The 52,978-nt window shown below is 40.0% G+C and carries 43 protein-coding genes and 1 pseudogene; 29 read left to right on the forward strand and 15 right to left on the reverse strand.

What is annotated here, in order from left to right:
* Positions 1 to 17: 17 nt before the first annotated feature.
* Together W234_RS0100005 and W234_RS0100010 are read right to left on the reverse strand one after the other, a co-directional pair.
* A pseudogene (locus W234_RS0100005) lies at positions 18 to 401 on the reverse strand (transposase family protein); the annotation flags it as partial.
* Positions 402 to 409: 8 nt separating this feature from the next.
* Positions 410 to 850, reverse strand: a complete 441-nt coding sequence (locus W234_RS0100010) for a transposase family protein (RefSeq protein WP_025643546.1) — start codon at positions 848 to 850, stop codon at positions 410 to 412.
* A 104-nt stretch (positions 851 to 954) separates the two neighbouring features.
* Between W234_RS0100010 and W234_RS0100015 the strand changes: the two genes are divergently transcribed.
* Positions 955 to 1,467, forward strand: a complete 513-nt coding sequence (locus W234_RS0100015; protein ID WP_156923928.1) for a hypothetical protein — start codon at positions 955 to 957, stop codon at positions 1,465 to 1,467.
* Between the two features lie 28 nt (positions 1,468 to 1,495).
* Here W234_RS0100015 and W234_RS0100020 read toward each other — a convergent pair whose 3' ends face one another.
* From W234_RS0100020 to W234_RS0100030, 3 genes are read right to left on the reverse strand one after another with little or no spacing between them, the layout of a single operon-like run.
* The gene (locus tag W234_RS0100020) at positions 1,496 to 4,756 is read right to left on the reverse strand and encodes a site-specific integrase (RefSeq protein WP_025643550.1); all 3,261 of its coding nucleotides are present in this window, start codon (positions 4,754 to 4,756) and stop codon (positions 1,496 to 1,498) included.
* Entirely contained in the window at positions 4,749 to 7,073 is a 2,325-nt protein-coding gene (locus W234_RS0100025) for a hypothetical protein (protein WP_025643552.1), read from the reverse strand. The genes W234_RS0100020 and W234_RS0100025 overlap by 8 nt, the downstream gene beginning before the upstream one ends.
* The gene (locus W234_RS0100030; protein ID WP_025643555.1) at positions 7,073 to 7,636 is read right to left on the reverse strand and encodes a hypothetical protein; all 564 of its coding nucleotides are present in this window, start codon (positions 7,634 to 7,636) and stop codon (positions 7,073 to 7,075) included. The genes W234_RS0100025 and W234_RS0100030 overlap by 1 nt, the downstream gene beginning before the upstream one ends.
* Before the next feature lie 895 nt (positions 7,637 to 8,531).
* Between W234_RS0100030 and W234_RS0100035 the strand changes: the two genes are divergently transcribed.
* The gene (locus W234_RS0100035; protein ID WP_025643557.1) at positions 8,532 to 9,017 is read left to right on the forward strand and encodes a hypothetical protein; all 486 of its coding nucleotides are present in this window, start codon (positions 8,532 to 8,534) and stop codon (positions 9,015 to 9,017) included.
* A gap of 69 nt (positions 9,018 to 9,086) precedes the next feature.
* Entirely contained in the window at positions 9,087 to 9,653 is a 567-nt protein-coding gene (locus W234_RS0100040) for a hypothetical protein (protein WP_025643559.1), read from the forward strand.
* A gap of 478 nt (positions 9,654 to 10,131) precedes the next feature.
* Here the strand turns inward: W234_RS0100040 and W234_RS0100045 are convergent, their stop codons facing one another.
* On the reverse strand, positions 10,132 to 10,668 hold the full coding sequence (locus tag W234_RS0100045) for a hypothetical protein (protein ID WP_025643561.1): 537 nt from the start codon (positions 10,666 to 10,668) through the stop codon (positions 10,132 to 10,134).
* A 166-nt stretch (positions 10,669 to 10,834) separates the two neighbouring features.
* Between W234_RS0100045 and W234_RS0100050 the strand changes: the two genes are divergently transcribed.
* From W234_RS0100050 to W234_RS14120, 8 genes are all read left to right on the forward strand, one after another.
* A complete protein-coding gene (locus W234_RS0100050; RefSeq protein WP_025643563.1) occupies positions 10,835 to 13,615 on the forward strand; it encodes a DNA methyltransferase in 2,781 nt (926 codons plus the stop codon).
* A gap of 5 nt (positions 13,616 to 13,620) precedes the next feature.
* On the forward strand, positions 13,621 to 14,292 hold the full coding sequence (locus tag W234_RS0100055; protein WP_156923929.1) for a hypothetical protein: 672 nt from the start codon (positions 13,621 to 13,623) through the stop codon (positions 14,290 to 14,292).
* A gap of 83 nt (positions 14,293 to 14,375) precedes the next feature.
* Positions 14,376 to 16,577, forward strand: a complete 2,202-nt coding sequence (locus tag W234_RS0100060; RefSeq protein WP_025643567.1) for a DEAD/DEAH box helicase — start codon at positions 14,376 to 14,378, stop codon at positions 16,575 to 16,577.
* Positions 16,531 to 17,922, forward strand: coding sequence for a GIY-YIG nuclease family protein (locus W234_RS0100065; protein WP_025643568.1), 1,392 nt, complete (start codon positions 16,531 to 16,533; stop codon positions 17,920 to 17,922). Before W234_RS0100060 ends, W234_RS0100065 begins: the two co-directional genes overlap by 47 nt.
* Positions 17,923 to 17,976: 54 nt before the next feature.
* Positions 17,977 to 18,387 (forward strand): DUF3293 domain-containing protein, encoded by a 411-nt coding sequence (locus tag W234_RS13525; protein ID WP_025643570.1) that lies wholly within the window; start codon positions 17,977 to 17,979, stop codon positions 18,385 to 18,387.
* 189 nt (positions 18,388 to 18,576) lie between these two features.
* A complete protein-coding gene (locus tag W234_RS0100075; RefSeq protein ID WP_025643571.1) occupies positions 18,577 to 21,333 on the forward strand; it encodes an AAA family ATPase in 2,757 nt (918 codons plus the stop codon).
* A gap of 107 nt (positions 21,334 to 21,440) precedes the next feature.
* A complete protein-coding gene (locus W234_RS0100080; RefSeq protein ID WP_198013344.1) occupies positions 21,441 to 22,622 on the forward strand; it encodes an McrC family protein in 1,182 nt (393 codons plus the stop codon).
* Positions 22,623 to 22,646: 24 nt separating this feature from the next.
* Positions 22,647 to 23,504, forward strand: coding sequence for a hypothetical protein (locus W234_RS14120; RefSeq protein ID WP_025643574.1), 858 nt, complete (start codon positions 22,647 to 22,649; stop codon positions 23,502 to 23,504).
* Positions 23,505 to 23,550: 46 nt separating this feature from the next.
* Here W234_RS14120 and W234_RS0100090 read toward each other — a convergent pair whose 3' ends face one another.
* From W234_RS0100090 to umuC, 3 genes are all read right to left on the reverse strand, one after another.
* Positions 23,551 to 23,754 (reverse strand): hypothetical protein, encoded by a 204-nt coding sequence (locus W234_RS0100090; protein ID WP_025643576.1) that lies wholly within the window; start codon positions 23,752 to 23,754, stop codon positions 23,551 to 23,553.
* 85 nt (positions 23,755 to 23,839) lie between these two features.
* Positions 23,840 to 24,265: a LexA family protein gene (locus W234_RS0100095; protein WP_025643577.1), complete on the reverse strand. Its 426-nt coding sequence runs from the start codon at positions 24,263 to 24,265 to the stop codon at positions 23,840 to 23,842.
* The gene (gene umuC / locus W234_RS0100100) at positions 24,266 to 25,564 is read right to left on the reverse strand and encodes a translesion error-prone DNA polymerase V subunit UmuC (protein WP_025643578.1); all 1,299 of its coding nucleotides are present in this window, start codon (positions 25,562 to 25,564) and stop codon (positions 24,266 to 24,268) included.
* Positions 25,565 to 25,998: 434 nt separating this feature from the next.
* Here umuC and W234_RS14125 point away from each other — a divergent pair, with 434 nt between their 5' ends.
* The 3 genes from W234_RS14125 (at position 25,999) to W234_RS0100115 (ending at position 29,508) form a co-directional block, all read left to right on the forward strand.
* A complete protein-coding gene (locus W234_RS14125; protein WP_025643579.1) occupies positions 25,999 to 26,820 on the forward strand; it encodes a S24 family peptidase in 822 nt (273 codons plus the stop codon).
* Positions 26,821 to 27,264: 444 nt separating this feature from the next.
* On the forward strand, positions 27,265 to 27,534 hold the full coding sequence (locus W234_RS14395; protein ID WP_156923930.1) for a helix-turn-helix domain-containing protein: 270 nt from the start codon (positions 27,265 to 27,267) through the stop codon (positions 27,532 to 27,534).
* A gap of 111 nt (positions 27,535 to 27,645) precedes the next feature.
* Positions 27,646 to 29,508, forward strand: a complete 1,863-nt coding sequence (locus W234_RS0100115; protein WP_025643581.1) for a DUF927 domain-containing protein — start codon at positions 27,646 to 27,648, stop codon at positions 29,506 to 29,508.
* An 837-nt stretch (positions 29,509 to 30,345) separates the two neighbouring features.
* Here W234_RS0100115 and W234_RS0100120 read toward each other — a convergent pair.
* The 6 genes from W234_RS0100120 to W234_RS0100145 form a co-directional block, all read right to left on the reverse strand.
* A complete protein-coding gene (locus tag W234_RS0100120) occupies positions 30,346 to 31,260 on the reverse strand; it encodes a hypothetical protein (RefSeq protein WP_025643583.1) in 915 nt (304 codons plus the stop codon).
* Position 31,261: 1 nt separating this feature from the next.
* Positions 31,262 to 32,572 (reverse strand): hypothetical protein, encoded by a 1,311-nt coding sequence (locus tag W234_RS0100125; RefSeq protein ID WP_025643585.1) that lies wholly within the window; start codon positions 32,570 to 32,572, stop codon positions 31,262 to 31,264.
* A complete protein-coding gene (locus W234_RS0100130; protein ID WP_025643587.1) occupies positions 32,569 to 33,183 on the reverse strand; it encodes a condensin complex protein MksE in 615 nt (204 codons plus the stop codon). The genes W234_RS0100125 and W234_RS0100130 overlap by 4 nt, the downstream gene beginning before the upstream one ends.
* A complete protein-coding gene (locus W234_RS0100135) occupies positions 33,180 to 37,121 on the reverse strand; it encodes an ATP-binding protein (RefSeq protein WP_025643588.1) in 3,942 nt (1,313 codons plus the stop codon). The genes W234_RS0100130 and W234_RS0100135 overlap by 4 nt, the downstream gene beginning before the upstream one ends.
* A gap of 514 nt (positions 37,122 to 37,635) precedes the next feature.
* Entirely contained in the window at positions 37,636 to 37,830 is a 195-nt protein-coding gene (locus tag W234_RS0100140) for a hypothetical protein (RefSeq protein WP_025643590.1), read from the reverse strand.
* Between the two features lie 57 nt (positions 37,831 to 37,887).
* Entirely contained in the window at positions 37,888 to 38,805 is a 918-nt protein-coding gene (locus W234_RS0100145) for a LysR family transcriptional regulator (protein WP_025643593.1), read from the reverse strand.
* A 263-nt stretch (positions 38,806 to 39,068) separates the two neighbouring features.
* On the opposite strand from W234_RS0100145, the gene W234_RS0100150 reads away from it, so the two are divergent.
* From W234_RS0100150 to W234_RS14400, 15 genes are all read left to right on the forward strand, one after another.
* Positions 39,069 to 40,241, forward strand: coding sequence for a muconate/chloromuconate family cycloisomerase (locus W234_RS0100150; protein WP_025643594.1), 1,173 nt, complete (start codon positions 39,069 to 39,071; stop codon positions 40,239 to 40,241).
* A gap of 42 nt (positions 40,242 to 40,283) precedes the next feature.
* Positions 40,284 to 40,574, forward strand: coding sequence for a muconolactone Delta-isomerase (catC, locus tag W234_RS0100155; protein ID WP_025643596.1), 291 nt, complete (start codon positions 40,284 to 40,286; stop codon positions 40,572 to 40,574).
* A 99-nt stretch (positions 40,575 to 40,673) separates the two neighbouring features.
* Positions 40,674 to 41,597 (forward strand): catechol 1,2-dioxygenase, encoded by a 924-nt coding sequence (gene catA, locus W234_RS0100160; RefSeq protein WP_025643597.1) that lies wholly within the window; start codon positions 40,674 to 40,676, stop codon positions 41,595 to 41,597.
* A 132-nt stretch (positions 41,598 to 41,729) separates the two neighbouring features.
* On the forward strand, positions 41,730 to 43,115 hold the full coding sequence (gene benA, locus W234_RS0100165) for a benzoate 1,2-dioxygenase large subunit (RefSeq protein WP_025643599.1): 1,386 nt from the start codon (positions 41,730 to 41,732) through the stop codon (positions 43,113 to 43,115).
* Between the two features lie 61 nt (positions 43,116 to 43,176).
* The gene (benB, locus tag W234_RS0100170) at positions 43,177 to 43,674 is read left to right on the forward strand and encodes a benzoate 1,2-dioxygenase small subunit (RefSeq protein ID WP_025643600.1); all 498 of its coding nucleotides are present in this window, start codon (positions 43,177 to 43,179) and stop codon (positions 43,672 to 43,674) included.
* Positions 43,675 to 43,739: 65 nt separating this feature from the next.
* Positions 43,740 to 44,756: a benzoate 1,2-dioxygenase electron transfer component BenC gene (gene benC / locus W234_RS0100175; RefSeq protein ID WP_025643602.1), complete on the forward strand. Its 1,017-nt coding sequence runs from the start codon at positions 43,740 to 43,742 to the stop codon at positions 44,754 to 44,756.
* A gap of 59 nt (positions 44,757 to 44,815) precedes the next feature.
* Positions 44,816 to 45,595: a 1,6-dihydroxycyclohexa-2,4-diene-1-carboxylate dehydrogenase gene (locus tag W234_RS0100180; protein ID WP_025643604.1), complete on the forward strand. Its 780-nt coding sequence runs from the start codon at positions 44,816 to 44,818 to the stop codon at positions 45,593 to 45,595.
* A gap of 75 nt (positions 45,596 to 45,670) precedes the next feature.
* Positions 45,671 to 46,900, forward strand: coding sequence for a benzoate/H(+) symporter BenE (gene benE, locus W234_RS0100185; RefSeq protein ID WP_025643606.1), 1,230 nt, complete (start codon positions 45,671 to 45,673; stop codon positions 46,898 to 46,900).
* 114 nt (positions 46,901 to 47,014) lie between these two features.
* A complete protein-coding gene (locus tag W234_RS0100190; RefSeq protein WP_025643607.1) occupies positions 47,015 to 47,722 on the forward strand; it encodes a 3-oxoacid CoA-transferase subunit A in 708 nt (235 codons plus the stop codon).
* 26 nt (positions 47,723 to 47,748) lie between these two features.
* The gene (locus tag W234_RS0100195) at positions 47,749 to 48,414 is read left to right on the forward strand and encodes a 3-oxoacid CoA-transferase subunit B (protein ID WP_025643608.1); all 666 of its coding nucleotides are present in this window, start codon (positions 47,749 to 47,751) and stop codon (positions 48,412 to 48,414) included.
* A gap of 20 nt (positions 48,415 to 48,434) precedes the next feature.
* The gene (gene pcaF, locus W234_RS0100200) at positions 48,435 to 49,658 is read left to right on the forward strand and encodes a 3-oxoadipyl-CoA thiolase (RefSeq protein ID WP_025643609.1); all 1,224 of its coding nucleotides are present in this window, start codon (positions 48,435 to 48,437) and stop codon (positions 49,656 to 49,658) included.
* An 83-nt stretch (positions 49,659 to 49,741) separates the two neighbouring features.
* Positions 49,742 to 50,524 carry a 3-oxoadipate enol-lactonase gene (gene pcaD / locus W234_RS0100205; RefSeq protein ID WP_025643614.1) on the forward strand — a complete coding sequence of 261 codons (783 nt, stop codon included), beginning with the start codon at positions 49,742 to 49,744 and terminating at the stop codon, positions 50,522 to 50,524.
* 102 nt (positions 50,525 to 50,626) lie between these two features.
* A complete protein-coding gene (locus tag W234_RS0100210) occupies positions 50,627 to 51,922 on the forward strand; it encodes a M20 family metallopeptidase (RefSeq protein ID WP_025643616.1) in 1,296 nt (431 codons plus the stop codon).
* A gap of 207 nt (positions 51,923 to 52,129) precedes the next feature.
* A complete protein-coding gene (locus W234_RS14695) occupies positions 52,130 to 52,480 on the forward strand; it encodes an IS630 transposase-related protein (RefSeq protein WP_025643618.1) in 351 nt (116 codons plus the stop codon).
* Positions 52,407 to 52,973, forward strand: a complete 567-nt coding sequence (locus tag W234_RS14400) for an IS630 family transposase (RefSeq protein WP_227501901.1) — start codon at positions 52,407 to 52,409, stop codon at positions 52,971 to 52,973. The genes W234_RS14695 and W234_RS14400 overlap by 74 nt, the downstream gene beginning before the upstream one ends.
* The last annotated feature ends 5 nt before the right edge of the window (positions 52,974 to 52,978 follow it).

Genomic DNA, 52,978 nt, shown 5'->3' on the forward strand with positions numbered 1-52,978 from the left:
TAGACCTCTTGCAAAAGTCATAATTTAAGCTCGGAATTAATGATACCAGCAAACAGCTTCATTCTAAGATCATAGCGCTGACGACGGTTGCGATATTTATGAGCCACGATTTTAAACAACTTGATTAAGCCTATTTTGTGCTCAACCACAATACGGAACTTTGCCAGATAGTGATTGGCCTGTTTGCATATCTCTAATAACTGACCACCACGAGGTTTCTTAAATGGCGTGAAAGTTTGCTCATGTAACTTTGCTAACCCTTGATAACCACTATCGGCTAGTAGCTTGGCGTCACAAGGTAACCAGTCAGGACAAGTATCTTTATACAGCTTAAAATCGTGGATTGACCCTTTACAGGTTTGCACATCAAGTATCAAACCAGTTTGCCAATGAACGATAACCTGCGCTTTTAAGGTGTGTTGTTTTTTCTTACCGCTGTAGTAGTCTCTTTGGTTTTTTTTGGACGCTCAATAGGGGTTTCGGTAGCATCAACAATGACGACTGACCAATTGATGTCGTCATCGACACGACTAGGCAGCTTTTTAGGTAATTCAAACTTGCCAGAGTCAATCAGTGTGTCTTCTACTTTACGAATGATACGGCTAGCAGAAGACTCATGAATACCAAAGTCCATACTGATATGATAAAGCGTGCGGTATTCACGCCAATAAGTCAGGGCTAGTAGTATCTGCTCCTTAAGACTGAGCACACTTGGTCTACCTGATTTGGTCTTAGATGCTTCATGCTCTTGCATGGCATCAAGCATGTCATAAAAGGTGGCTTTATGAATGCCAGTGTAGCGTTTAAAACCAGCGTCACTTTGTTTGAGTAGCTTATCTATGTTTGGCATGGTTCTTAGACAACGATGAATGTTCTTCTTATTTTAATTCCCTCTGCTACTTTTGCAAGAGGTCTATTGTATCAGAAGATATTATAAAAATTTTGCAAAAGTGTTTGGATAGATTCTTACAAATTGAAGAGCTAAACAAAGATAGCTACAGAGTTGGCAGATTCGAACAACTTAAAAATAATACACTAGAAATATTAATGTTTACTCGATTTAGCCAATTTAATGGTGCTAAACGGTTTGCAAATGAAAACTGGTCTGAGATTAATTTGATATTACCAATTATCGATAAGCTTGTGCGTGAAGCAGGTTGGGTAGGCGTTGTTATGCAAAATTTCGTACAACTATGTGAGAGCGCTAAAAAAGACTATCCTACTGAACTTTTCGCAGATCAAGTCTTAACCGTCATATCTACACCTAAGCTTTTAGGCTGGCAAGGTAGCACGCTATATTCAAGGCTTGCTGAACTAGTTCAATTTTTTGCGGCAAGAGATAATCCACTAAACTTGCAAACTGGGCAAAAGCTCTTAAGAATTATTGACTGGCTTATTGATCAAGGCGATAGACGTAGTGCATCACTACAACAAAGCGAATTGTTTAGAAGCATCAAGGTTAATTGAACAAGCTAGCTATAAACAGCTCTAAACTCTATACTTTATCTTCTATTAATACCATCAAAAAATACCCTAAAAACTTAAGAACGCCCGATGACGCATAATAGTGATTAGTGGTAGCCAAGTTTTTGTCAGAGTGTTTACGTTTTTTCTGTACTACCCTTACCTCATAGCCATGAAAACTCTCACGTGCACCGACACGTATTGAGCTGTTCAGACCTAAGTCTTTTTTAACATCACTTACAACTTGCTCACTATATGTCCTAACTTGCCAATGATTGGCATCAATAAGCTGACAACCTACTAGCATAAAACTCTGTAGCATCTCAATCTGGGTCTCCTTAATACCAAAATGGATCGATGAGTTATTTAAGTTATGCTTATGCGCAAATATCTCAATAAATACTCTCAACTTCTCAGGATCCTTTATAGACATCTGATATGCCCTATCTAATGCTCTAATGATTACTTCCTGATTCTTACTACCTTTAGGCCTACCTAGTAATAGCCTGTCATCGTCGAACAGCTGACTAGCGCGCAGGTATAAACATTTAGATTTATTTAGACTTATACCATGTCTAATAGCAACTTCAGGTAACAGCTCATCTCGAGAATTTTCTTTTAACTCCTGCAGCTCCTCTAGAAAACCTATGACGTCCGCATATTTAGGGTGAATAAAAATTGAATTTGTATTCGACTCTTTCAATTCATTCAAACTACTATTTAACAGTGGCTGGCTAGCATTGCTATCAGGTTCATCTGCATTCTTAAATAATGGTGTTTTATTAACAGCCGTTTTTTTAAGGAAATATGGTCTTATCTTATTTAATTGCACAGTCTTTGTCGTTGCATCATAAGCAGTTTTGTCTTGTCTATAGATAGCAGAGTAATCTAGATCTGTTATTAACTCTAAAACTGTTATAGGTAGCTCCAAGCAAGCATTACTCAGCCGCTCCCCTGCCAGCAGATGAGCAGTATGAATATAATGCTCGAAGGTTGTGTCGCACGTTAAATGTCCTGCAAAGCTGGCCAGTCCAAACCAGGATCCTTGTTCCTTGTGATAGCCAAGGACCCCTTTTATTACTTTTTCGCACTGCTCATTATCATAATCAGTCATCACCTGTGCCAATGGCGACTTACTTAGTACTAACGCCAGCTGACTAATCGCAGTATGCCTAAAGCTGTGAAATGTGAAATCGTGCTCTCCTAGCAATCTGTCCCAAATTAACTTCATGAGATTACTGAAAATCACACTGGGTAACGGCTGATCACCTGAACCTTGAGAAAACAAGTAACGACGCTTCAACCTTTTCTGCTGACGATATAACTGAGTAAATTGTTTTAACTCGTCTTTCTTAAGTAGGCAGTTAATGGGTATAAGGCGGCTTGCGCTGCTACTTTTCAATCTCCGATAGCGATTTGGTCTTAACCATATTTGCGGCTGCTCTATTCGTTGTCCATGTTCATCAATATAGATGTCAGCTATATCACGAACTTTAACACCGATAAGTTCTTTAATTCGCAACCCTGTTCGATACGCAAGACTTAACACTAATAAGCAAAGGTCTTTCTGCTCATCGTCTAAGCCCGAATTGACCAAATACTCTTTCATCGCATGATATATCCGAGGCGATATCATGTTCGCATTTACCACTTGGCGTTTATTACCCCATGGGAAATACACAAACGGCGTATTATAGGATGCTCGCTGATAATTATGGAAAGCTCGTAGTCTGCCGTAAGTAAATTTTTGAGTATCTTTGAGCTTATCCAGATATGAAACTTTGTTTTTGTTTATATGCTCATTCTTTAAGCCATTGAAACTACATTGACTTATCACATCGTCTGCACAGCCAACTAAATCATCGTCTGTATCTAGATTGTCTTCACCAAAGCCTGAGTTTTTGTTCAAAATAGACCGCTTTCTTCCATCCTTAATCTTACTTTGAATGATCTCCTCATATACAGCTTCAAAGTCCTCGTCAGACCATTCATCAAGATTCTCATCCATTGTTAGCATCAGCCAATCGCGACCAATACATCCCAGATATTTACTGATGGTATCTAACCTGTTACTGCTATCATTCAATAAGCTCTTTACCCATCCTAAAAGACGCATGGCGTTGGGTTGGGTTAACTCCTGCTGTAACAGCTCTACTTGTATAATAGCGGATGCTTTACTGCCTTTAAGGGCATCTTGAACCTCTTTAATCAGATTCTTGCTAAAGCTTGGATACTCCCTACTATTGGTACTTTTTTTGTCTGATCCTGAATAGCTTACTATAAATAACTCGGACCAAGTAAGCGGCTGTGGGTTTGATTTAAACACCTCTTGATTATAACTAATAAGCTTATTTGTGGTTAAGCTCGTCGTTTTAATCTTTCCTTGTCTAACCATAGCCAGTGCAGTGTCTATATCGCCCCCCTTCATCTGCCGCCAATGATAGTCAGCGTATTTTATTAACTGTGATAAATATGGTTTACTTTTATCTTTATTTTGTAGTTTTAGCTTCTTACAAATCTCATTAATAATGATTTCAAACGACTTCACATCTTCTTTTTTTAACTTTTTATCTTTTAGCGCGTATAAAAAGCAAAGTGTCATATCATCAGGTATGTACTCTACATAGCGCTGTAAGCTTGTAGCAGATACATCCTCTGAGGTATGACTTTGCGTATAAGAACAACCGTAATTGTCATCATCAATACTGAGCAAGATTAGCGCCAAACTCTCGCTGCTGACACCTGAATCTGGTAATTCATCAGTTGCTGGTAGCTGCAATTGATATATGTCACGTTCGCCTAGGAGCCATTGATACAGTGCTTTTAACACATCTATGTCATTCAATCCCCCATACATCACGCTACAGTAGAGCACTGACTCAATCAAATCATTGTTTGAGAACCTTCTTTTCCGTTGCCATATCTCAATTATTTGCTGGCTAGCAAGGCTTACTTGAGCACCACTTACCATCCAATCATAGGATATTGTTAAATGATCACGCTCTGCTATGACTGGCACAACTGGTTCATCCATACTCAGTTCATGAGATTTGTTATAACTCCGTATGTATTCTAAAAATCCTTGTCTGGCTAAGTGATAGCTATGCGCAGTATCAAAATGCACCTCAAGTATGCTACCAATGGTTTGATAGTATTCAGTTAGGTCTGTTCCTGTGAGTATGTGATTGTCATCAACATACGAAGCTATCAAAAATTTTGCCTCATTTTTGATACTCTCATGACTCTTGCTTTTATTTTCTTCTCTTAACTGATGAGCAACGGCATTATCCATATATATTCACCTCAACTTGTCGTAGGTTAAGCTCAACTGCAACTTTCTCTAAGTCAGCGGATAACGCTTTTAGCTCATTAATGGATAATGACGACATGGGATGCATAGCCTCCTGATCTGGATGTTCATGACCATATAGGGCGCAGATCAAATGCTCAGGGGACCTATTCGTTAGTAGTGAACGTAATTGGTGTCTTAGCCAATTATCTTGATGACTAAAAAAATGCTTTATCTGATAGCGAACCTTACTAGGCGTGATACCGTTAAAGCCTTTGGGATTTTGGCTAAATAGCTGAATGAGTGGCTGACTAGAGTTCAAAATTTTATTTATAGGAAATTGGTCATTGGGATATATAGAATTATGCATGACCGCAAATTGCTTGATATATTTAATATAATTTTGAATCGCTGTGATTAAGAAATCACTAAGAGGAATAAGCCTTCCCTGCCCTTGTCCCTGACGCTCTTCTTTATCCGACACCCATAACAGCCTTTGCCTAAAATCAAATTGATTTAAAAGCCCAGGCGCATGCTTTACGGGTCTAATCCCAGTCTGAATAAAGATGATGTGCCATAACCAGACACCATAAGCATTAAACTGCTCAATATAACGGTCCTGCCTTATGCTTACGTTCCGCTTTAATCGACCGTTATAACTCTCAGTTGCTTCAGCAAGCTCATCAAAAAATCTTTGGCAGATATCAATATTTAAAGTCATGTCACTACCAATATATTTTTTATAACGATTGCTTTTCGTGCTAGACATACTAAGCTGTCGTAGCTCACCTTGGCTGTCCGCAGTACAGTATTCGGTCAATAGTTGTATGGCGCTGTAGTAAGTCTTCTCTAAGCTTATTGTCTCAATACTGGTGTAGTACAAGGGCGAGCTGTGTTTCACATCAACTCCAGTAATCATGTCGGCATGTAATGGCTCTTGCAGCTCATTCTTTATAACTGTATATAAACAAGCGTCAATATGCTGATTTGATAACACCGGTAGCTCTAGTTGCACTTTCAAGCTTGCCAGCACTTCAGACACTTCATCGCCATCCACCGAAAACTTATTTTCAATAACTGCTTGTAGCCTCGCTGGCAGAGGTAATTTAAATTCATTATCATGGCTTTGACGATGTGGCAATAAGTGGCTTCTACGATTTGAAGTTACGTTAATAGTATTACTCATAGCATAACTATCAGCAGCCGAACCGCTTTCATGACTCAACCACTTGCGCTGACTTTTATCCAATGCCAGCTCATAAATCACGTCTTGGACCTTCCGACCACTTAGCATTGATAGTAATATAACGGCATAAACCCGACGCTGTTTATAGCTGACAACGCCAAAAAGCTGCCACACCCGAGCAAATAACATCTGATAGCTCAGTAGACTTAGTTGACGTAAATTAGTAGGAAAATGAAACTGGTTACGGCGGGCATGTCGATATTTATTTTTTAGCTTCCATTGCTGTAATTCTGAGGATTTAGCGGTTGTACTGGAAGGCTTAAAATCATTATCTAAGAGCGCAGGCGGGTCATCATCAGCAATATTCTCAGCGTCCGATACGTTATCATTTTTATGGGGTCTACCAAATATTGTGACTCGTATTGGCTCATCAGCACTATTAAGGTATCGCTTATTAGTGTGTTCTTTACTAAGCTCATTGTTTTGTGAGCTGGTATAGGTTTTACTTACAAACGCTTTGTTCTCTGCAACTACTTCATAGGCAAGTCTTATTTGACCAATTTTACCAGCCAACTTTTGATTAACCACTTTGCCTGACTCTTCATCACTTCTTATCTTAGCTTCATATACGCGTAATGCTGCTAGTGCCTTCGTCAGTGAAACATGTTGAGCATGGATATCAATCAGTTTTTTAACAATCTCAGCTTGTGGGTTATTAGGCTTCAACCCCATCCTTAGACGCACACTTAGCTGACCGACTTTTACAGAGTGTTCATCCTTACGTATAGCAATCATAATGATTATTTGCAGATATGCACTCATAAACTGCCATGCTTCATCATCCCTACGTGCTTGACCATACCTCTGGTAAAACAAGACCAGCATATAAGTGACTGCCCAATTCTCAATTTTTTTCTCTTTGACGACTTTCCTGGCGATAGCTTCACATTCAGACGATGTAAATACTGGCATATCTAGGCTGGCTTGCTCACCAATATGTAGGCAGAAGCCTGGATTAGTATAAAGAGTATTAATAATCAGACTTTGTATTTTTATAAAGTACGGTGAATCAAGTGGCACTAGACGATCTAAAACCGTTTGTAATTCGCTGTTATCAAACTGCTTTATATTCATTAGGGTGCACCACTCAACCAGCTCATACTTTGAGGAATACCTAGAACTCGATCTTCTAGTGCAAACTTACATTGGCGATATTCATAACTACTCTGGCTAATACCTGCAAAATGGCAATACTCCTTTACAGTCAGTTGCCTAACCCCCATGAGCTGGCATATCACACTTTGAGGTGCAGTGCATTTAAGTGCTTTAAACAAATCAGGATGGTGAATACCTTTCAAGAACATCAAGTTTATAACCTCCATCCATGCGAGCTGCTGAACATCTTTAATACTTTCAGGGATTATTAAGCATGGGTGATCGCTATCATTCTCGAACCTTAAAACCTGATCGACTCTTTGGAAATCATTAAAGAAATAAAAAGCATCGTCCCCTCCATCAACCAAGCGCAGGGGTGGACGGTAGAAATTATCCAAAAACTTCATATTGATATAAGTCGTTTTAGGTCTCAATCTCTGCCAAACACATAAAGCGGCTTTAGCATACGGATGTACATACAAATCATCCTTACTAGGATTAGTAAGTTTTTGCCCAACCTTAATTTTATTATTTTTCATCATATATAAAATAATAGTGAATATAATTCATGTTATCCAATAAACATATAGGTGTCAAACGCTTTAGTGTTGTGGGGCTTAATATCGCAAAAAAATCAATTCTATTAGATAGTTAAAATGATTCTAAACACAAAAAAACCTCTTAAAGCCATAATCAATATAGCTGTAAGAGGTTCTTACATTTTATATTTTTGTCAGGTACAAAGTACAAACTCGGGGTTTGAATATCACTACAAACCTATAGGTACTATAGAATTATCCACTTCTACTCATTTGTTAATTTACTTAGGTGATGCTGTTAATATCGGGGTTTCCATATTAATGTAGGTAGCCTCGGGTTCAAATATCTGCTAAACAAATAAAGACTTCTCAGCATAGCGATGTATAAGCAAATTACTTTTGCCTAGGACTATAAGTTTTTTTATTGGCTTAAGATTAATATTTTTCATGTTTTATGATTAAATAGTGATTATAATTCATGTTATCCAGTAATCATGTAGGTGTTAAACGCTTTAGCGTTGTGGTGCTTAAAATTGGATAATAGCTACTAGTTTTAAATATTTCAGATTATTTTAAACACAAAAAAACCTCTTAAAGCCACAATTGATATGGCTTTAAGAGGTCATTATTTTTTAGAATTTTACTAGATGATGAGATCAAAGATGGGGTCTTGGGGTTTGAGTTTTTACTTTATTATTTTTATTCTTAACCTCTTAAGCTTTGAAACCGACTAATAGCCTTAACTACTAAAAACGGGGATATGCCTTAGGAATTCAAATTCGATTGGCAACCGTTCATCGGTTAGAAAAATAATCAGTATTTCAGACGCTATAATCAACTCATCAGCAAGGCTATCATTTACTTTGTCTGAAATTAAAAACCATAAAAGGATATAGTCATGAAGCTCAAAAAAACACTGATGGTTACTCCATTGTTATTACTTTCTATTAGTGCTATTGCCGGCATGGGTGATATTAATGGTAACACCAAATGCACCATCGTTGATTCTATTAGTAAGAAGAAGGTTATTGCAAAGTCTTGTACTTACGATGGTGCAGTAGGAGGGAGCATGAGTTATGCCATTAGCCAACTAAATTTTAAACTGCCTAATGGTAGTACTTATCGTACTGTCAATAATGCTACGTTTGATTTTGATAAAAATGGAAACGTCCAAAATTTAAAAGAAAGTATCTCAGTCAATGGTAAAGCAGCTGAAGTAATAAATTTACATCATAAGACATTTAAAAAAATATCTGATAAAGAAATAGAAAGTCGCTATGAAAAGAAAAGCCCTAACCTTTCTGATGTTTTGCAATGTTTCAAGTACATCAAAAAAGACACTGCTTTCTGCGTACCTTATGAATTTATTAGCAGTATATCCTAACAATTATTTAGCTATAATGCGTTCTTTACCATGTACCTGAACAATCTACATTTATTTATTGGAGAAACTATGACACCTATATCTATAAATTCTTTGGCTCTATTAGCGACTGCAACTTTACTATCTACTATTACCCTAGCTGCTCCTAACTCTTCTAAAAGTGTCAGCAGCTATAAAAGTAATGATATGGTCCATGTATTTGGTTGGATGGAAGATGCTTGTTCTGGTGAAAAACTGCCTTATAAAAAGATTGCTGCTAAAGACACAGCATTTATAGAGAGTATTAGCGGTCAAAAGGCCTCTGGAGACTTTGTAAAGCCGAAGGCGCAATGGTTAGCAGAATATCGAAATATGATAAAAGATGTAAAAATGAAGAAAGGTGAACCATACACTGAATATCGGGTTATTTTTAACAAAGGCGTTACCTATCGCGGTCAGCCTCTAGAGGAGTATAAATTCAGTTTTATACCTGAGTCATCAGGTGGTGAAAATGTTTTAAAGTTTGCACCGACTGCGACTATACCTACCATTATGCCGAACTTTCAAACTCGAACCATGGAATACTGGGGTGAGATGGAAAAAAGAGGGGCTACTTACAACCCTAAAAATAAAACCGTCACCTGTGAGTTTTGGTAAATAGATTTTTTGAGTAGTGACTTCTGCTGTCAAATCCGTAGACATTAGCTTGAGAGATTATAATTTTAAAAAATTTTGATCTGATGTTTATTTTTATTAAAGTATAGTTTTAAAACTAACATCGATAGCGAAGAATGGTTCAATGCTAGAGTGTAGTCGATACACTCTAAAAATGTCATAGCGCTACTGGGATGAATTTTGCGCAGCCTCTAGGAACGCAGCACGCAAGTAAAATTTATACCAGTAGCGCGTTTAAATCCATAACAGTTTTACATTCAGCTAACTATAGATCAAATATTAATTTAAACTATACCTTAGCAGATGGCACGTACCCCAAAACCATGGTGTTCAAAATATTAATAACATCTCCATATACCATTAATTTATTTACTCTGATAAGTCTAAAAACCCCTACATACTATTACTTGTATAGCATAGAAGGCTGAGGTATGAAATCCACTTTTCTCAGGTGATGTTGTTAATATTGGGGTTTGCTTTGATACAGATCGACTGTACCTTTCTCACCCTCAGAATGATTCATTTCCATTTCAGGATATAGTCGTCTAGTCAGCTCATAAATCTCATCCTCTGCCTTCATCCCTCGCTTATCAGGGTTTGGATAAGCCGCAGCAGTAAGTATCAATCGGGGTAGCTCTAAGTGATGAGAAAACATCCTTGCAAGCTCTTTTCTTAAAAAATCAAGCCAAAACGACACCGTCTGTGCAGGCGTGTGTGGATCTGGCGTACTATAAGTAAATAAATCTGCGTTAAGACAGTAGTCCATGCGAAAAGCAACCGCCATACGATCATGCAACCACTGCAAAGTTCTATGATCAAAACTATTCAGCTCATCTCGCAAGTCACTAAGTTCTGTACGGACATCAACCACCCTTTCGGCATGGCGATGCTTATCGATAGCAAAGTCAATGATGATTCGTAATGCTTCTCCGTAGCAATCATGCTGGATCATTCCTATACGAATAGAATCTCCTTGAAACTCAGTACCCACTATCATCGTTAATCCCTGTTGATAAACTTGTAGCGTATTAAATTAATAAGCAATAAAACACCATATCCACCCTATTTTTCAGAACACTTAAGCCTTCAAATACGATAAGATAGCGCTATAATTGCACATTAGCCTGCTAATTTACACCCGTAATTCATCGAAAGAGACCTCCATGGCATTTAACCAAACCCAGTTTTTTGAAGATTTAGAAAAATTAACCACCAAAGTCATTGATAAGAATAAACAAGACGACTTTATCTTTGATTTTCTAAAGCTACTCGATGTCTCGAAAACCACGATAACGGCACTTAAAAAGAACGATAGCCGTTTTAACGTTGCCGCCAATCCTGAAGCTGGCGAGGTTGCCAATAAGCATCGTATCTACTTTAAGCCTGTAGGTGCTGGTCAAGACCTTGCTAAAGCACTAACTGAGGTGATGAACAGCCCAATCATCAATCAGCACAAAATCCGCATGATGATGGTAACGGACTTCAATACTGTACTGATTAACGATACTAAGTATGATGAGACGCTTGACTGCGACTTTACCGATCTTTATAAAAACTACCACTTTTTATTGCCACTTGCCGGCCTAGAGCGTGCGCGTGAGTACTCAGAGCACCCAGCCGATGTGCAGGCATCAGAGAAAATGGGTCGTTTGTTTGACCACATCCGCAAGCTCAACGAGTTTAATACTGCTGATGACTTACATGCGCTCAATATATTTTTGACGAGACTACTGTTCTGCTTTTATGCCGAAGATACGGGTATCTTTAAGCCAGCTCAGTTCCATGATGTGATCGATGGCACTACCAATATAGATGGTAGCGATGTCGATAGCGTCTTATATGAGCTGTTTGACATTCTCAACTTACCTGAGTCTAGCGCTGAGCGCGATGCCAAACCCACCCATCTAAGCGCCTTCCCGTACGTCAACGGTAGCTTGTTTGAATATCCCTTTGCCATCCCGGAGTTCGATGCGCGTACCCGCCGTATCTTGCTAGAGTGCGCACGTTTGAGCTGGGCCGAGATTAACCCAGATATTTTTGGCTCCATGTTTCAAGCAGTGATTGACCCTGAGCAGCGTGGCAGCTTAGGACAGCATTACACCAGTGTTAGCAATATCATGAAGGTCATACAGCCCTTATTCTTAGATGAGCTACGTACAGAGCTAGACACAGTTATAGCGCTAAGTTATGACAATCGCCATAAGAATAATAAAGCCGAGCGCTTAGATACCCTACTTAAGCGTATCAGCCAAATCAAAGTATTTGACCCAGCTTGCGGATCAGGCAATTTTTTGATCATTGCTTATAAAGAGCTGCGTAAACTAGAGATTGATGTATTAAAAGCACAACGCGACTTACTTAAAAACTCTAAAGACAACTTGTTAGGTTTAAGCTTTGATAGTGTAGTCAGCTTAGATAATCTATATGGTATTGAGTATGACGACTTTGCCAGTCAAATAGCGCATTTATCACTTTGGCTCGCTGAACATCAGATGAATGTGTTGTTTGAGCAAGAATTCGGTGCATCAACCCCTATGCTACCTCTCAAAGACAGCGGGCATATCATTCATGGCAATAGCTTGCGTCTCGACTGGAATGAAGTATGTCCAAATAATGGCAGTGATGAGATTTATATTATTGGCAACCCACCGTTTGGGGGCACAACCAATAGAACTGATGAACAAGCTGAAGACATGAAAATTGTTTTTGGCAAAAAAACACTAAAGTATCTGGATTACGTTTCCTCATGGTTTTGGAAAGGTTCGCAATACATCGCTAACTCTAATGCTGAGCTTGCCTTGGTATCAACCAACTCGATTGCCCAAGGCGAACAAGTTGGCATGTTATTCCCTGATATTTTCGAATTAGGATTAAATATTAATTTCGCATACCAATCTTTTCCATGGCGCAATAATGCTAAGCATAATGCTGGCGTTCACGTAGTAATTATTGGACTATCTGCATTAAACCATCGAGATAAAGCTATATACAAACTTGTTAATAAAGTTTGGCATAGCGAATTAGTAGATAACATAAGCCCTTATTTAATCTCAGGTAGTAATACTGCTGTTATTGGATTAAGAGACCCAGTTCAAAAAAGACCGAAAATGTTATTTGGAAACAAACCTACTGACGGGGGGTTCTTGTTATTAGAAAATCATGAGAAGGAGGCACTTGAACGAAACGAACCATTCTCTAGTCAATATATTAAAAAGGTTGTAGGAGCTAAAGAATTTCTCCATAGTGAGCAAAGATGGTGCTTATGGTTTGAGGATGCCGATTTAGAAAAGTTAGCTAAATACCCTTTGATAAAATCAAGACTAGATAAGGTAAAAGTATTTAGAGAAGAAAGCAAAGCAGAATCGACAAGAGATTTTGCCAAATCCCCACATCTATTCAGACAAATAGCACAACCCAAGTCAGGAAACTATATCTTAGTTCCTGGGGTTACATCTGAACGTCGCCAATATGTGCCAATAGGTTTTTATAGTCATGAAGTTATAGCTACGAACCTTGTCAATATCGTTCCCAATGGAACAATATACGATTTTGCAATTTTAACTTCACTTATCCACAACGACTGGATGCGCTTAGTCACTGGGCGACTAGAGAGCCGTTACCGTTATACAAGCACTATCGTTTACAACACCTTCCCCTTTCCTGACGCCACGGATGAGCAGAACCAGCACATTGAAAGTCTTGCAGAAGAAATCCTACTTGCCCGTGCTAGTAATGCTGGCATGACTTTAGCAGAGTTATATGACCCTGATAAGATGCCTGATGATTTAAAGCAAGCGCATAGCACGTTAGACGACGCGGTGGACAAGCTGTATCGCCCGCAAGGCTTTGCCAATACCGAAGAGCGTTTGGCGCATTTACTGGCACGTTATGAGCAGCTTATCGAAGCGGAAAAGCAAAGTAAGACGAAAAAGAAAGCTAAGTAGCTTATTTGGCATTAACATCCATACCAAAACAATATCAAACCCCTTATAAAGAGCATTCTATTATGTTATCCAAAATCTTATCAAGCGCAGCAATTGCTGCCCTACTCGTGTTTTCTGCAGGTCAAGCATCAGCTGCATCGCAAAGTGATCTCATATCGCTAAAAGGCAAAAATGGTCAAGATCTTCCTGAAGGCGATATGTTTATATTGTTTGCATGGATGGAAGATGGCTGTATCGGTGATGGTCCCATTTATAGCTCTATCAATGAACATCATAATAAATTCATTGATAGCTCGATGAAAATGAAGACCCTTGCACAACCGAATGCAAATGATGAGATTTATGAGTTTTCTATAACTCCGCGCTCTCAATGGGCCCCTGGTTATAGCCCACTCATAAAGGATATCAGCATGCATACTAATTATGAATATACTGAATACCATATTAAATTTGCAGATGGTGTCAAATACCGAGAACAACCTATAACAGAGTATCAGTATAAGTTTAGACCTGAGTCAGAAGGTGGTGCACACGTCCTGAAGTTTGCCAAGAATGCAGACATGCAAAGCGTGTGGAAACACTTCAAAACACGTCAGACATCACACTGGATGGACGGTGTCTTTGATCAAAAGGCTGAGTTTGATCGTAATGATAATACGATAACTTGTGTCTACTAACTTCACACTATTGCTATGACAAATGAGCTTTATTTTTACGATGCTACAGCCTTATAAGCATCTCTACCTATAATGAATCTACTATGACTGCCACTGTTAATATCCTAAATCAAAATTACGCCCGCACGGGTCAAAGTAAACAGAACAACGAGTTTGGCATGCGTGAAATGCAGGCGCGTGCATTTGAAAAGCGTAAGAGCCAGTATTTGCTCATCAAATCGCCGCCAGCCTCTGGTAAGTCACGTGCCATGATGTTTTTGGCATTGGATAAACTTATCAACCAAGGTATCAAAAAGGTCATTATTGCCGTCCCAGAGATGAGTATCGGTAAATCCTTTAAATCAACAGCGCTCAGTGACTATGGTTTTTTTGCTGATTGGGAAGTGGCCGATCGTTATAACTTATGCTTAAGTCTCGCCCAAAGTGATACGCGCAAGACTGCGATATTCTCAGAGTTTATTACCCAAGATGTAGATGACAGCGCCCTACCCCAAGTATTAGTCTGCACCCATCATAGCTTTCGATATGGTTTTGACAAAGTGATTGAAGATGGCGGCAGTATTGAGCTATTTAACGATGTGCTAATCGGTATTGATGAGTTCCATCACGTGTCAGCGGATGACTCTAATCGCTTGGGTGCCATACTAGATGGCATTATGACGCAGACTAGCGCACACATTGTAGCGATGACCGGCTCCTACTTCCGTGGCGACTCCGTACCTATCTTGTCAGATAGCGATGAAGAAAAGTTCGATAAGGTAACTTACACCTACTACGAACAGCTGAATGGTTATGAATACTTAAAATCATTAGGGCTCGGCTATCACTTTTATAAAAAATCATTTTTTGATGCCTTAGATGAATGCTTGGATACCAGCAAAAAAACCATCATCCACATTCCTAACGTCAACAGTCTCACTGCTGAGACAGACAAGTATGAGACCGTTGGCCGTATCATAGATGTCATTGGTGAAGTTGAGTCTCGTGATGATATTACTGGTGTTATGACAATACGCGCACATGACGGTAAGCAATTGCTACTCGCAGATCTAGTGACTGATGACGCTATGCGGGCGAATACTCAGGCTTATTTAGCCGATATTACCTCTCGCGATCAGATGGATATCATTATTGCTCTTGGCATGGCAAAAGAAGGCTTTGACTGGGAGTATTGCGAACACGTATTGACCATTGGCTATCGAGGCTCTCTGACCGAGGTGGTGCAGATTATTGGCCGCTCAACACGCGATAGCAAGGGCAAACACCATGCTCAATTTACCAATCTAATCGCTGAGCCAGAAGCTGATAAATCTGAAGTCACAAGCTCTGTTAATGACTTATTAAAAGCCATTACTTTATCACTACTAATGGAGCAAGTGCTCAAACCTAACATCAACTTTAAACGTCGTAGTGAGCTGGATATATTAGGCAAGGCCGACTTGCCGGCAGGTACCATTGTCATTGACGATACAGTAAACCCTCCCTCCGATCGAGTCATGAAGATACTCAACCAAGACCGTGATGAGATATTGGCGCAGTTAGCCCAAAATACAGAGAACATAAAAAAGTATATCGCTGCTGAGACCAATAACGTAGAAACAGAAGCCGTATCAGATACCGTTATTCCAAGTATTATTCGTAGTAAATACCCAGCGCTGGATACCAATGAAGTACGGCAAGTGCAAGAAGGTGTCATGCAGTATATGGCTATCAACCGCCAAGGTGGCGTGGTTGAGGGTAAGGATATTCCTGAAGATGCCATCATCGAAAATGAACGATTTTTCGTTAAGCAAGGCACTGAATATGTCGATATCGCCACTCTAAACGCTGAACGGAAAGGTCAGCTCAATGAAAGTGACATTATCAAAGAGCGCCACCTGCCAGCTGACGCAAAAATTTACAACCCTAACGCCAAATCAAGCAGTAGCAACGACTCGAACCCTAGCAACGGCTTTGTGAAGGTTGGCAGTAAATTTGTCAACGTAAATAACCTTCCTATCGATCTTGTGCGCTCCGTCAACCCCTTTCATGATGCGTATGAAGTTCTCTCTAGGACAGTGGACAAAGAAGTATTGCAAACCATTAATGACGTTGTGCATGCCAGCCGTTCTACTGTTACTGAGGAAGAAGCGGTCCTGATGTGGCCAAAGATCGTTGCATTTATGAAAAATAAAAATCGTCAACCTAGTAAAAACTCAGAGGACGCTATCGAGCGACGTATGGCTGAGGTTATCACTTATGTCAGAAACCAAAAAGCCAAGCGAGAAGCCAATAGTCATGATTAAACTCGATGAGATCTATCAAAGTCGTGATTACAAAACGCTAGACGATATTTTTATCAATGACAGTACTGGTCTACTTGATGATATTAAGCCTACTACCAAAAGCACAGATACTAATAGTGTTTTAGCGCAGCAGTTTGACACTATCAACCTTTTTATCGATCAACAGGGACACGTGCCTAGTAGCAGTGCCAGCGACATTAATGAAAAGATACAAGCTCGCCTGTTAGCGACCATACAAACCAACCACGCAAACTCGCAAGAACTGCTAGCTTTAGATAGACATGGTTTATTAACTGCTCAAAGGGCGGCCTCTACCCTATCTGACGACAAACCGACCCTCTCAGACAAAAGTATAAGTAATAAGAACAGTGAGTCTGAAAAGACAAATAGCGCTGGCACTGAAAAAGCTGAGCCGGTAGTTGAGGCTGTTAGCGAGCCTCCTGTGATTAATAGTCTAGATGATATTTTTAACAGTGATGACCTAGGGATTTTTGACAATATTCACTCTGAAATCCTAATCAGTGATCATAAGGCTAATACACGTGCCAGCTATGATCAATATAATGACGAAGATATAGCCAGCCGGTTTGAGTGTAAGGACTTTTATAAGTTTGAGGCAACCTTTGAGCGTATATCTAAAGCCATTCAAACGGGTGCTTTTACTAAAACCAACTTTTCATCAGTGAAAGATATCAACATTGGCAGCGTATTTGTTTTAAACGGCATGCTTTGCTATGTGGCTAATATTTATAAAGCAGAGGCCAGAAAGAATACCCGTAGCCAAGAGAGATTACGCTTAATATTTTCTAATGGTACAGAGTCCAATATGCTCACACATTCATTGGCTACTGCTCAATATAAATACGAAAACAGCTATCAGCTATTAATTACTGATCCTGACTGGATGGATGATGAGCTCGCCAAAAACTTTGGGGACGAGCGACAACTTACCGGTGTCATTTATGTTGCTAAGCTGACTGAGACCCCAAGTGATTTAGCGCATTATAAACATCTGCACAAAATTGGCTTCTCAACCCTTACAGGAGAAGCGCGCACTAAGCACTCAATTAAGGATACCGCTTTCTTGCAACAGCCCGTAGATATCATAGCTGAATGGCAAGTCTATGATGCCAATGCTCGTAGTGTGGAAAGTGTCTTGCATGCCTTCTTCTATGATCAAAGAGTGAAAGTATCCTTAAAAGCAGTAGATGATAATCTTTACAAGGTAACCGAATGGTTCAACGTTCCTCTAGATGAAATCGAAAAAGCCATTAACTTAGTTATCGCTGGTGACATTAAAAACTATCGCATGGATGGTGCGGCTGGCAAGGTGGTTATGAAGTGACTATCGCTTTGTATTTTCATTAACGACTTAAACTATTATTTTAGCGAGCAAGCTATGTTAGATCCTTCCCTTATAGAAGCTTATCATCAAACCGATTATCACTTTCGCGACACCTTTTTTAATATTGGTGAGCTTTCCTCAAAAGCTGCCTCTCTTTTGCAGCAATTCGCTCCTGCCGGCGGGTTATTTATTACGGCTTGGAACCCGTTAGGAGAAGAGCTTACGGTTGAAGACAACCAAAAAGCTAATCAAACCTTGAAAGAAAAACTACTTAAACTAGGTCTAAATGTGACTGACGGCTACGGTATAGGTAAGGATGGTAAGTGGCGAGAAGACAGCTTCTTTACTTATCCGATAGATGAAGAAACCAGCCTCAAACTGTGTTGTCACTTCAGCCAAAATGCCGTGGTCTATGTCAGCTCTAATGGAGTACCTGAGTTACTACTACATCCTAAGTTTTCTTAATATTTAAGAGATCAGCTATTAAACACCTAAAGCAGTTTAGCCTTCAAACCGCATTTGGGTGAAGCACATGAAGATTGTATCGACTACGTGATAATGAGTCAGTTCTATATAGCTCAATCTAGTCTAATACATCCTTAATAAACAATATCAACTTTCACTATAAACTATTAAATACTAACGGAATTATCAATGGAAATAATAACAGTCACAGAGGGCGACTACGAATCCCCAACCTTTGTTACCAAAGATGAATGGAAGCAAGTACTGTCTAACAAAGACATATTGAAGCGCAGCTACATAGACGCCTTAATAGCTTTTTATTTAGAACCTGAACATAAATCCACCTGCAAAGCTCTTGGCGATAAATACGAGCTGCATCACAATACTTTCAACGGCGCTATCACCCAGTTCGGCAAGCAAGTCCAAAAAGAGCTTAATAGATTCCAAATCGTCAGTAATGACGGTAGTCAAATCTATTGGCGAATAGTCATGACTGGCAGATATGACTCTAGCAATTTTTTTGAGTGGACAATGCGAGATGAGCTGGTAGAGGCGATGAAAGATTTAAACTTTGTGGACAACAACTATAAAGATATGGAGATGACATTAAGTCAAAATAAACAATATGAATTTACTTGGATACCAGCCTTCAAAGCAATTTCGGATTGGCTAGTTGACTTTGAAGACAAGCAAGAGGATTTAGTCGATATCCTCATAGAGATTGGGGTAAATAATGGCCTTCAGGATCAGTTATTAAAAAATGAGAAAAGTAAAGTTAAGGTCATGGACCCCTTCTCATTCTTTTCATTAATAATGAAATACGGCGAAGCTCGAAGCCTTCGAACTCTTACTAGGTTACTTACTAAGCTAGAATTACAAAGTCTTATACCAACTGATTTAAATGGTTTGCCTAGATCAAACCCACAGAAAGTATGGATGTTTCCATACGGTTATATAAGAAAGCCTGAGTATATCCCTATGCTTTGGAAGATATTTCACCAAGCACGTGATCGTAATGTTGATGGGGATTTATTCGACTCTGCCATGCAGATTCCTGGTACCGCTTTCACTAAACTTACCCAAAATTTATTTTACATAGACCCATCAAATTACTTGCCTGTTGATAGTCAAACTCGTCCTTGGCTCATCTCTAAGAGCATTGATGCCCCTAAAGACGGTTGGCATAATTATCAAGAAACCATGCATAACGTAGCCTCGAAAACCGATCAAACTTTCTATGAAATTTCGTATGAAGCATGGCTATTAAATAAAAATAAAGCTAAAACCTCTCATACTGTTTCATCCAAAAGTACTGAATATGAGATCGATGACGATTATATACCACAACCTTTAAACCGTATCTTATACGGTCCTCCTGGTACAGGTAAAACTTATAAAACGACAGAACTTGCTGTAGAGTGTGTTGATCCCGAATGGTATCAAGCATTGGTACTTAAAGACCTAGCAGATGATGAAAAGCGTATCCTGCTGAAGCAAAAGTATGATGAGCTAACTAGCAAAGGGCGCATTGCATTCACAACCTTTCATCAAAGCTTTGCCTATGAAGACTTTGTTGAGGGCATTAGACCTACCGTGAATAAAGGACCTGACAATCAATCAATAATCAGCTATGACGTTATACCAGGTATCTTTAAGAGTATATGCAGTTTGGCCGATACCAATGCGAAAGAAAGAACTGGATCAACGCAGTCAGTTAATATTGATGGTAAGAAAATTTGGAAGTTGTCCCTTGGTAATACACTAGAAGATGAGGGTGAAGATATTTTCAATGAGTGTATTGAGAATAACTATATCCTTCTTGGCTGGGGCGAAGATATTAACTTTACAGGGTGTGAAAATAGAAAGCAGGTCGTTTCAAAGTTTGAGTCGACCCGTAACATCTCTCTTGCGGATGACCCTTACAATTATCTAGCAACTGCCGTTAATAGCTTTAAGAACGTCATTAAAACTGGTGACCTAGTAATTATCTCCGATGGTAATCATAAATTTCGTGCAATAGCAGAGGTAACTGGAAATTATGAATTCCTAGACTTGTCTGATCGTATTGGCTATCAACAGTCAAGAAAGGTTAAATGGCTACGAGTATATGAAACAAGCCTTCCTAAAGAAAAACTGTTTGAAAAATCCCTGTCTCAAATGACTTTGTATAACCTTAAAGACAGTACGATTAACCGAGACAAACTTAAAGAGCTACTTACTGTTCATTCAACTGAAAGCGCAGTTAATAAACCTCATTTAATCATAATCGATGAGATAAACAGAGGTAATATTTCGCGTATATTTGGTGAGCTCATCACACTATTAGAACCTGATAAACGTAAAGACGGGAGCGATGCACGCGAAGTTACGTTGCCCTATTCTAAGGAGAAGTTTTCAGTACCCTCAAACCTATACGTACTTGGTACGATGAACACTGCGGATAAATCGTTGGCGCAAATTGACTTCGCACTCCGCCGCAGGTTTGAATTCATTGAGTTGCTACCAGAACCTTCGCACTTGAAGGAAGTTAACGTTCATAATGTTCCAGTTTCTGAAATACTTGAAGTGATAAATCAACGTATCGAAGTATTATTAGATCGAGAGCACACCATAGGTCATGCTTACTTCTGGTCACTTATGGACCTACAATCAGATGAGGAAAGAGCAGAAGAGCTTGCCAATATATTTGAGAACCGTATTATTCCTTTATTACAGGAGTATTTCTTCTCAGATTGGGAGCGTATTGGCTGGGTGCTTAATGACCCTGCAAAAGATAGCAATGATAGATTCATTCAAGTTGATAACTTAACACCCGATGTTAAATCGCTGTTTCATGATAGTGTGACTGACCAAATTATGGATAGACGTTATCGTATCAATAATGAGGCTTTTAATCGTGCCAAAGCCTATGCAGGGATTATCCCTGCTGATCTACAGGCTGAGTAATGCTAAAACATATTCAGGTCAGAGAATACGCGAGGCTCACTACTGACACCTCGGTTAGTCCTACCCCAGATGTAGCGGTCATAAAACCCGATACTTTTAAGTGGCTAGTGAGCTTAAGCGAGCAGCCAAATTCTGGTAGATTTATTAGCTTTGAAAAATCTGACCGCCTGAGGCTGCACTCTTATGTAGGGTATCTGCAGAGCCCTGCTGGTGAGGGTATAGAAGTATTACCTAAGATAAGTAATTCAGAGTATGACCCACAGAATGGTAGAGCTGTATTATGTAAGATGCTGTGCTCAGCGCTGAACCTCCCCTACAAAGAAGTTCATGCAGCTCAGCTCACACGCATGAACTTGCCCATACATGAATGGATTTATCATCAATTCTTAACCCAACTAAACGGATTGGTTGCTTCAGGCTTGCGCTTTGACTATCTAAGAGTCGAAGAGGAAAGTAAGTTCATACGTGGTCAGTTAAATGTAACTGCTCAGCAGCGTCAACCTGCTGAGCGTGCGCACCTGTTCCATATAAGACACGATATCTACCATCCCAATCGTTTAGAAAATCGTCTTATAAAGACTGCACTAGATTACATTCAAGATAACTGTCGTAGTCCTGAAAACTGGCGTCTAGCAAATGAGCTATCGCATATTTTAAGCCCAGTTAAAAGCCTTGCTAACCCTATGAAGCTAATGGCTAAATGGTCGAACAGCAAAACCCTACATAACTATCAGGCTATCAAGCCTTGGTGCGAGCTCATTTTGGAAAAAATGAACCCTCACTTCCAAAAAGGCTCATACAGAGGTATCTCTTTACTGTTTCCAATGGAACGCTTATTCGAAGAACACGTTGCTGCTTGTCTGAAAAAAATGGTTAAGTTTCCATGGCAGCTTAAAACTCAAGCCTCTAGCAGGTATATGATTGAAGCTGGAGATAAACTATCTGATACAGATAAAAACCGCTTCTATTTAAAACCTGACTTACTGATTACTCATCAGGGTGAGAATCGTTACGTAATGGACACAAAATGGAAGTTAATTGATAGCTCTAATGGCGAAAAAAACTTTGATCTGAGCCAAAATGATATTTATCAAATGTTTGCCTACGGGCATAAGTACCTATCTGGCAGTGGTGATTTGATGCTGATTTATCCTAAGCACGAGAAGTTTATCCTACCCATGCCTTACTTTAGGCTAGATAAAAGCCTACGACTTTGGGTCGTTCCCTTCTGTATAGAGTCTGATAGATTGGTTGATGGAGAATGGATAGATTATTTTTTAATATTGTAAATAGATATGTTAGGACATGACGCAATGACTCAGCATAACGATACCTTAATACAAGTTGAGATACCGCAAGCCATATGTAATAACTGTGACCAAGGTAGAGAAGCTTCAAAGCATATACCGAATGCCTCTCCTGTTTGCTGGATTTGTGAGGCGAGCATAATATATTTAAGAAAAGCCAACAAACAATGGGGGAAACGTTTTGATTACTCGAAAGAAGAGAAAAACCCTAAGTTTTTTGACTTACACTTAAAGTGCAATATCTGTAAAACAGAATTCATTACAAACCCAACCATGCATTTGGATAGTAAATATGGTGGGTGTAAAGAGTGTGATAGGCGTGCAAGAGCTGCTAATTTTATAACAAAAGCTCAAGCGGTTCATGAAGGAAACTATATTTATGACCAGGACTTAAACTTTAAAAGCCAAGCCAAGCACGTAACAATAAAGTGCATTAAACACGGCTCCTTTACACAGAAAGGTAAAAGACACTTAAATGGCCATGGCTGTCCTGAATGTGGTAAGGAAAAATCAGGAGGATGGACCAGAACTGACTTTATTAATCAGTGTGAACGTAAGAATAATGGAACCGCTATTTTTTATTTAATTGTCTGCGAAGGCAATAACGAATTGTTTTTTAAGATAGGCATTACCTCAAACAGTGTGAAATCTAGATTTAGTGGTGGTCAAATGCCTTATCGTTATGACTCACTACTTGAATTAAAAGGCACTGCAGGTGCTGTTTATGATCTAGAAAAAAAGATGTTGAGGCTAAACAAAGCCAACCGCTACAATCCACAGATTTGGTTTGGAGGCGTTACAGAATGCTTTTCCGACTTAACCTTACTATCAAAAGAAACGTTAGGTATTAATTGGACATTATAAAGGCACTAATGGTTTAATCTTTTAAATCCACTATTCATATAAACAACTATATCTCTAAATGCGGCGCTTGTGACTGTCTGATCCGCTGATCTGACCTCTCCCGAATATCCTTACCCCAATTCGTTGCTCTTGCAGACACCAGCTGACGGTAGTTCTCATCCTCGCTCATTTGTATGGCGTTTAGTGCTGATCTGTCTACCCATCCTTGTACCAAATCACTAGATTCACTTTGCTCTGTTTTATCAGTCATTGCTTTGCTCCCTTGATTGACGTTAATAATGCTCGTTACTACTGTGTTATCTGCTATAAATCTGACCGTACTTATCACTCTACCCTCACCGCTTAAACCGTCTAATGCTGCTCGCTACCACACCGAACAATTCAAGCGACCCTTTAACCACAATATCAGCATAATTCTCATTATGCGCTCTCAGTATGATGTGCTCACCCAGTATCAATTGCTTAGCCGTAAAGCCATCATCTATCAGCGCAATCACAATGTCTTTATGACAGGCTGTCAGTGAGCGATCAACGATTAAGATGTCATTGGGGTAGATGCCGATATTGACCATACTGTCCCCTTCCACTTCAACCAAATATGTCGATGCAGGATGGCGTATGAGCAGTGTGTTTAAATCAATACAGTTTTGCACATAGTCAGTGGCTGGGCTTGGAAAGCCCGCTTTGACCTTATCACTGTACAACGACAGTAATACTGTTTCACCTTCATTGGTGAGCTTACCAATTATTTTGACCGTCATCTAATGCACCTTAGGCAACTGATTGATATTGGTGGTATAGCATGGCGATAGCATATTACGGCTCATCTGCCACGACTGCTTACCTTTAATACCTTCACTAGCGATAAACACCGCCGCTTGCTGATTGCTGTTCTGTCCGTACTTTTTATTGAGCGCATCCATGATGGCAGTGACTTCTGTGCTTTTCTTTTTATCCTCACTAGCTGCTTTGTCTTCTGCAAACAAATCAAGCTGTACCTCATCATGCTGGCAAATACCAAGCAGCATCACACCCGCTTTCGCGTAGCGTACCTTTTCTTTATAGATAACCTTTAGTACTTGCCTAGCAGCGGTGACCATCACTCTGGTGTCTGCTGTAGGCGTGATGAAGTGATAGTCGCCAGAGATAGAGACATAAGGCTCGTTCTTACTAAAGGGGCTGTTCTTAGCAAAGACCGTGATATAAGCACAGACGCTGTCTTGCTGTCGTAGTTTACTGGCAGCTTTTGCCACATGAGTACAGATAGACTCACTAAGTGCTTGCTGATCTATGATACGCTCAGAGAAAGAGCGTGAGGAGATGATTTGCTTTTTGGGCGCTATGCTGTCAATACCCAGACAGGACTGACCGTTTAGCTCTAAGCAGGTGCGCTCGAGTACCACGCCGAAGTGTTGCCTTATCTTTCCAGGCTCACAGATGGCTAACTGGTAGACGGTATGGATACCCATCTCATTGAGCCTAACCTTATAACGACGACCCACACCCCATAACTCACCGACATCGGTTATCTGCATGATGCGGCGTATCCATCTGATATTATCTAACACGCAGACGCCTTTGGTGGCGGGATACGTCTTAGCCGCATGATTGGCAAGCTTTGCCATGGTCTTAGTAGTGCCAATACCGACACCCACTGGAATACCCGTGTGCATCTCGACAATGGCTTTAAGCTTATGCCCGTAAGCACTGAGATCTTGCATGGCAGCAGGATAGTCAGCTAAGTATAAAAAGGCTTCATCGATTGAATACACCTCGACCGTTGGACAGAGGGTCTCAAGTGTCATCATGACACGCTGGGAGATATCAGCATAGAGGGTGTAGTTGGAACTAAAGACAGTGATGTTATTGTGCTCACAGAAGTCTTTGACTTGAAAGTACGGTACACCCATCTTAATACCCAATAGCTTTGCCTCAGGTGAGCGAGCAACGACGCAACCATCATTGTTAGACAACACGACCACAGGCTTGTCCTTTAGATCAGGACGAAAGAGCTTCTCACAGTTGGCATAAAAGCTGTTGCAGTCGATGAGCGCATACATGGCAGTCTCGGCTTATTGTCGGCATAAAAAAGGTAAATCCAAGCACTTAAATATTTGTGAATGAATATGCCTTTGATTGTAGAGACAGCGGCTTGAACAATTCAAGGGCAGATGTGAGTAATGCGACGATGGGTGTCGTGAGGTTTTTAGGTAGAATGTTTAAACTAAACAAAACGTCTTCACATTCTATTAGGGTTTGAACCCTAGATTTACCATTTTGCTAGCAGTTGTTATGTTTCTACAATCTCTGTCGCTATCTCAAACTAGTAGAAAGATAGAACACAGTCAACTTAATAGCAAAAAATCAAGCCATTTAATCATCTACTGTGAACAGCATAAATAAACGCAGTGAAGTATGCATCAAATACTTGTTTCCTAGTATAGAGAAACACTGTTATAATGTTTCTCTATACTAGGAAACAAGGGGTTATTAAATGCATTCTAATTCAGAATCAACTATGTCCGAGCGACTTAAAGAACGTATGAAGCAGAAACGCTTAAGACAAATCGATATATCTAAAGCCATTGGTGCATCGCGAGGAACGGTATCCAAATGGCTATCAGGTGACGCTGAGCCCAATCACGAATATACGTTGCGTTTGGCAGAAGTTTTTGATGTTCATCCAGACTGGATCAGAGAGGGTGATAATTACTACGCTACTTATGATGATCTAGATGACATGGAAAATGCGCTTAAAAAAGAAAATAGAGATATGTACCTTAATGAGTTAAAGCTTAAAAACAATGTTCCTTATAGCATTAGATACTTAGAGGAACTATATGATAAATTCAATGAAGAGCGTTTTAATGAGATGCAACAGGAAATGGAACAAAACTATGAAAAAGAAACGGGGATATTTGAAGACATGCCTAAAGAATCAGATTTCTTAGACTATCTTACCGAAAATCAAAGAAAATCAGTAAACTTTTTATCTAATATCGCGGAAGTAGCAGGTGCGGATATAAATAAGACAATTTATGTTACTTTAGAGGATGACAGCATGTCTCCTATAATTCGTCGCAAGGCTGAATGTGCCATAGATACTAGCAAACAAACTATAAAAGACGGAAGAGCATATTATTTCAAACATGAATTGGTTCACCGTATTAGAATACTTCATAAAAATCCAGACGGAGGATTACTAATTCGTAGTCAAAACAAAGAGTTTGGTGAGGAAATCATCAATGCTAGAGATATAAGTAAAATAAAAATTCTTGGCTGGGTGTATTCATGGACTAATATAGACACATGGTAGATACCACTCTTCTTACATAACGCTCAACTGAATAACATGGTTCAGCTAACTATTATTCACAATAATAAATCTTAAGTGAACTTAATAACGACCACCTAATAGGTGGTTTTTTTACGTATAGTCAAAATATCCTAAAAACGCTACGCTATTGCTGATATCAATTTTTTTTAGCCTCTGTCTGCGTAGGTACAGCAAGCAAGAAAAACTGATATCAGCAGCGCGTGATGTATCGAAATTACTTTTCACTGACTATATATACAATTAAACCAACTTTTTCCAGTATCTCCCGATTCCTCTTCATTAATTTTTATTTCCTTCGAATATACATTGCGCAGCGTATTTATATGTTGTATATTACGTTTATGCAAGTTTATTTTAATTTATATAGATTTATCATAGTTTATTGATATTTATCTATTAACAGCTTTCTAGCAGGAGATAAAAATGACTCAGAAAAAACCATGGTCGCAGTACACTGATGAAGAAAAGAGGTCGATGAAAAATGCAGTTGTAAATGCGCCTGCCAGTACTCCATTCTCTCCAAATTATGCAGCCTGCTACATTGGAAAGTCGCCAAGTTCATTACAGTATATGCGCTGCCATAATTCGAACGGAATTGTATACAGTAAGGTTGGCGGGCATGTCATTTATAGAAAAAGGCATCTTGATGAGTACCTTGATAGATGTGAAAAGTCTTTTACAGCTCATTACTAGCTTAAAGGAGTTTGAAAAGGTATCAACACCCACCCTTCAATTTTCTTTTAAAGAGAATAGAAGTTTTACAGTTATGAACTATATAGTTCATATATCAAAGGAAAGATTATTATGACTAAGAGCAATCAAGATAGTGTAATAGCTTTTGATAAAGATGAAGAAGCCGCTGAGCTCGTTAACTCGGCAAAAGAAAACCTGTCCACTCTGCAAAGTGGACAGGTAAATCAAACGTTACTGACAGATGATCTTCGTAAATCATCTTCTGCTATTGTAGCAGAAGATAATCTTAGTACGCTAGCTATGAAATATGATAAAGGGTACATCAAGCAATGTATCGATGGCTTGTACTATATTGTTGACAATAAAAATGGATCGAAGCCTAAGAGAGAAAAGATTTGCTCCCCTATCAAAGTCGTAGCTCGTAGTCGAAATGTTGACCATTCACAATGGGGTATAGTTTTAGAGTGGTTAGACAAATCAAATACGTTGCACACTTGGTCAGTACCGATAGAATTAATACAGAGTGATAGTCGTAAGTATCGTAGGGAGGTGGCTCGAAGAGGTTTAGTTGTATCAACGAAAAAGAATTTACAAGATGCTTTAGACTTTTACCTAAACAATCATCCAATTGAAAGCTTGTTTGTTTTTACTAATAAGGTTGGATGGCATGACAACGTTTTTGTTACGCCTGATAGAGTCTATGGAAAAACAAATGAAAAAATCATTTATCAACCAGAGAGCTCATTAAATCACGGATATAGTCAAAAAGGTACTCTAGAAGAGTGGCAAGAAAATTTGTGCTCTCCACTAGGTGTTCAAAGTAGATTAAATTTTGCTATCAGCTGTGCATTTACTGGTCCACTACTCAAAATCTTAGATATCGAAGGCGGTGGCTTTCATATGCTAGGTAAATCTAGTATTGGAAAATCACTTAGTTTATACGTAGCAGCTAGCGTTTGGGGCAAAAGAGACTATGTTAAAAACTGGAATACAACTAAAAATGCCGCTGAATACTTAGCAGCTATGTGCAACGATGGTATTTTAATTATGGATGAAATTAGTCAGGCTGAGAAAAACTCATTAGAGGACATATTTTATATGCTTTCAAATGGAATGGGTAAAAGCAGGAGTACCGCTGATGGAGGTAATAGAGTCGTGCAAACTTGGCGAATCTTACTTTTATCAAGCGGTGAAGAAACACTACAGTCTATGCTCAGGCACTCTAATAAACGACATAACCCTGGTATGGAAGTCCGGTTATGTCATATTGATGCTGACGCAGGAAAAAATTTAGGTATTTTCGATAGTTTGGTTTTAGCCACTACCCCTGAAAAACAAGCAGATATATTGACAAAACTAACGAATCAGTATTATGGGACTGCTGGTACTAGTTGGCTAAATTATATTACTCTAAATAAAGATTCAGTAATCACCGAAGCAAACCACATAATTGAAAAATTTATGCATGATTACAGTCATGTTAAATCTCAGGCTTACAGAGTTGGCAAACGGTTTGCAGTTGTTGCTGCTGCTGGCGAGCTAGCTACAAAAGCCGGCATTACAGGTTGGCAGGATGGACAAGCCTCGACTGCAGCAAAAATATGCTTTGACAACTGGATTGATAATTATGGGCATGATGGCAAACAAGAAGACCGAAAAATAATTGGTCAGATTGCTGGTTATCTGGAAAAATATGCAGGTAGTCGTTTCCAGATTGTTGGTAACTGTAGGCAAAAAATCAATAAACAATCTGGCTATTATAAATCGGATGATGACCTCTATCTTTTTGGCACCGAAACATTCGAAGAAATATGCCTTCCTTATAGCAAACAACAAGTCCTTAATGTTCTAAAAGACCACGACTTAGTCAAGTACAATGAACCAAAACGAGTTACTTTGAAGCTTAACAATAAACATATTAAAATTGGTCGCGCTCATGCTGTTAGAGGTCAAATCATGCGCTATGATATTTGATATATCTTAAGGCAGTGTTTAATATACTGTTAAGTTAATCACTAGTAAATACTAATACAGTATAAGCACTTAATTTTTTGATTCTCTAAGATTATATCTTGGAGAATCATTTTTGCTATCCGAAATAATTGTTTTAATTTTAGATCTTTGTATCACGGTAACCATGCCTTCTTCCCTATTCTTGTTTCCATAATATCTTTTTATTATTATCTATTACAGTAGCCCGAACTCTTTTATGACGATGACCTATAATAACATTTGTATATAGATTACCGATTTCGTATCTATTTCTATAAAAGGACTTTATAGATATCAGTACTTACATTACGCATAAATATACTGGGAACTTCGGGAACTTCGGAAAAATCTCACTTTTTCAAACTATGTATAAACTATACGAGGCCTTTAATCTCCTATCTTATTAGAGATAATATAACTCTTTCCATCTCACGTAGGTAGTTCCCAAGATCTTCGTTCTAAAATGAGGAACTGAATAAAAAAATTGTGCCCCGTGGTTTATATTGGTGCAAAGTCGCGACTGCCATTATTTGAATTTCCGTCATTACAATAGTATAGCCAATACTTTATTTGCTTTAGTATCTGAACTCAGTTAATGTAAAAGCTCAATATAATTAAAATATTCAACCTTAATTAATAAAAAATGAATATATCTCATGTGTAGAAGTATATCGAACAATTCAATAGCGTTATAAAGCTATTAGAACTATCAGCTTAGAGTTTAAGTAACTCCGTACCCTTAGTGACTCAAGGCTATGAGAGCTTTAGATGGATTAGTTAGGTGGACTGTTTAAACTTATGCTTTTCTTAAAGAGCCAATTATTCTCTACTCACAATCTCAAGCTTCACCTCGTGCGCCATCAAAGCCTCTTGAGTGACCGCCAGAAACCTATCTTTCATATCATTCATATATGGCTGTAATACTGAGTCCTTAATAGTAGTAGCAGACTGTTTTTCACGCTCCGCTATTTTATTTAGCTTTAATAAGCTCTGATTGTGCCTAGCCTTTTTGGGCAAAATATAGCCTGCGGCTTTGATACGTTCAGCAATAACTTCGGCCAATTGCAAGCCTGCTAAATCATAATCCGCAAAGATATATTTAGGACAGCTTAAGCGTGATATCTCTGTTGCGACACTATAGATGTTTTTATCATCGTGTCCTCTGTAGATAAGTAATACAATTCCATTATTGCTTACACCCTCTATTGAGCTTAAATGAGAGTCAGTGAACTCAGTAAAAGATGCAAAGTTTTCAATCACTACAATTGTATCTATGTCCCAATTTGAAATATGGTTTATATGCACACCTAAATAAGACCGTAATGGTGTTGATTGATTAGCGAAGTGGTCTGTTGTCTGACTTAGCGTCTCTGCACTACCTAATAAGCGACATAGAAGAAACCCCTGTGTTGGCGATCTACTCAATATTTTCTCGTCAACCATTATCGTACTATTTTCTAATCGTCCTTTTTGGGATAAATCTTCAATATCATCTGAAATAAGGTTAAAGCCCGTTCCAGCTTCCACTAAATTAATAATGCTTTGCCAACCTATATCAGAAAGGTATATCTTTTTGCCTGCTGAATATCCAATCGTCTTATCATACTGACACAACATATAAAAAATATTGTCTTCATTACGGTACGTGAATACCTTCGTGCGTTTGAGCAAACCATCACGTAAGGTTTTCAATGTTCGTTTTTGAGCTAACTTATTAGCAAGTCTTGGCTCCATATCATCTCCATACCTTATCCAAACTAGGTTCATTATCTGCTACTTTATATCTTATATAGCGCGCATCGAAAATACGTATGGTATTACAAAGCTCTGATGGTGTCTTGGTCTTAAGGTACAGTTTCCATTGATAACCCTCTTTGGTATGCACGATGGCATCGTCCCTAAAATTGCTTTTACAAATATGCATAACTAAGGCTAAAAACGATTTGAATTTGATAATACGATTGACTTCAAACCGCTCCCAAAATTGTCTGACAGACAGATTCTTATTTATATCATTCGTATTGTTATATTTCATGAAGTCATACGCCCAGCGTTGTTCTTCACTCAGTAGTGGCTTACTCGTATTATCATCATCGACGTGTAATAAGGGATCATCATAATGATTACTCACACTATCTTTGAGTGTGCGTTTAGGTGGTGACATCTTATCAAGTAAGCCAAGCAGTAGGAACTTATCCTCCTCTACATCAACATTGGTTAGCTGAGTCTCAACTGCCATGCCACCAAAGGCTAAGTTATGAGATACCAAGTCATCAAAACTTAATACCACATCTTTAGGATTATATTGGCCGTTACGGATATGCCGATGAAGTCGCCATAACATCTCGTTTTGACGTGTTTGTTCTTTCTTTAACTTATCAATAAGAATGACGGTTTTATCTAGACTAATCGTTAACTCTTTAATACATTGGTCGATAGTACCAAAAAGAAGGTTGTCTAGTATCATAGATACTTTATAGTTACCGGCATGGCATTTATGCAACTCTTCTCGGCTAAGGCTTTGCACCTTTTCTATTTGTGACTTTATTTTTTGTGTGAGTGTATCTAGTATGATGCGTTTTGATTTCAGGTTAAACGTGTTGTTTAATTCTGAATTAATCGTGAACTCTATACTCGCCATCTCTTGGATAAGCGCATCAGCCAATTCATAACTATAATCTTCGATAGTGTCTAAAAAACCTTGCTCATTACTCGCCTCATCCACTTCGTATGATGCATTTAGTGCAAGTTTACTATAATGCTCTATATTGCGTTTCCACTCTTCTATATCAGGCATTACATGCAAACGATGGGATTTTTTTGCCATAACATCGAAGATGCGTCTCATCTCTTTACTAATCGTTATGGCATCTAGACCTTCTTGGATGACACCGCAATCACGTAGCGTCCGATAATGCTTGGTTGATTGACTGTCCTCAATAGATAACTCAGACAGATAAGCTTGTAATAGCAAGTCGGCGCGGCTTTCGGTCGCTCGGCCTAAATCGCGAATTTTGTCCTCAGTTAACTGTCCACCACGGCTCATAGATCAAGTCCCTGTTGAGTGTGTGTTTCACTCTCCTTTTCTAAGTAATTCTCATTGATAAACTCAATAATACGATTGATGTACTCCATCTTTCCCGTTACTCGGTATACCTTTTTCTCAGGATTAACCAAGTAAAGAAGTTCATCTTTTTGTAGTTTGTTAAGTAACGCTCCCACTTGCTCATCGTTGGGTTTATTAACACTATTGGTAAACTCTGCCAATTTTTTTAAGCGTGTTGCAAACTCTTGATTATCGTTAACGGTGATTACCAACTTATCCTGCTTTATTATTTTCCCCATATATAGGGTGTCCCCATCTTCATCAGCACTAGCCAGCGCTGTCAATATATCGATGATGGGATAAATATTGTAATGAATATCTTCGAATTCTTTGACGACTCTTTTTTTATCCGTCTCATCTACGGCAATGTTGATACCAGCAAAGACCTCACCTTCACTAAAGGTGGTTAACCTCATGCCTAGTGGCTCTAGAATAGCTGTCATGCGCTCAAAATTATCAGGCATTTTTAACCAGTGATAACCCTCCTCGTCCGTAATGAGACAAATAAACTTGTTTTGTAAGAGTTTTCTAGCAATCGTCATCTCAATCATAAGTCAAAGACTCCGTGAGCTTCCATAGTGGCTTCTTGAGTTAGGGAGGATAAGTCATCGGTTTGAGACAGTCTATAGGTATTACTTTTATCACGACTACAGGCAATGTTATTAGTGAATAAAGGAATAACTGCATCATCAACAACTTGAGGCGCGGCGCACATAGCAGAGACTTTCTGGCTCTTAAGCAGCTCTAATAGTTCTTGAGTATTTTGTGGATCAAGCACACCGATTTCATCAATAAATAGCTTGAGCTCAGTATTAGTAGCCGTTGAAATCATAGATAGTAAAGACAAGTAAATAATAAGTTGAGCTATACGCATGGTACCGTTAGATGACAATGCTTTAAATGAATTGGTTTTCGTTGCAGTTCTTGGCGCTTGACCATGTTGCTTGACCATCAGATCCATTGAGAACTGCTGGGCAAATTTAACATTCAATTTATTCTGCCCAATAAAGTGCTGCACTTTATCTAGGCTGGCAAGTAAATACTCACTTGGCATAGGGTGATGAATGCGCTCAGAGCCCCGCCAATTATCATATGCTTCAGAAAAGTCATCGAGCACTTTATACCACTCGTTATCTTTTATGCTTGAACTGATACTCATCTTAAACTCTTCGATTGCTAAGGCATTTAAGTTGTCACAAATATCGGAGCAGTTTTTATTAATATTTCGAGTAAATTTATTTAAATTATTATCGGCGTTATCTAAGTCATGTTTAAAATTATTTATTTTCTCAGCTTCCACAATATAATGCCCAACGATCATCTCTTTTTTACTTTCGTGTTCGTTGTTCATATAGTCCATAAAAAATCTGGACTGTAAAAACCAGTTAATTTCTGTCGTTCTACCCATAATGTCAGATTGAGACAGTAACGCTTGAAACATCGACTCATTATCAAAGAAGGGTTTTTTGATGGTATCAACCAGCTTAACCCCTTGCTTTATGGTGGTGTCTGCCCGCTCTATGTGACTTTGCATACTGCGTAAGATACGCTCTGTTTGCAAATGCACATCTTCTGCAAGTAAATGGTTCTCTACTTCAGGTGCATTAGCAGGTGATAAACTAGTATTCACATCGATTAAAGCAGAGTTTAACGTTAGCTCTAGCTTTTTAAGGTGCGAGGTTAGATTGAGTTTATCTGCCTCTAGCACACTCAGTCTTTCGGCAGTCTTAGTTATCTTTGCTTGTAACTCATTGAGTAAATGTCGGGTCTCACTAGCATATTGCTCATAAACATGTTGCTGTACAATCAGGCTTGTCTCTAGCTCATTTTTTTGGCTTTCAAGCGCTGCTAACTCTGCATATTCATTTTCAAGAAATATATTATAATCATCAATGCGACGCTTTGCTTGTTCAGCAGTCAAAAGCTTTGAGTCTAAAATCTCGATATCAGCATGTATGCTATTTAGAATACTAGGGTCATAGCCTTCGTTTTCGACTGCTTGGTTTTTACGCATCGTCGCTTCAGCTAAGCGGGTTTCATACTCTGCTTTGGCTTTATCCAATTGAATTGTTAAATCATCTAAACACGCCTGCTTTTCTTGATTTAATTGATCACTATCAACCGTATAAGCTTCATTTAATGCACTTAACTGACTTTGCTCTTCTAGGTTTAGAGCGTCCAGTTTTGTATGGTTAGTCGTTAGCTGGTCATCCAGCGTCTGTATTTGACTTTGTATCTCAGATAAACGCTTTTGCCTTTCCTCTTCTGCCTGAATAAGCAAATAGCGCCCATGATCTTCTAAAGCTTCAATCTCGTTTTCTGTTTTTTGCTCAGCAAGCTGTGATTGAGTAAACTCTTGCTCATTTTGTTTTTTACGTTTATTTAGCTTATTGAGTGTATTTTCTAGTTCAGCCAACTCAGCATTGCTTGAGTCTATCTGTTGCTCATGGCTGAGTATGTCTTGAGCAATGTCAGCATGAGTACGGATATCTGAGCTGGGTATAGCGCTAGTATTCAATCTTAAGCCGTACAAACCGGTATGCACGCTATCAACGACATTAGACTCCTCGTCATCTACCAGCCAATCAGGATTTAAATCTGCTCGATTTAACAATGCAGGATTAATTGTTTTACGTATTTGGTGAACGGCATGATACGACTTGTCGTTTGCTTCACTTTGGATTAAAAAGCTGAACAAGGTATCACCCTGTACCAAAGATTCTAGATGTACCTTATTGTCTTGATGCTGGTTAATAGTGTCATTAATGCGACGTTGTTGGTTTAATTGGCTATCTGTCTCATCCTTTATATCAATCTTTTCTGCCTGTGCTTCTTTTAGCTGAATTTGATGGTCTTTAAGCGTTTTACGTAAGCTGGCTATTTCGCTAATATTGTTATCAATAGCGTTTTGTGAGGACTGGCTAAACGGTAAGTTACTGGCTTGAGTACGCTTAGTCGCTTTTTCTATATTAATGCGTGCAGTCTCACTTTTAATCGCTTCACTTTGCATCTGAAATTGCGACTGTAAACGTTGTTTCTCTTTGGACAGGCTATTTTCTATACTTCGTTGTTTTTCACTGAATTCAAAATCCGTCACGCTCTTGGCTTGATTGATTCTATGGACTGCCTCATCACGCGTTTTTTCAAGGTTGCGAATTTCATCTTTAAATAGTGCTTCAATTTTCTCTAAGTTTGTCTTTGTCTCCTCTAGTTGTATCTTATAAGCTTGCAAACTCTCGCCTTTACTTTTTTTCTGCGCTTGCAAACTGTCTATTTGCGCAACTCGCGCTTTTAACTTAAACATAGGCTCGTGCTGATATTTATCTTGAGTTCCTTGTTCAAACGCCTCTTTTTTATTTTTAAGGTTTTCTAACTCATTTGCCGTTAGCTTAATATCAGCCTCTAGTTTGCCTTTGACGGAGTACCAAGTGGTTTCTTTATCGCCAGCTTCCTTTTTCACACTATGATATTGGGTATCAAGCGTCTTATTTATTTCACCTTTTTCGATAATCTCATTACGAATTTTGGATAGTAAACTTAATGCTTGATGTCTTATGTCAGCCAGCTGCTGTTGATGAGCAATATTGTCATTTAAAGATTGGGTTAATGTCTCGAATTTTGGTTTAAGCGCCTCTATTTGCTGCCACGTTTCGCGCTGACGCACCCATTTGGCGGTATCAATATTCACCGCATCTAACCTCAGCTCATCACTACTTAGCATGTCCTGCGTTTTCATAGCTTCTACTAAGAAAGCACATATATCATCAAATTCCAGCTGAGTTTGAAAAACATTATTAACAATAGGAGAAAAACCAAAAAATGTGGCGTGTGGATCTGACGTAAGGGCATAATCAGGACGATATTTCGCAATGGTTCTACGAGCTTGTGCAGATGTTATTTTTAAGCGTTTCATTGGGCAGTTGCTAATAATCGCTTCATACTCTAGCTGACTGATATTACTTGATACCTGTAGTCCTTGCGACTTAATAGCGCGCATGACCTCCACGCTTCCTTTAAAGTAAAACTCATCATTTCTTTTACCGATAAACCAATCATCTTTATAGCTACTATTGATAAAGTTAAATATCTGCTTTTTATCCTGACTGCTTAAGATGACACAACGTGATTGACCATCTCGTACATATTCATAAACGATATAACTATTATCATAAGGTAGATAAAACTCAATAAAGCTTTTATTCACTTCAGACTTTCTGGCAATAGCACTCAAAGGTACGCCATAAAATGGAGCAATAGCTCCCATTAGAGTCGTTTTACCAGCGGAGTTATGCCCTGTTAAAATACAGTTGTTATCAACATTTAGTAGATGAGCTTGACCTTTTAGATAGCTATTAATCAATGCTACACGGAGTAATCTATTAGGTGATTGCCCTTGTGTGCTTGACTGGGTAATAGGCACATATTCATTAACTTGTGTATTATCTGAGAGTATGTCATGACTAGATGCTGATTGAGAAAAAGTGTTCAAAGGAAATCCTCTATGTCATTCAATTATTAATGCTTCGATGTCATTTAATTCGTCTTTTTTGGATATAAAATTGGATAAATACTATGTACCCAATAATAGACTTATGACGGTTATTTTGCCATAGGTATAGTATTGTTCTTTATAAGTTACATGTTTTGTTTATTTGAAACCTATCAAACTCAAAGTTTTAATACATCTTACAGTCAATATCTCAAAGCAATAAGCAGCCTAACAGGTTGGCTCGTTACTAAGCCATTAAGGTTATAAAGCTGATAGGACTAATTAGTCGAGAATTGAAGAGGCACAATTATATCCTGCTGTCTTGCACTCGAGCAAAGAAGGACTTTGCTAATTCTAGCTCATGACAACCATTTAAAATATAACTTACTAGATGATAGAGCCTTTAATCTTATGGTGTTAGGAATGCCTATAATATCTATATATCGAATAAATCAACCTTACCTTTATAGTTCAAAAAAGCCCTACATACTATTATTGATATAGTATGTAGGGCTTAGGAATTAATTTCATTTCTCTTAGGTGATGTTGTTAATATCAGGGTTTGACGACCTGCCTCTTCTTGGCCAGGTGTCGTAATCACTAATACCTTCTGATAGCCATGCTGAAGTAAAACGTCTTTGGCTTCATTTGACTTGCCCACGCCAAAATGAACATCAATTGGTAAAGCCTTGTAATGAAATTGTTGCATGAGTTCATCCTTGAGCAAGTCAATATTAGGAAGCTTAATGAGTAGTGAGTAGTTTGCTCAAATTTGCTCAGGCTTATAATCAAACCCTTCTTCATCATAAATCTGATAAGTCACATCTAACAATGTTTTTAACAATTCTGATTTGTCAAAATGCCTGACACTCATAACAATAGAAGAAGTTAAAAGACTATCCTCGAAAGGAATATAAACAACCTCCTGACTCCGAAGATGCTCAAGAGTTTTTGGCACGATAGTCAACCCTTCACCTGCTGCTACCAATCCCAAAGCCATATGCAACTCACGTATTTCAGTAAAATAGTTTGCTTTCAGATTGCGCGCCTCAAACAACTCTAATACATAGTCGATAAAACTGGGCCGAGGTGCCATTGGATATAACAATAAATTTTCATTGGTTAAATCCATTAATTTAATACTTTTTAGCTTCTCTTGTGCAAAGCGATGTTTGACAGGAACAGCTACTACTAACCTCTCCTCTCTTAGTAGTAATCGCCTAATAGAAGCATCTTCGAATAACAATCTTCCATAACCGACATCTATTTTACCCTCCACCAAACTTTGCGTTTGCTGCCAAGAATTCAACTCATATAACTTAATCTCTATATTTGGATAAACCTCTCTGAAGCGGGCAATTACTTTCGGTAATATGCCATACAATATCGACGACACAAAACCAATCGATAAGGAATTGTCAAAGCTGCCTTTACGAAAAGTCATCGCACGAAGATCATCTGATTTTTTTATTATCTGAAGAGCATGATCATAAAAAAACTCGCCAGCTTCAGTAAGTTTCAAAGGGCGATTATCCCTATCAATGAGCGTGACACCTATCTCTTCTTCTAACTGTCTTATCTGACGGCTTAACGGTGGCTGTGAAATAAACAAACGCTCTGCTGCCTTATTGAAACTCTTTTCCTCTGCTACTGCTACAAAGTAGCGTAAATGTCTCAATTCCATTGAACGTTGTTCCTTGAGTGACCTATGAGCTATTTTCCAGCATCTTTAATAATTTAGAAATAGACTTTTTAAAAAACAGCAACATTGAAGGTAATGTATTTTTAGGTTATCGATACCTAAAGAACATAACATGATGAAGGTTAGTTATCAAAATACCTAAAAGGTATCGATAACAGACTAAATAGGTCTTAGACATGTCGTTATCTAATAACTATAGTTCTTATTAAGCATATGGAAGCATCATTTATTTAATAGGGACTGTCATGATTCGTTCAATTAATACTTTATTGGTACCGATACCTACTATAAGGGCTCATAAGCTCGCTTGTACCGTTATGAACGAACAAGTTCTAGTCTTGGTGCACATTCAAACAGAAGATGGCTATGAAGGTTGGGGCGAAGCGACCACTATTGGCGGTCTAAGCTACGCAGAAGAAAGCCCTCATAGTATCAAGACTAATATCGACACCTACTTTACTCCTCTTTTATTAAAAGAGCAGCCCACTAGTACAGCAAAAGCTATGCAGCTGCTAAATCTTCATATCAATAGCAACCGCTTTGCAAAGTGTGCCATCGAAACTGCCCTCCTAGACATTGAAGGCAAGCGCCTAAATCTGCCAGTAAGTGAGCTGCTTGGTGGCCGAGTTCGTGACCGTATAGAAGTAGCTTGGACTCTTGCCAGCGGTAATACAGCGACTGATATAGCAGAAGCTAAACACATGATTGAGCAAAAGCGCCATCGCATTTTTAAATTAAAAATCGGTAGCAACCCGATTATTGATGATGTTGATCATGTACTAGCTATAAAAAAAGCCCTACCTGATTGCCGCATTACCGTTGATGTCAACCAAGCATGGACAGAACTTAATGTAATGCAAGGCATTAGCCTATTGCAAGCTGGCGGCGTTGACTTAATAGAACAACCTATCTCAATGCGCAATAAAGCCGCACTAAAACGCCTAACAGAGCATTTTGATGTGGCCATTATGGCGGATGAAATTGTCCAAGACCCACAAAATGCCTTTCATTTAGCAGCAGATAATTGTGCTGACGTCTTTGCCGTGAAAATCAATCAAGCAGGCGGATTAAAAGCTGCATGCTTAATCGGACAAATGGCACATCTAGCAGGTATCGAGCTTTATGGTGGCACTATGCTTGAAGGACCTATCGGTACGGCAGCATCCGCCCATGTGTTCTCAACCTATCCCAGTCTAAATTTTGACACAGAACTGTTTGGTCCTTTGTTATTAACTGACGACGTTTTAGCACAGCCTCTTGATTATCAAAATTTTGGATTGAGTGTACCTACGGGCGCAGGCCTTGGTATAGAAGTAGATAGCGATAAGGTCTATCACTACGCTAAACAAGCAGTCCCTGCGTTACCTAAACCTTCAAAGGCACAAACTTCTACTAATACTCAAACTGAAACGCTGTAAAAGTCAGCCAAATTATCTTTCATCACGTATAAGGAAATAATTATGTTATACCACGTCAGAATGGATGTCTTAATCCCAACAGATATGGATGCCGATAAGGTCAACGAGCTTAAAGCTACAGAAAAAGCACTGTCACAAAAGCTCCAAGAGCAAGGTAAATGGCGTCATATTTGGCGTATAGCAGGTCAGTACTCTAACTTCAGCATCTTTGATGTTGAAAGTAATGAAGAGCTACACGAGATTATGATGTCACTGCCACTTTATCCGTACATGAAAGTTGAAGTGACACCGTTATTACGTCACCCATCATCTGTTCGTAGTGATGACAGCTAAATCAAGGCATTAAATCTGTAATCAGAATCTATAAAAGGTGGGTAAGAATACTCACTGTAGTTACCCCTTAATAAAACAGTCCTCAACAAGGAGAGAGACATGGAACGCAGCCAAATTGAAGCATTAGCCACTCAGTTCATCAAAGGCAAAATCGACTTCCCTGAACAAGTAAATCCACGTGTACAAGAGATTGTATTACGTATTGTGACCGACCTTATGCAAACCATTAATGACTTAAAAATAACCGCCGATGAGTATTGGTCTGGGGTTGAGTTCATTGGTGATTTAGGCAAAGAAGCCGGTTTGTTATCACCAGGTCTTGGTTTTGATCACTTCATGGATTTAATGATTGAAGAAGATTTAAAAGAAGCAGGATTGGATGGCGGGACTGTACGTACTATTGAAGGCCCTCTCTATGTCGCTGGCGCACCAGAAGAAAAAGGGTTTGCACGTCTTGATGACGGTACAGATATTGATAATGGCACGGTGCTATTTATGCAAGGCACTGTTTATGGTGAAAATGGAAAACCTCTTCCAAACGCAAAGGTAGAAGTATGGCATGCCAACAGCTTAGGTAACTACTCTTTCTTTGATGAATCACAGTCTCACTTCAACTTGCGTCGTAGCATCATTACAGATGAGAACGGCAATTATGCATTCCGCAGCATCGTTCCGCTAGGTTACTCGGTACCACCAGAAGGAATGACGCAAAAAGTATTGGGCGCGCTAGGACGTCATGGTCATCGCCCAGCTCACATTCATTTCTTCGCCAGTGCTGACGGTCATCGCAAACTGACCACGCAGATTAACATCGATGGCGATGAGTACCTATGGGATGACTTTGCTTTTGCAAGCCGCGAAGGTTTGGTACCAGAGGTAACGATGGTCGAAGATGCGGACAAGCTAAAAGAAAAAGCGCTGGATAAGCCTTACGCAAGTATCGACTTTGACTTTCATTTAGTAAAAGACATTGACCAAGCTGTACAAGGCAGCGAAGTAGAACGCCGCCGTGCTCAAGGTTAATGAGCACTCATATTAAATAGCATTAATTAATTGATCACTACTAGCGACTTACGTTTGATATGCCCTCAGTTGCCGTATCAAACGTAAAATTCTAATCTCATTTTATATCGTCATTATACAAGGAAGGCAGCCATGAGCGAGCGTATCAATTTAGTACCTGAAGGATCAGACATCACTATTGATGATTTTTTAGAAGAGAACAGTGAAAAAGGGATTTATCGTCTGCATCGTAGCGCCTTCACTAACGAAGAGCTGTTCGAGCTTGAGATGAAGTACATCTTTGAGAGCAACTGGGTCTATTTGGCTCATGAGTCTCAAGTTCCTGATAACAATGACTACTACACCTCATACATCGGTCGTCAGCCCGTGATTCTTGCCCGCAATAAAGAAGGCGAGCTGCATTGCATGATTAACTCATGCTCACATCGTGGTGCACAGCTCTGCCGTCATAAGAAAGGCAATAAAGCCACTTACACTTGCCCGTTTCACGGTTGGACTTTTAACAACTCAGGTAAGCTGCTTAAAGTTAAAGACCCAAGACACGCCGGCTACCCAGAATGTTTCAATAAAGAAGGTTCACACGACCTAAAACAAGTGAAAATGGCCAATTATAAAGGCTTTATCTTTGCTAGCTTAAATGATGATGTTCAGTCAATTGAAGACTGGCTTGGCGGCTCTACCAAAATTCTTGACATGATTGTCAATCAGTCGCCAGAAGGTCTAGAAGTTCTACGCGGCACATCAACCTATACTTTTGATGGTAACTGGAAACTGCAAGCTGAAAACGGTGCTGATGGCTATCACGTATCAGCTGTGCATTGGAATTATGCGGCTACCACTGCACGTCGTAAAGAACAAGAAGCAGTCAAAGAAGACAACATCAAAGCCATGAACGCTGGAAAATGGGGACGTCAAGGTGGCGGTTTCTACTCTTTTGAAAACGGACACATGCTGTTATGGACACAGTGGGAAAACCCACAGGACCGTCCAAACTATGCCTATCGCGATGATTATGTCGCTAAATACGGTGAAGCAATGGCGGACTGGATGATTGGACGTTCACGTAACTTATGCCTATATCCAAACGTCTACATTATGGATCAGTTCAGCTCACAAATTCGTATGCTCCGCCCTATCGCGGTTGACAAAACTGAAGTCAGCATATGGTGTATCGCACCAAAAGGCGAAAGCGATGAGTCACGTGCACGCCGTATCCGTCAGTATGAAGATTTCTTTAACGTTACTGGTATGGCAACACCTGATGACTTAGAAGAGTTCCGCTCATGCCAAGAAGGTTATAACGGTATCAAACTTGAATGGAATGATATGTGCCGAGGCTCCGAGCACTGGATTCAAGGAGCAGATGAAGGCGCTGCCGCTATTGACTTAAAACCTTTAATGAGCGGTGTTAAGACTGAAGATGAAGGGCTATATACCGTCCAACATCGCTACTGGCATGAAGAGATGAAAAAAGCTCTAGAGCAAGAGCAGCAGCTACACGGTGCTAATAGCGACTAATACATTTTTATTATTACTCTGCTATTTATTGTAGAACTGACAAAAAATAAGGATATCAATCATGAAAAACACAACTGTTAACATTGAAGACATTAGACAGTTTCTATACCGTGAAGCGCGTTTATTGGATGAGAAAAAATGGGAAGAATGGCTCACTTATTACGATGAAGACTGCCCTTTCTGGATGCCAAGTTGGGATGATGATGGTCAGCTCATCAGCGACCCACAACGAGAAATTTCGCTGATTTATTATCCGGACCGCCGTGGTCTTGAAGATCGTATCTTCCGCATCGAGACTGAGCGCTCATCAGCGACCATACCTGATACACGTACCACGCACAATTTATCAAATATTGAATTACTCGAAAACAATGACGGTATTGTGACGGTACGTTTCAACTGGATCAACAAGTCCTTTCGCTATCACGAGACCAATACCTATTGGGGTTACTCTCAGTACAAAATAGACATGACTCAAGACCAACCAAAAATTTTGGATAAGTATGTGGTCTTAAAAGACGACTATGTGCATCAAATCATGGATGTCTATCACGTCTAATCATTATTCACTCATTACTTAATCACTAGCTTTTAATCAATACGTGTTGAAAAGGGATATTTCTCATGGAATATAATATTGCTCTACAGTTCGAAGATGGCGTCACGGGCTTCATCAAATGTGAAGCCGACGAAACAGTTGCCGAAGCAGCGTATCGTCAAAAATTTAATATCCCTGTGGACTGCCTAGATGGTGCTTGCGGTACTTGCCGTTGCCATTGTGAATCTGGCAGCTATGACATGCACCCTGATATGTATATCGAAGATGCACTCACAGAAGCTGAAGCTGAAGAAGGTTATGTACTCACCTGTCAGATGATTCCTGAAAGCGACTGCGTGATCAAAGTACCAACCTCCTCTGAAGCTTGCAAAGTTGGCAAGTCTGTATTCAAAGGCAAACTACAGCAACTGAATGTACTGTCTGAGTCTACCATTCACTTTGGCGTCGAAGTCGATAATCCAGATGCGCTAGTATTTTTGCCAGGCCAGTATGTCAATGTCAGTATTCCTGATTCTAACGAGACACGCTCCTATTCATTTAGCTCTATACCTAGTGCCAATCAGGCCGAATTTGTCGTCCGCAATATTCCTAACGGCAAAATGAGCACCTTTTTATCTGATACTGCAACTATAGGCCAAGAGATTAATTTTGAGGGTCCATTTGGTAGCTTTTACCTGCGCCCTCTAATCCGCCCGACCCTATTTCTAGCAGGCGGTACCGGTATCGCGCCTTTTTTATCGATGCTAAAAAGTTTAGAAGTGTCTGGTGCTCATCATCCTGTCAGGATGGTCTACGGCGTCACCAACGATTTTGATCTGATAGAAGTCGAGAAACTAGAAGAAGTAAAACAAAACCACCCTTGGTTTGACTACCGCACCTGTGTCGCCACAGAAGATAGTAGTCATGAGCGTAAAGGTTATGTTACCGGTCATGTTGATAATGAGTGGCTGAACGATGGTGACGTCGATGTGTACTTGTGTGGTCCGTTAGGGATGGTGGATGCGGTGAGTAATTGGTTAGACAGCAGTAATCTAAAACCGTGCAATTTTTACTATGAAAAATTCACGCCCAGTGAACAATAACATAGCTTAGCCGTATTACTCTACTAGCAAAGCATGAGCAAGATTTTTAGGAGACTGTCATGAGTAAAAGATTTGATAATAAAGTATGTATCGTTACTGGTGCCGCCCAAGGCATCGGGCGCGGAGTCGCATTACGCTTAGCAAGTGAGGGCGGAAAAATCGTCATGGCAGACTTTTCTCCATTAGTAGAAGAGGTGCTGGCTGAAATCATTGCTAATGGTGGACAAGCCGTTACCATTCAAGCTGACCTTGAAACCCGTCAAGGTGCTAAAGAGGCTATTGATAAGGCACTTGATAGCTATGGGCGTATCGATATATTAGTCAACAATGTCGGCGGCGCAATATGGATGAAACCTTTTACCAGCTTCTCTGAAGCAGAAATCCAAAAGGAAATCAGTCGCTCATTATTTCCAACATTATGGTGTTGTCATGCGGTATTACCAACCATGGTCAAACAGCAGTCAGGCATTATTGTTAATGTGTCCTCTATCGCTACTCGTGGTATCAACCGCATACCCTACTCGACAGCGAAAGGCGGCGTGAACGCCATGACCGCATCGCTCGCTTTTGAGTATGCAAACGATGGCATCCGTGTGAATGCCGTGGCAACTGGCGGTACTGAAGCGCCGCCCAGAAAGATTCCACGTAACGCCAAACCATTAACTGATGATGAAAAATCATGGATGAATGCGGTGGTTGATCAGACCATTGATCGCACCTTTATGAAACGCTACGGCACGATAGATGAACAAGTCAATGCCATCTTGTTTTTAGCATCCGATGAGTCTTCTTATATTACTGGTAGTACCATTCCTGTAGGCGGTGGCGACGAAGGCTAATAATAAATCTGTCAATCAGTAGCATGCATCTTAATTTGCAACCCCGTAACGAATGCTAATTTGCAAGGAAGCAATATGGCCTCTGTAATCCAAACCTTAAAAAACGACTGGTCGCTCTCTGCATCGGTTGCAGGGTTCTTAGCGGTTCTTATTTCCTATGCAGGTCCTTTGATTATTTTTTTTCAGGCCGCACAAGCCGCACAAGTATCGGATGCCATGATGGCGTCTTGGATTTGGGGTGTCTCCATTGGTGCTGCCATTCCTGGTATTTATTTATCTATTAAATATAAAACACCGGTTATTACAGCATGGTCCGCACCTGGTACCGCTTTACTGGTTACCCTATTTCCACAGATGAGTATTAATGAAGCTGTTGCCGGTTATATCATCTCAGCGATTGTCATATTTATTATTGGAGCGACAGGTTACTTCGACAAAATATTAAAATGGATTCCTAACGGTATTGCCGCTGGCATGATGGCAGGCATCCTATTTCAGTTCGGCTTAGAATTATTTAAAGCCACTGATAGCATGCCATTTATCGTCTTTAGCATGCTCGGTTGCTATTTATTAGCCAAACGCTTTTCGCCGCGCTATACGATGATCTGGGTGTTGATATGCGGTGTTATCTTAAGCGTCTTACTTGGCAAAATGAACCCTGTCCATTTCGATTTAGCCGTTACCATACCTAATTTTATTGCACCTGAATGGTCGTGGAACTCAACGTTTAACCTCGCTATACCACTCATCCTTGTGAGCTTAACTGGTCAATTCTTACCCGGCATGGCTATTTTAAATCTAAGTGGCTATGACACGCCAGCCAAGCCTATTGTGAGTGTTACAAGCCTCGCCTCTTTAGCAGTTGCATGTGTTGGTGGTATCACTATCGTACTTGCCGCTATCACAGCCGCGCTTTGTACTGGCAAAGATGCGCATGAACTTAAGGAAAAGCGCTATATCGCAGGTGTCGCTAATGGCATCTTCTATTTATTTGGCGGTTTATTTGCTGGCAGTATCGTTATGGTATTTAGCCTATTACCAAAGGAATTGGTCGCCGCCTTAGCTGGCCTTGCATTAATCGGTGCCATTTCTGCCAATATTACGCTCGCTATGAAAGATGACGGTCAAAAAGATGCGGCGTTAATTACGTTTTTAGCGACAGCATCGGGTATGAGCTTTTTAGGATTAAGCTCTGTGTTTTGGGGGATTCTTATAGGCATGATTGCTCATCATATTTTGACCAAAAAGCGCCTACTACCAACCTCACTTACTTCATTAACAACCTCTAATAATGAAACTCATTAAGAGTAAGTCTCTTACGAAAAAAAATTAAGTAGTGTCAGAGCAATGAGTCCAATCCATGTACCACTTATTAATTTTGAAGACATTACCCCATATGAATTTTTATAGGATATAAATATGATTAATAAAGCTGATAAAAGTATCTCTGACGTACTTAGTCAAATTAAAGATGGCGCCACCATCATGATTGGCGGCTTTGGTACAGCAGGTCAACCCGCTGAACTCATTGATGGGCTTATTAATTTGGGCGTAAAAGATTTGGTCATCATTAATAATAATGCCGGTAACGGCGACCATGGCCTTGCCAAACTCTTAAAAACAGGTGCTGTGCGTAAGATAATTTGCTCTTTTCCCCGTCAATCAGACTCTTGGGTATTTGATGAGCTTTATCATGCTGGCAAGATTGAACTGGAGCTAGTACCACAGGGTAATCTGGCTTGCCGTATTCAAGCAGCTGGTATGGGGCTCGGTGCAGTATATACGCCAACAGGCTTTGGCACTTTACTCGCGGAAGGTAAAGAGACTCGTCATATCGATGGTAAAGACTATGTTCTTGAATATCCGATAAAGGCTGATTTTGCCTTAATTAAAGCCAATAAAGGCGATCGCTGGGGCAACTTGGTGTACCGCAAGTCTGCACGCAACTTTGGTCCAATCATGGCAATGGCAGCTGACGTAACTATCGCTCAGGTATCTGAAACGGTGGATCTTGGTGAGCTTGATCCTGAAAACGTTATTACACCGGGTATTTTTGTGCAGCATGTGGTGCAAATCCAGCCTGCTAGTACCGAACCTGCTAGCACAGCAACTACAACCACCGCTTAATACTGCCAATTATAAGGAGCGTCATCATGAGCCATACTTCCTACACCGCTTTGACACGCGATCAAATCGCCGAGCGCGCTGCACAAGATATTCCAGATGGTGCCTATGTCAATTTAGGTATCGGACTACCGACTAAGATTGCCCAATACTTACCGGATAATAAAGATGTCTTTTTGCATTCAGAAAACGGTTTACTAGCTTTTGGACCACCACCTGCCAAAGGCGAAGAGGATCCCGAGCTAATTAATGCCGGAAAAGAATATGTCACCATGCTCGATGGCGGCAGCTTCTTTCATCATGGCGACTCTTTTGCGATAATGCGCGGTGGTCATATCGACATTTGTGTATTGGGCGCGTTTCAAGTGGCTGCCAATGGCGACTTAGCCAACTGGAGCACCGGTGCAGAGGATGCAATACCTGCTGTTGGCGGCGCTATGGACTTAGCCGTCGGTGCCAAAAAAGTCTTTGTGATGACCAATCACACCACCAAGACGGGCGACCCTAAAATCGTCAGCAAGCTTACCTATCCTGTGACTGGTAAAAATTGCGTTGATCGCATTTATACTGATCTATGTGTCATTGATGTCACTAATAAAGGTTTAGCAGTCACTGAAATGGTTGATGGCATGAGCTTTTCGGACTTACAGGCCTTGACGGGCGCCACACTGACTGATGCCACTACAGTAAAATAATAATAAGGATAATATCTACAATGGATAACTTAACAAACGCTTATATCATTGACGCCATTCGCACCCCTTTTGGTCGCTACGGCGGCGGTCTAGCAACTGTACGTGCAGATGACTTAGGCGCTATACCAATTAAGGGGCTAATCGAACGTAATGTTAATGTCGACTGGGTACAAGTAGATGACGTCATCTATGGCTGTGCCAACCAAAGCGGCGAAGACAATCGCAACGTCGGACGTATGTCATCTCTTCTTGCAGGCGTACCCTATCAAGTGCCAGCCACCACAGTGAACCGCCTATGCGGCTCATCAATGGATGCGTTAGCGATAGCGGCGCGTGCGATTAAAACAGGTGAAGCGCATCTAATTATTGCAGGTGGTGTTGAAAGCATGAGTCGTGCGCCATTTGTAATGGATAAGTCAGATCAAGCGTTTGGTCGTAGTCAAAAGCTTGAAGATACCACTATGGGCTGGCGCTTTATCAATCCAAAGCTTGATGAGCTATATGGCACGGAGACTATGCCGCAAACCGCCGAAAATGTCGCCGAACAGTTCAATGTCAACCGTGCTGACCAAGATGCCTTTGCGCTACGTAGCCAACAACGTACCGCAGCGGCGCAAGAGTCAGGATTCTTCAAAGAAGAGATTACCCCTGTCGTCATCCCACAACGTAAAGGCGAGCCTGTCACCGTCGATACTGATGAGCATCCTCGCGCTGATACTACACTTGAAAAGTTGTCCAAACTGCGTCCTATCGTAACTGCAGATGGTACGGTGACAGCTGGCAACGCTTCTGGGATCAATGATGGTGCGGCAGCCTTCCTAGTAGCGTCAGAGCAGGCGGTGAAAGAGTTTAATCTAAAGCCGCGTGCACGTATTATAGGGGCAACTACCGTAGGCGTTGAGCCGCGTATCATGGGTTTTGCCCCAGCACCCGCAATGAAAAAACTGCTTAAGCAAACAGGACTAACGCTTGATGAGATGGATGTCATTGAATTAAACGAAGCCTTTGCCGCCCAAGCTCTAGCTTGCACACGTGACTTAGGGTTAGCTGATGATAGCGAGCGCGTCAATCCTAACGGCGGTGCGATTGCCCTTGGTCATCCACTCGGCGCCTCAGGTGCACGTTTGATCTTAACCGCCCTTAATCAACTGGAAAAAACAGGTAAGCGTTATGCTATCTGCTCAATGTGTATCGGAGTTGGACAAGGTATCGCGATGATTATTGAGCGTGTTGAGAATATATAGATAGCTCAAAAAATAGATGCACTCATTGATAGGCAAAAACCAATACCTTACTCACATGACAATCACAAACAAGGACGTTCATCATGCCTGAATTTGACAATAAAGATATAACGCTAAACTATGCCACTTTTGGTGATAGCAGTAACCCTGCTCTGATATTCTCCAACTCTTTAGGTACCAGCTATCATATGTGGCAGCCACAAATCGATGCTTTGCAAAACGATTATTTTATCATCTGCTATGACACTCGTGGCCATGGTAAATCTTCCGCACCAAGAGGTCCTTATAGTTTCGATCAGCTTGGACAAGACGTCATTGATTTGCTTGATTATCTGAACATAGGTAAAGCATTTTTTTGTGGCATTTCTATGGGCGGTATGACTGGTCAATGGTTAGCTATCAATCACCCTGACCGCTTTCATCACTTGATGCTATGCAATACCGCCGCGAAGATTGGCAATGAGGCATCATGGGTAGATCGCGCGCACTTGGTACGTGAGCAAGGTCTAGATCCTATCGCCGCTACAGCCGCTCCGCGTTGGTTCACAGCAAGTTTTATCGATAATCATCCTGATGTAGTCGCAGCATTGTCCAGCGCTCTCGCGGCTGGCAGTAGCGAGGGTTATGCCAGCTGCTGCGAGGCGTTATCTGTCGCGGATACTCGCGAGCAACTAAAAGATATTCGCGTACCTATCACCGTGGTGGCAGGTACCGAGGATCCAGTAACGACGGTTGCCGATGGTCAATATATGGTCGATCATATCCCCCACTCTACGCTTGCGACTATCGATGCCTCGCATATCTCCAATATTGAACAGCCTGAAGCCTTCAATCAACTAGTAAGGCAGTATTTGCATGATCAATAACTCTATTGCGGATTAAAAATTTTTATAAAACGTGAGAATAGAAAAGTAATTACAAGGAAGACACATCAATCAACCAACAAACCATCATTCAAGGAAGAAAGTATGAAACGATCATTATTATCATTGGCTGTCGGTATTATGGCCTGTAGCACCTTTAGCGCTCATGCCAACATCAACATCGATAAAGAAGTTAAAAGTGTTGAAAACAAAGTGATTGAATGGCGTCGAGATATTCATAAGCATCCTGAGCTGGGCAATAGAGAAACCCGCACTGCCGCTATTGTTGCCAAGCACCTAAAATCACTAGGTATGCAGGTCGAAACTGATATCGCACATACAGGCGTTGTTGGATTTTTGAAGGGTGCGAAACCTGGCCCTACAGTGATGCTACGCGCAGACATGGATGCCCTACCCGTTACCGAAAAGGCGGACGTACCATTTAAATCAACCATTGTGACCAAGTACATGGGTGAAGAAGTTGGCGTGATGCACGCCTGCGGGCACGATACTCATGTCGCTATGCTTATGGGCACGGCTGAAGTACTAGCTGCGGTTAAAAATGAATTGCACGGCAATATTATGTTTGTGTTTCAGCCTGCTGAAGAAGGTGCCCCTGAGGGTGAAGAAGGCGGTGCTGAGCTTATGTTAAAAGAGGGTATATTTAAAAAGTATAAGCCTGAGGTGGCGTTTGGGTTACACATCACATCGAGTTTAAATAGTGGAAAAATTGGTTACCGAAGTGGCCCTGTTATGGCGAGTGCTGATAGCTTCGATATAACAGTAAATGGTAAGCAAACACATGGTTCAGCACCTTGGAACGGGGTCGATCCTATTTCAACTGCAGCGCAAATCGTAACCGGCGTGAATCATATAGTCAGCCGTCAAATTGATATTACCAAAGAGCCTGCCATTGTCTCCTTTGGTAAAATAGACGGCGGTGTACGCAACAATATTATTCCAGATAATGTCAATATGATTGGCACTATTCGTAACTTTGACATGGATAATCGCGAGCAGATTTTTAGTAATATAAAGACGACGGCAACTCATATAGCAATGGCATCGGGCGCCAAAGCTGACGTCAAAATCAACAAAGGTTATCCGGTCACGATTAACAACCCAGACCTTACCACGCAAATGTTACCGACGCTCAAAAACGTAGCAGGTACAGACAATGTATTAGAGATACCTAAAATAACAGCATCCGAGGATTTCTCCTTTTATGCTCAAGAAGTACCTGGTTTATTTTTCTTTTTAGGTGGGACACCAGCAGGCCAAGACCCAGCTAAAGCCCCCTATAACCACTCTCCCTACTTCTACGTAGATGAATCGTCATTTAAAGTGGGTACAAAAGCGCTTAGTCAGTTAGCAATAGATTATCTGGCTATGAAAAAGTAACTCTATAGTCAATTCGTTATAAAAACGATACAGCGAGACTGGTATAAATGGATTTCTTGAATCAATACTTAAATCCGTAAAGATATGGGTTTAAAAATAAATTCTTATCTATTTTTACCGTTAATTTATACTTTATAGACGACATATAGTCTAATCCAAATAAAACCGATACAATATTTATAACAATCTTAATTAATGAAATAAACAATGACTTATTCAATAGACTATCGCAAACAGGTACTTTCTAGCATCGCTGATGGCATGACCATACGAGAAGCTGCGCTGTTTTATGGACTTAGCACCAGCACCATTCACAGCTGGCAGCAGAACCTAACTCCTAAAACAACCAGAAATAAAGCACCAACTAAAATACCTGATGACGCATTGATTGAAGACGTAAAAACATATCCAGATGATTATAACTATGAAAGAGCTCGTCGCTTGAACTGTAGTAAGACTGGCATCTTTAATGCTTTAAAGCGTCTTGGTATCAGTCAAAAAAAAGACCTTAGAACATCCAAAAGCGTGTCCGATAAAAAGAGCAGTATTCCAGAATAAGCTTGATAGCTTTACGCAGCAAGGCTACCCCATTGTCTATATGGATGAAAGCGGCTTTGAGGCTGAAACCATTCGTTCTCATGGCTATGCACCGATTGGTACACCCTGTATCGATAGCTACAACTGGCAAGCAAAAAAGCGAACCAACGTCATCGGAGCTCTCTATGAAAAAATGCTTTTTGCGCTTGATTACTTTGAGCAGAACATCAATGGCACCATATTCTACGACTGGTGCAAACACACTTTAATTCCAAGTCTCAAGACTAAATGCGTGATTGTCATGGATAACGCTCGGTTTCATAAAAGCAAACGCATTCAAAAACTATTAAACAGACATGGCCATCGTATTCTTTGGCTGCCGCCGTACAGCCCTGATCTGAACCCTATTGAGAAAAAATGGGCACAGGCTAAGTTTCTGCGCCAAGGGTGGATGGAGAATAATCTCCCTAAACTGTTTTATGATATGGGCTGTATCGATTTTATAAAGACTTAACTATA

The organism is Psychrobacter sp. TB15, assembly GCF_000511655.1.
GTDB lineage: Bacteria > Pseudomonadota > Gammaproteobacteria > Pseudomonadales > Moraxellaceae > Psychrobacter > Psychrobacter submarinus.

Bases quoted from the DNA above. Each gene is read 5' to 3' on its own strand.
- W234_RS0100010 (WP_025643546.1), bottom strand. From the start codon at position 850: ATGCCAAACATAGATAAGCTACTCAAACAAAGTGACGCTGGTTTTAAA.
- W234_RS0100020 (WP_025643550.1), bottom strand. From the start codon at position 4,756: ATGGATAATGCCGTTGCTCATCAGTTAAGAGAAGAAAATAAAAGCAAG.
- W234_RS0100025 (WP_025643552.1), bottom strand. From the start codon at position 7,073: ATGAATATAAAGCAGTTTGATAACAGCGAATTACAAACGGTTTTAGAT.
- W234_RS0100030 (WP_025643555.1), bottom strand. From the start codon at position 7,636: ATGATGAAAAATAATAAAATTAAGGTTGGGCAAAAACTTACTAATCCT.
- W234_RS0100035 (WP_025643557.1), top strand. From the start codon at position 8,532: ATGAAGCTCAAAAAAACACTGATGGTTACTCCATTGTTATTACTTTCT.
- W234_RS0100040 (WP_025643559.1), top strand. From the start codon at position 9,087: ATGACACCTATATCTATAAATTCTTTGGCTCTATTAGCGACTGCAACT.
- W234_RS0100045 (WP_025643561.1), bottom strand. From the start codon at position 10,668: ATGATAGTGGGTACTGAGTTTCAAGGAGATTCTATTCGTATAGGAATG.
- W234_RS0100050 (WP_025643563.1), top strand. From the start codon at position 10,835: ATGGCATTTAACCAAACCCAGTTTTTTGAAGATTTAGAAAAATTAACC.
- W234_RS0100060 (WP_025643567.1), top strand. From the start codon at position 14,376: ATGACTGCCACTGTTAATATCCTAAATCAAAATTACGCCCGCACGGGT.
- W234_RS0100065 (WP_025643568.1), top strand. From the start codon at position 16,531: ATGTCAGAAACCAAAAAGCCAAGCGAGAAGCCAATAGTCATGATTAAA.
- W234_RS13525 (WP_025643570.1), top strand. From the start codon at position 17,977: ATGTTAGATCCTTCCCTTATAGAAGCTTATCATCAAACCGATTATCAC.
- W234_RS0100075 (WP_025643571.1), top strand. From the start codon at position 18,577: ATGGAAATAATAACAGTCACAGAGGGCGACTACGAATCCCCAACCTTT.
- W234_RS14120 (WP_025643574.1), top strand. From the start codon at position 22,647: ATGACTCAGCATAACGATACCTTAATACAAGTTGAGATACCGCAAGCC.
- W234_RS0100090 (WP_025643576.1), bottom strand. From the start codon at position 23,754: ATGACTGATAAAACAGAGCAAAGTGAATCTAGTGATTTGGTACAAGGA.
- W234_RS0100095 (WP_025643577.1), bottom strand. From the start codon at position 24,265: ATGACGGTCAAAATAATTGGTAAGCTCACCAATGAAGGTGAAACAGTA.
- umuC (WP_025643578.1), bottom strand. From the start codon at position 25,564: ATGTATGCGCTCATCGACTGCAACAGCTTTTATGCCAACTGTGAGAAG.
- W234_RS14125 (WP_025643579.1), top strand. From the start codon at position 25,999: ATGCATTCTAATTCAGAATCAACTATGTCCGAGCGACTTAAAGAACGT.
- W234_RS14395 (WP_156923930.1), top strand. From the start codon at position 27,265: ATGACTCAGAAAAAACCATGGTCGCAGTACACTGATGAAGAAAAGAGG.
- W234_RS0100115 (WP_025643581.1), top strand. From the start codon at position 27,646: ATGACTAAGAGCAATCAAGATAGTGTAATAGCTTTTGATAAAGATGAA.
- W234_RS0100120 (WP_025643583.1), bottom strand. From the start codon at position 31,260: ATGGAGCCAAGACTTGCTAATAAGTTAGCTCAAAAACGAACATTGAAA.
- W234_RS0100125 (WP_025643585.1), bottom strand. From the start codon at position 32,572: ATGAGCCGTGGTGGACAGTTAACTGAGGACAAAATTCGCGATTTAGGC.
- W234_RS0100130 (WP_025643587.1), bottom strand. From the start codon at position 33,183: ATGATTGAGATGACGATTGCTAGAAAACTCTTACAAAACAAGTTTATT.
- W234_RS0100140 (WP_025643590.1), bottom strand. From the start codon at position 37,830: ATGCAACAATTTCATTACAAGGCTTTACCAATTGATGTTCATTTTGGC.
- W234_RS0100145 (WP_025643593.1), bottom strand. From the start codon at position 38,805: ATGGAATTGAGACATTTACGCTACTTTGTAGCAGTAGCAGAGGAAAAG.
- W234_RS0100150 (WP_025643594.1), top strand. From the start codon at position 39,069: ATGATTCGTTCAATTAATACTTTATTGGTACCGATACCTACTATAAGG.
- catC (WP_025643596.1), top strand. From the start codon at position 40,284: ATGTTATACCACGTCAGAATGGATGTCTTAATCCCAACAGATATGGAT.
- catA (WP_025643597.1), top strand. From the start codon at position 40,674: ATGGAACGCAGCCAAATTGAAGCATTAGCCACTCAGTTCATCAAAGGC.
- benA (WP_025643599.1), top strand. From the start codon at position 41,730: ATGAGCGAGCGTATCAATTTAGTACCTGAAGGATCAGACATCACTATT.
- benB (WP_025643600.1), top strand. From the start codon at position 43,177: ATGAAAAACACAACTGTTAACATTGAAGACATTAGACAGTTTCTATAC.
- benC (WP_025643602.1), top strand. From the start codon at position 43,740: ATGGAATATAATATTGCTCTACAGTTCGAAGATGGCGTCACGGGCTTC.
- W234_RS0100180 (WP_025643604.1), top strand. From the start codon at position 44,816: ATGAGTAAAAGATTTGATAATAAAGTATGTATCGTTACTGGTGCCGCC.
- benE (WP_025643606.1), top strand. From the start codon at position 45,671: ATGGCCTCTGTAATCCAAACCTTAAAAAACGACTGGTCGCTCTCTGCA.
- W234_RS0100190 (WP_025643607.1), top strand. From the start codon at position 47,015: ATGATTAATAAAGCTGATAAAAGTATCTCTGACGTACTTAGTCAAATT.
- W234_RS0100195 (WP_025643608.1), top strand. From the start codon at position 47,749: ATGAGCCATACTTCCTACACCGCTTTGACACGCGATCAAATCGCCGAG.
- pcaF (WP_025643609.1), top strand. From the start codon at position 48,435: ATGGATAACTTAACAAACGCTTATATCATTGACGCCATTCGCACCCCT.
- pcaD (WP_025643614.1), top strand. From the start codon at position 49,742: ATGCCTGAATTTGACAATAAAGATATAACGCTAAACTATGCCACTTTT.
- W234_RS0100210 (WP_025643616.1), top strand. From the start codon at position 50,627: ATGAAACGATCATTATTATCATTGGCTGTCGGTATTATGGCCTGTAGC.
- W234_RS14695 (WP_025643618.1), top strand. From the start codon at position 52,130: ATGACTTATTCAATAGACTATCGCAAACAGGTACTTTCTAGCATCGCT.